Source organism: Streptomyces antioxidans (assembly GCF_000968685.2).
Classification (GTDB): Bacteria; Actinomycetota; Actinomycetes; order Streptomycetales; family Streptomycetaceae; genus Streptomyces; species Streptomyces antioxidans.
The window spans coordinates 113,044-168,921 of sequence record NZ_LAKD02000033.1 but is presented as its reverse complement, the minus strand read 5'-3'; the positions used below and the strand labels follow the sequence as shown (position 1 = coordinate 168,921).

The following is a 55,878-nucleotide window of genomic DNA, read 5'->3' as shown; positions in this document are numbered from 1 at the left end:
CCGCCGTCGAGGGGGAAACAGTGTGACCGACCGACCACGGAGTGACCGGCGGGGGCGGCGCCGAGCGGCAGCGCGCCCTTCGTCTTGGCCGCCCGCGGCTCGCGCAGCGCGGGACGTTCCATGAGCGGCCGGTAGGCGGTCTTGTGCGGAGTGCAATACATCGCACGGTCCTGGTCAGGCTCGCTCGCGGGCGTCTTCCAGTTGGACGCTGTAGTACGCGTGATCATGTGGATAGCCTTCTAGCTCCACCAAGCTCTCCTTAAAGGCGCTGACGGCGGTTGACCAGTCACGTGCCGCGTATGCGGCCTCACCCAACAGAAGCTTTGCCCGAACTGGGCTGAGCCAGTACAACCAGCCTGGCCGTTCTTCGGCAGTCGGAGTTTGCAGTGCGAAGCCATAGGCCCGTTCAGCGAGTCAGCGTGCTCGGTCCCGTTCCCCGACCGCAGCCGCTGCCAAGGCAGTTGCATGTGCGGTGATGGAAGCTGTCGCAGGGGAAAGGCCACCGGGGGTCAGCTGCGCGATTTCGGCCGTCCGTAGGGCTCGTACCGGGTCGCCATGGTTCAGCGTGTAGTACGACCGTACGCGCGTGCCCCACGAGGCCATATCCGCTGATCCCGCGTCGAGTGACCAGCCGTAGGCCAGGTCCAGCCACGCCAGCGAGGGGCCTCGTTGCCCCTCGCCAGCAGCGACCCACGAGAGCCAGTGTGCATGTTCGGCGGCAAGCACAAGCAATTTGTCAGCGACGGCACCCGAGGCGCCCGGCAAGAGTGCGGTAACAGCATCGAGCTGAGACCGAACGACTGGCCAGAGATCCTTCCCGCCAACCTCATCTTCGGCTCGGCGGTGTTCCGCAAGTACGCGAGCAATCCAATCGGCAGATCGGACGTCGATACGTCCGGTCCGATATGCATGCACGATGCGATCGCTCAATTCAGGGATTAAGCCAGGCCTTTGCTGCGCGGATATCGTGCATGAGCGGGAGTCGCGACGCGGGGCCATTGGCTCCACCGCGCGAGCGGTGGAGTGATGAGTGCGCGGCCTCGTTTGCTGCCGTGGTCCGATCCCGTCGGGCAACGGTGCTATCTGGTCTCGGATGTGGACAGTGAGGGCTACCTGTCGAAACTGGCTGACGAGATGGAAGCGGTTCAGCTTCAGATGGGCGCTGAGCTCATCGGTCATGCCCGCCTGATGCTCCGCGACCGCACGACAGACGCCCGAGAGCTCCGCTACCTCTCGAACCGCCTGATCGAAGCGTTGCAAGACGCGCTCAGGATCGCGGAGAGTCGCGGCGGGCGTCTACCGGTGCCCGAGGAGGCCGAGACCGACGGATCGGCCCAGGCCTGGGAGGTGGCGGAATGAATGAGGCGTCAGGAGGCTGGCGGGTCGGTGCGGCACCGGGGCGTGGGCCGCGCCGTGTGGAAGGCGGTCTGCTTGAGCTGCCACTTCACGTTCTCAAGCCCGGTCGAGCGTCTTTGGTGTCGTTGGTGCTGACGATGGTAGAAGCGGAGCAGTTGCACGCCGCCTTGTGTGACGCGCTCGGCGACGAACCCGCGCCTGTGGATGCGCCGGAGTGCCGTCAGCCGGTCCGTTACCCGGGCGGCCGGCAGAAGTACTGAGGTCGGTGACCGCTATCTCGTCGAGTCCGGGGCGCGGCCGGTGCACCGCGACGAGACCGGGATCCTGTGGTGCATCGAGCTGGAGGGGGACGAGCCGGTGGCGATGGTCGAGGTGGTCAACTCCACGCCGGAGCCGGACGGTACCCACCGCACGTACTGGCTGCGGGTGCCGTCCCGGGTCCGGACCGCCCGCGAGGGCGTGGCCTGGACCTTCGGGGAGGACGCCGACACCTACCGCCCCGAGCGCGAGACCTGACACCGGGTCCGGTCCCGTCCCGTGGCCGGGCGGTCAATTGCTCATCCGGGCACAAAGGTTTGGTCTATACCTTGACTGGTATAGACCAAACCGCTTGAGTGTCCCTCAGTATTTCCGACCCCCCACGCGAAGGAGATCGGCCCCATGTGGAGACGACGTGTTCTGGCACCGCTCGCGGCGACCGCGGCGGTGTGTGCGAGTGTGCTTGTCATGCCCATGGCCTCAGCCTCGACGGCGGGGACGACCGACCGGGCGGCGTGTGACTCCCCGAGCCTGACGGCGGACAAGGCGGCCGTCACCGGCGACACCGGCCGGTGCGGTGCCGAGACCAAGCGCGCGGCCGCCTTCGTGGTGTCCGAGGCGCAGTTCAACCAGATGTTCCCGAACCGGAACTCGTTCTACACCTACCAGGGTCTGACCGACGCCCTGAGCGCCTACCCCGGCTTCGCCAACACCGGCAGCGACACCGTCAAGAAGCAGGAGGCGGCCGCCTTCCTGGCGAACGTCAACCACGAGACCGGCGGCCTGGTCCACGTCGTGGAGCAGGACACCTCCAACTACCCGCACTACTGCGACTCGAGCCAGCCCTACGGCTGCCCCGCGGGCCAGGCGGCGTACTACGGCCGCGGACCGATCCAGCTCAGCTGGAACTTCAACTACAAGGCCGCGGGCGACGCCCTCGGCATCGATCTGCTCGGCAACCCCTGGCTGGTGGAGCAGGACGCCGCGGTGTCCTGGAAGACCGCGCTGTGGTTCTGGAACACCCAGTCCGGGGCCGGTTCGATGACCCCGCACGACGCCATGGTCAACGAGCGGGGCTTCGGCGAGACCATCCGCGCGATCAACGGCAGCATCGAGTGCAACGGCGGCAACCCCGGCCAGGTGCAGAGCCGAATAGACGCCTACCAGCGGTTCGTGCAGATCCTCGGCACCACCCCCGGCTCCAACCTGAGCTGCTGACCGGCTGCTGCTGACCGGCCGCCGCCGGCCGGCTGCCGACGGTTGACCGCTGATGACCGGCGCCGAGCGGCCGTCCGGTCGGAAGCGGGGAAAATGAGGTGCGCCGTTCCGTCGCCGCGCGCGAGCCTGGAGCGCATGGCGTGGACGGTGACGTACGACCTCGAAGAGTTCCGGGCCGCGGCGGGTGGCTTCCTGCGCACCCACCCGGCCCGGAACACCACCTTGCTCACGGTGGTCTCCTCCCTGACGGTGGCGGGCAGCGACAGATACGGCGATCAGCCGCCGGTCTACGGCTGGTGGACCGGTGGGGGCGGGGCGGTGGAGGGCGCGTTCCTGTGCACCCCGCCCTACCCACCGCTGCTCTCCGCCCTCTCGGGCGAGGCGGCCCGGGCCCTCGCCCGCACCCTCGCCCGGGACGGCGGGCTGAAGGTCACCGGGGTGAACGCCGGGCGCGGGACCGCCGAGACCTTCGCCGCCGCCTGGAATGGCCTCACCGGTGCGGTGAGCACCGTCGAGCAGACCCACCGGCTCTATCGGCTCGACGCCCTCACCCCGCCCGACCCCGCCCCGCCGGGGCGGCCCCGGGCCGCCACCACCGCCGACCGGGACCTGCTGATCACCTGGTACGAGGCGTTCGCCCGCGAGACCGGCGCGCTGAGGGGCGACGTCGCCCGGCAGGTGGACGACAGGCTCGGCCACGACGGGATCACCATATGGGAGCTCGACGGCCGACCGGTGGCCTGCGCCGGGATCAGCCGTACGATCGCCGACATGGCCCGGGTCGCCCTGGTCTACACCCCGCCCGAGCTGCGCGGACGCGGCTACGCGGGAGCCGCCACGGCCGCCGTGAGCGGGGCCGCGCGGGCCGCCGGGACACGGGAGGTCCTGCTCTTCACCGATCTCGACAACCCCACCAGCAACGCCCTCTACCAGCGTCTCGGCTACCGCCCGCTGGAGGACCACCTGCTGCTGTCCTTCAGCTCGGCCGAGCGCGCCGTTCCGGAACAAGGCCACCCCTCGTAAGAGTTGTGTCATTGCAGCCCAATGGCACCGCGCGTTGGAGTGCTCCCGCCCTCTCACCCTGGAGGCCCCGTGACCGGCTCCCATCCGACACGTTCCCGGCTCACCGCTGCCCTGCGCCCCACCGCCTTCGGAGCGGATCCCAGCGGGGAGCGGATGGAGCGCATCCGACGGTCGCCGAACTTCGCGAACGGTGTGTTCGTCAACCCGGTGGGGGCCCGTACCGTCCCGTCCGGCTCGTTGCTGAAGTTCGCGTCCACCTACTTCCGCAAGGAGGAGCGCGTTCGCCGGGCCCCGGCAGGGACCGTGCCGGTGTACCCCACCACCGTCGCCGATCTGGCCACCCCGCCCGCCTCCGGGCTGCGGCTGACCTGGATGGGGCACTCCAGTGTGCTGGCGGAGATCGACGGGCGGCGGGTGCTGTTCGACCCCGTCTGGGGGCAGCGCTGTTCGCCCTTCTCGATGGTGGGACCCAAGCGGTTGCACCCGGTGCCGGTGCCGCTGCGGGAGCTGGGGCCGGTGGACGCGGTGGTCATCTCCCACGATCACTACGACCATCTGGACATGCCCACGATCCGGGCGCTGGTGCGGAGCCACGCGATGTTCGTCGTCCCTCTCGGGGTGGGAGCCCATCTGGAGCGCTGGGGCGTCCCGGCCGAGCGGCTGACCGAGCTGGACTGGCACGAGTCCACCGAGGTCGCCGGGCTCACGTTCACCGCCACCCCGGCCCGCCACTTCTGCGGTCGCGGCCTGCGCAACACCCAGCACACCCTGTGGGCCTCCTGGGCGGTGGCCGGTTCCGGGCGCCGGATCTACCACAGCGGGGACACCGGCTACTTCCCCGGTTTCGCGGAGATCGGCGCGGCGTACGGGCCGTTCGATGCGACCATGATCCAGATTGGTGCCTACTCCGATTACTGGCCGGACATCCATATGACCCCCGAGGAGGGCATGCGGGCCCATCTCGATCTGCAGGGCGGGGACCCGGCACGGGGGATCATGCTGCCGATCCACTGGGGCACCTTCAACCTCGCCCCGCATCCGTGGGAGGAGCCCGCCGAGGGCACGGTGACGGCGGGGAAGGAGACCGGGGCGACCGTGGCCGTTCCGCGCCCTGGCCAGCCGTTCGAACCGGAGCAGGGGCTGCCGCTCGAGCCGTGGTGGCGGGCGATCGCGGCACGTCCGGTGGCCGAAGTACCGGCCGCGGCCGAGGGGGCGGCCGAGCCGGGCGCTCCCGCCGGGCCGTCCGGCGCCGGGGCGTCCGGGACGACCGGAAAGCGTCCCGGGACGACCGGTGGCGCGGACCCCGCGATGCCCATCCCCCAGTCGTAACACGGGGGTTGGCGCCGCCTCCCGGGGCGGCACGGCACGAGCCGTTTGGCGCTCCATGACGCTCAATGGCGTCGAAACCCTTGTGGTGGACACGACGTGCTCGCTTGAATGGTTAGGAAAGGTTCCTAACGGATCGTCTCGGGGTCCGGGCTGCTCCGGCACGCCCTGGGACGGCCGCGCGCACTTCCCCCACAGTCGACAAGGAACGGAGTCCCCATGTCCCCCCTGCCCAGGAGGATCGGCCTCGCGGCCGCGGCCCTCGCGGTACCGGCCGCGCTCGTCTTCACCGGCGTCGGAGTCGGGCAGGCGTCCGACCACCTGCCGTCCTCGTCGGACGCGCTCCACACCCACTCGGCGCACAAGGCCGCGGCGGCGAGCGATCTGGACGACCCGGCGAAGAAGGAGATCGCCATGAAGCTGGTCTCCAGTGCCGAGAACTCCTCGCTCGACTGGCGCGCCCAGTTCTCGTACATCGAGGACATAGGCGACGGCCGCGGCTACACCGCGGGCATCATCGGATTCTGCTCCGGCACCGGCGACATGCTGGAACTCGTCGAGCACTACACCCAGCAGAAGCCCGACAACGTCCTGGCCAAGTACCTCCCCGCGCTGCGCGAGGTCGACGGCAGCGACTCCCACGACGGCCTCGACCCCGACTTCACCAAGGACTGGAAGAAGGCCGCCGAGGACGAGGCGTTCCAGGACGCCCAGGAGCACGAGCGCGACCGCGTCTACTTCAACCCGGCCGTCCAGCAGGGCAAGGACGACGGCCTGGGCGCGCTCGGCCAGTTCATCTACTACGACGCGATCGTGATGCACGGCCCCGGTGACAGCGAGTACAGCTTCGGCGGCATCCGCAAGGCCGCGCTGTCCCACGCCAAGCCCCCGGCGCAGGGCGGCGATGAGACCACCTACCTCAACGCCTTCCTCGACGCCCGCGTGGAGGCCATGAAGAGCGAGGAGGCGCACAGCGACACCAGCCGGGTCGACACCGAGCAGCGGAAGTTCCTCAACGAGAAGAACTTCGACCTGACGCCCCCGCTGCGCTGGCAGGTCTATGGCGACCCGTACGAGATCAACTAACTCCTGACCGCCGCGCCGGTCGCCGCTTGCTAAGCGGGACACTGTCCCATATCTTTAATCGGGACAGTGTCCCGCTTCGTTGTGCGCGGATGGAGAAGATGACTATGTCGACATATCTGCTGGTGCACGGTGCTTGGCACAGCGGGCGGTGCTGGGAGCGGGTGGTCCCGCTGCTGACGGCGGCCGGGCACCGGGTGCTGGCGCCGACGCTGACCGGTTACGGCGACACGGCGCATCTGGCCGGTCCGGAGGTGGGGCTGGACACCCATGTCGACGACATCGTCGGGCTGATCACCGAAGAAGACCTCACCGATGTGGTGCTCGTCGGGCACAGCTATGCCGGGCTGGTCATCTCCTCCGCGGCCAACCGGGTCCCGGACCGGATCGGGCAGCTGGTCTATCTCGACGCGATGGTTCCGGAGGACGGCGAGAGCGCGGCCGATGTCATGCCCGCCGTCCGAGGGCTGATCGACCGGGTGCTGGCGTCCGAGAGTGGCTGGCGGGTGCCGCCGCCGTCCGGGATGCCGCCGCCGTACGGCCTGTTCGGGGTCACCGACCCGGCGGACGTGGCGTGGCTGCGGTCGATGGTGTCGGATCAGCCGGTGCGCTGCCTCCAGCAGCCGGTCCGGCTGGACAACCCGGCCGTCAACGCGATCCCGCGGACGCATATCCACTGCGTCGCCCATGTGCCTGAGGGCATCACCCGGCGGCCCGTCCCCGACATCCAGCCCAACGGCGCCCCGGCACAGGTGTGGGAGTTGGCGACCGGCCACGACTGCATGATCACCCTGCCGGGTGAACTCACCGAACTGCTGCTCAAGCTCGGCTGAAGCGGCCCGGCTCCGGGCCGCCCCGCCTCAGTCAGACGCCGCCTCCACCAGCGCGCGCATGACGCGTACGTCGTCGCCCGCCTCCGGATGCCACTGGACGCCCAGCACGAACGCCTCGGCGTCCGGCAGTTCCACCGCCTCGACCGTTCCGTCGTCCGTGGCGTGGGCCGAGGGGGTCAGGCCCTTGCCCAGGTGGGCCACGGACTGGTGGTGGAAGGTGGGGACGGACAACGGCTCCGGGAGGATCCCGGCGAGCAGCGTGCCGGGGACCGGCCGCACCTCGTGGTGGTCGAAGACGCCGGGCGGGCCCGCGTGGCCGTCCAGGTGCTGGACGAGGGTGCCGCCCAGGGAGACGTTCAGGAGCTGGTGGCCGCGGCAGATGCCCAGCAGTGGAGTGCCCGCGGCCAGGGCCGCGTCGATCAGGGCCAGCTCCCAGGCGTCCCGCACCCGCGCGGGCGGCCCGGTGCGCGGCTCCACCTCGGCCCCGTACCGCGCCGGTTCCACATCCGGTCCGCCGGAGATCACGAGCCCGTCGAGGCGGGAGACGACGCCCGCGGCGGCGGCCGGGTCCTCGTCCGGCGGCAGCATCGCCGCCAGGCCGCCCGCGCGCTGGACCAGCAGGTGGTAGCCCGAGGGCAGCAGCGCGGCGGGGAGGCTCCAGACGCCCCAGCTCGCCGAGGTTTCGAGATAGGTGCTGACGCCGATCAGGGGCTTGGACACCGAGGACTCCGATCTTCGTTGGTCCGCTCGGCCGCGGGACGGCTCGCTGTCGTGGGGACCCGCTCGCTGCCGTGGTGACCATTGTCGGTCGCCGGACGGCTCTCGGCCGGGGGTTCTCCGCCGCGGGAACGGACTCAGTCGCGGGACAGTTCCGCCTCGGCCTCCGCCAGCGCCGCGAACTCCTCCTCCGGCGCCGCCGCGACCAGGCGGTGGCGGCTGTAGAAGGCGAAGTAGGCCAGCGCCACCGCGTAGACGCCGAGCGCGATGAAGGCCGCGTCCTTGTCCACCAGGAAGGTGGCCACCAGCGCCGAGCAGGCCAGGACGAAGGCGAGGGACGACGTCACCGTGCCGCCGGGGGTGCGGTAAGGGCGCTCCAGGCCCGGTTCGCGGCGGCGCAGGACGATGTGGGAGAGCGACATCAGGGCGTACGAGATGGTGGCGCCGAAGACCGCGGTGTTGAGCATCCGGGCGCCGTCGCCGGTCCACGCCGCGAGGGCGAAGCCGATGGCGCCCGGGACCAGCAGCCCCAGGAACGGGGCCTTGCGGCTGCTGGTCAGCGACAGGAAGCGGGGCAGATAACCGGCCCGGGAGAGCGCGAACAGCTGGCGCGAACCGGCGAAGATCAGGGAGAAGAAGGAGGCCACGAGCCCGGCGAGCCCCGCGTAGTTGACGATGCGGGACAGCACGGTGGCCTTGCCGTCCGGCTGCAGCGCCTCGACCAGCGGGTTGCCCGCGTCCTGTACGGCGCCGGGGCCGCGCGCCCCCGTCGCCGCGAGGAAGGTGAACAGGGCGAGCAGCAGCAGGATGCCCATGGACCAGGCCATGGCCTTCGGCAGCGTACGGGCCGGGTCCCGGGTCTCCTCGGCCGCCAGCGGAACCCCCTCCACCCCCAGGAAGAACCACATGCCGAAGGGGAACGCCGACCAGATGCCGAGCAGCCCGAACGGCAGCCAGGAGCTCGAGCCGAAGGAGGAGTGGTCCGCCGGGATGTCGTTGAGCGAGCCCGCGTCGAAGTCGGTGAGTGCGCCCACGGCGAAGATCACCAGCGCGGCGACGGCGATGGCGGTCACCACCAGGCTGAACCGCAGGGCCTCGCCCACGCCCCACAGGTGGATGCCGATGAAGATGACGAAACACGCCAGATAGACCGGCCAGCCGGACTCCAGGCCGAAGAGCCCGAGCGACTCGACGTAGTCACCGATGAAGATGGAGATGGCGGCGGGCGCCAGGACGTACTCGATGAGGATCGCCGTCCCCGTGAGGAAGCCGCCCCAGGGGCCGAGGGCGCGCCGGGCGAAGCCGTAGCCGCCGCCCGCGGTGGGGAGGATCGCGGCCAGCTCCGCCAGGGCGAACACCATGCAGGCGTACATCAGGCCCATCAGCAGGGCGGCGATGGCGAGACCGCCGAAGCCGCCCTCCGCCAGGCCGAAGTTCCAGCCCGAGAAGTCGCCGGAGACCACATAGGCGACGCCGAGGCCGGTCAGCAGCAGCGGGCCCGCGCTGCCGCGCCGCAGCTTGCGGCGCTCCAGATACGCGTCCTCCGGGGATGGCGCCGGGCCGCCGCCCGGCGGGGCGCCACCGACGGAGACGCGGGCGGGTTCGGTGCGGGCGGATTCGTTACCGTCGGCCATGGGGGACACTCCTGCTCCACACGAGGGGGCGATGGCAAAGGTGTGGGGCCATACCTTTGCCTTCCCGTCGGCGATGCGCAAGACCTCTGCGTAAAACCGTGGTTAAGGACTTCCGGGGCTGGCCGGTCAGTCGCCGGTCAGACACAGCTCAGGAGTCGGTCAGGCGTCCGCTCAGGCGCAGCTCAGACCAGGAAGCCGCGCAGCAGCGCCGCCGTGCCCTCGCAGTGCTCCCGCATCACCTCGCGCGCCCCGTCCGCGTCCCCGTCCAGCACCGCCTCGACCAGCGCCCCGTGCTGGGCCTGGGAGTGCTCGAGGTTCTTGACCAGCAGCGGGATGCAGTCCAGCAGGTCGTTGACGCTCGCGCGGACGGCCGCGTACTGGGCGGCCAGCGACGGTGAGCCCGCCAGCTCCGCGAGCGTGAGGTGGAGCATCGTGTCCAGCCGGCGGTAGTCGGCCAGCGGGGCGTCCCGCGTCGCGTCCAGGGCCGCCCGCAGCCGTCGCGTCTGCCCCGCGTCCAGCCCGTGCGCGGCGCACAGCCCCGCCGCGCCCACCTCCAGGACCTCGCGGAACCGCAGGGTGTCCTCGACGTCGACCGCCTCGACCCGGCGCCGCAGCTCGTCCTCGCCGCCGCCCTCGGCGGGCTCTGGCCTGGCCCGCACGAAGGTGCCGCCGTAGCGGCCGCGGCGGCTCTCCACCAGCCCCTGGTCCTGGAGCACCTTCAGCACCTCGCGCAGGGTCACCCGGCTGATCCGCAGCCGGTCGGCCAGCTCCCGCTCGGCCGGGAGCCGGCCGCCGTCGGGGACCAGCCCCAGCCGCAGCACCTGGAGTATCTGCTCCAGCGCCTCCTCGAAGCCGTTCCCCGACCGCACCGGGCGCAGTACCGGCGCCAGCCGGTCGTCCGCCGCGCTCCCGCTCCCGCTTTCGCTCATCGAACCGTCCGCACCTACTTCCCAACCAAAGGTCTGTGGGATTACCTTAAGGCCACCCCCACGCCCAGCAACCCCCTCTTCGCACCCTCCGCCCCCCGAATTCTCCGACGCAGGAGGCCCCACCGTGGCAGACCGCACGCCCCCGCTCTCGGTCGACGAGCTGACCAGACTGGTCGCCGCCGGGGAGATCGACACCGTCGTCCTGGCCTTCACCGATATGCAGGGGAGGCTCCAGGGCAAGCGGTTCGCCGCCCGCTTCTTCCTCGACGACGTCCTGGCACACGGCACCGAGGGCTGCAACTACCTCCTCGCCGTCGACACCGAGATGAACACCGTCGACGGCTACGCCATGTCCTCCTGGGAGCGCGGCTACGGCGACTTCGCCATGCACGGCGACACCGCCACCCTGCGCCGCACCCCCTGGAACCCCGGCACCGCCCTCCTCACCGCCGACCTCGCCTGGCACGACGGCAGCCCGGTGGTCGCCTCCCCGCGCCAGATCCTCCGCCGCCAGCTGGACCGGCTGGCCGAGCGCGGCTGGACCGCGTACACCGGCACCGAGCTGGAGTTCATGGTCTTCAGGGACAGCTATGAGCAGGCCTGGAACACCGGCTACCGCGGGCTGACCCCGGTCAACCAGTACAACGTCGACTACTCCGTGCTCGGCACCGGCCGGGTCGAACCCCTGCTGCGCCGCATCCGCAATGAGATGGGCGCCGCCGGGATGACCGTCGAGTCGGCCAAGGGGGAGTGCAACCTCGGCCAGCACGAGATCGCCTTCCGCTACGCCGACGCCCTGACCACCTGCGACCAGCACGCCGTCTACAAGACCGGCGCCAAGGAGATCGCCGCCCAGGAGGGCATGGCGCTCACCTTCATGGCCAAGTACGACGAGCGCGAGGGCAACTCCTGCCATATCCACCTCTCGCTGCGCGACGAGGCCGGACACCCCGTGCTCGCCGACGACGACGGCGAGTACGGCATGTCGAAGACCATGCGCCACTTCCTCGCCGGACAGATCGCGGCGATGCGCGACTTCACCCTGCTCTACGCCCCGAACATCAACTCCTACAAGCGGTTCCGCCCCGGCTCGTTCGCGCCCACCGCCGTCGCCTGGGGCCCGGACAACCGCACCTGCGCGCTGCGCATCATCGGCCACGGCCACTCCCACCGGCTGGAGAACCGGCTCCCCGGCGGCGATGTCAACCCGTACCTGGCCGTGGCCGGGATGGTGGCCGCCGGGCTCCACGGCGTGGAGCAGGAGCTGGAGCTCCCCGAGGTCTGTACCGGCAACGCCTACACCGGCGACGCCGAACACGTCCCGACCTCGCTGCGCGACGCGGCCGAGCTGTGGCGGAACAGCCCCATAGCGCGGGCCGCCTTCGGCGACGAGGTGGTCGAGCACTACCTCAACATGGCGCGCGTCGAGCAGGACGCCTATGACACCGCCGTCACGGACTGGGAGCGCTTCCGGTCCTTCGAGCGCATGTGAGGAACCACCAGGTGAGCAACGAGCACCCGCACCCCGACCACCACCCGAACGAGCACCACCACCCCCACGAGCACCGGATCCTCAACCCGGCCACCGAGGAGGTCATCGCCACCGTCCCCGCCACCACCCCGGACGAGGTGGCCGCCGCCGTGGCCCGCGCCACCGGGGCGCAGCGCGGCTGGGCGGCGCTCGCACCCGCCGACCGCGCCCGGCTGCTGCGCCGCTTCGCCGCCGCCGTGGACGGGCACATCGAGGAGTTGGCCGCCCTCGAGGTCCGCGAGGCGGGCCATCCGATCGGCAACGCCCGCTGGGAGGCGGGCAATGTGCGCGATCTGCTGGACTACGCGGCCGGGGGAGCGGAGCGGCTGAGCGGCGCCCAGATCCCGGTGGCCGGGGGACTGAACGTCACCTTCCACGAGCCGCTGGGCGTGGTCGCGGTCATCGCGCCGTGGAACTTCCCCATGCCGATCGCCGCCTGGGGCACCGCGCCCGCCCTGGCCGCCGGGAACGCGGTGATCCTGAAACCGGCCGAAACCACCCCGCTCACCGCGCTCCGGCTGGCCGAACTGGCCCTGGAGGCGGGGCTGCCCGAGGGGCTGTTCCAGGTGCTGCCCGGGGCCGGGCCGGTCGCGGGCGCCGCGCTGGTCGAGCACCCCGGCGTCGCCAAGGTCGTCTTCACCGGCTCCACCGCCGTCGGCAAGGAGATCATGGCGAAGTGCGCCGCCGGTGTGAAGCGGGTGACCCTCGAACTCGGCGGCAAGAGCCCGAACATCGTCTTCGCCGACGCCGACCTCGAGCGGGCCGCCGCCGCCGCGCCCGGCTCCTTCCTGGACAACACCGGGCAGGACTGCTGCGCCCGCAGCCGCATCCTGGTCCAGGCATCCGTCTACGACCGGTTCATGGAGCTGCTGGCGCCCGCCGTGACCTCCTTCGCGGTCGGCGACCCGGCCGACCCCGCCACCGCCATGGGTCCGCTGATCTCGGCCGCCCAGCGGGAGCGCGTACGGTCCTACGTACCCGAGGACGCGCCCGCCGCGATCCGCGGCGAGGCCCCGAAGGGCAAGGGGTTCTGGTACCCGGCCACCGTGCTGGAGGCCACCGGCCCCGGGGACCGCGCCGCCGTGGAGGAGATCTTCGGCCCCGTCGCGGTCGTCCTCCCCTTCGAGGACGAGGCCGACGCCGTACGGCTGGCCAACGCCACCGACTACGGCCTGTCCGGCTCGATCTGGACCCGCGACGTGGGCCGCGCGGTCCGGGTCTCGCGCGCCGTCGCCGCCGGGAACCTGTCCGTCAACTCGCACGGCAGCGTGCGGTACGCCACCCCCTTCGGCGGCTACAAGCAGTCCGGCCTGGGCCGGGAGCTGGGCCCCGACGCCCTTGCCGCCTTCACCGAGACCAAGAACGTCTTCATCAGCACCGAGATCAGCACCGAGGAGCAGTGACGTGACCGAGACCCCCGTGTGCCGCCGTCTGGTGGGCCGTACCGCCGTCGTCACCGGAGCGGGCAGCGGCATCGGCCTGGCCACCGCGCGCCGCCTGGCCTCCGAGGGCGCGCGGATCGTCTGCGCCGATATCGACGAGAGCGCGGGCAAGGCCGCCGCCGACGAGGTCGGCGGGCTCTACGTGCCCGTGGACGTGACCGACCCCGAGCAGGTCGACGCGCTCTTCAAGACCGCCTTCGACACCTACGGTTCGGTGGACATCGCCTTCAACAACGCCGGGATCTCCCCGCCCGACGACGACTCGATCCTCACCACCGGGCTCGACGCCTGGAAGCGGGTCCAGGAGGTCAACCTCACCTCCGTCTATCTGTGCTGCAAGGCCGCGCTGCCGTACATGCGGCGGCAGGGCCGGGGATCCATCATCAACACCGCCTCGTTCGTGGCCGTGATGGGCGCCGCCACCTCCCAGATCAGCTACACCGCCTCCAAGGGCGGGGTGCTGGCCATGTCCCGCGAACTGGGCGTGCAGTTCGCCCGCGAGGGCATCCGGGTCAACGCGCTGTGCCCGGGGCCGGTCAACACCCCGCTGCTGAAGGAGCTGTTCGCCAAGGACCCGGAGCGGGCCCAGCGCCGGTTGGTGCACGTGCCCGTGGGCCGGTTCGCCGAACCGGAGGAGATCGCCTCCGCCGTGGCCTTCCTGGCCAGCGATGACGCGTCCTTCGTCAACGCCGCCGAGTTCCTCGTGGACGGCGGGATCGCCGGGGCATATGTCACGCCTTTGTAGTCCAGGTGCGCAGTCCGGGCATCCGCTGTGTACGGACACCAGCCCTGGCCATAGGCTGACCGTGTGACCATGAACACGCTTCCCGGCTGGTACCCCGATCCCGGCTACGCAGGTAACGGCCCCGCCATGGAACGGTGGTGGGACGGCTCGGCCTGGACCGAGTACACCCGTGATGCCTCGGGCGCCGCGGACCCGGCGTTCGGCCCCCCGCCGCCCCCGTACCTCCCGGGGCGGCAGGACGGGCACGGCCACGCCCGCGGCCGCGGGCCGAGGATCGCGGCGCTCTCCGTCGCCGTCGTCGCCGTCGTCGCCGCGATCGTCGGTGGCATCGTGCTGCTGGGCGACGGCGGCGACGGCGGTGGGAACGCCCAGACCGGCCCCGCCCCCGGCACCTCCGCGCCGGACGGCGGGGACGACCGGGCCCCGGGCCCGGACGATCCCTCGCAGGGGCCCACCGAGAGCCCCAGCGCACCGCCGAGCTACGACTCGGACACCGCCCCGGACCAGGGCAACGGCATCAGCCTGCCGGTGCTCTCAGGCTGGCAGGCGGGGCGCAGCAGCTCCGGCGGCGCGGGCGTCACCACCTCCCGCTACCCCTGCCCGGGCGACCCGTCCACCGAGTGTGTGCGCGGCGGCGCCTTCTCCCGGACCGCCGCGGGCTACAAGGCCACCTCCGCCAAGGGCATAGCCAAGGAGGACATCGCGCGGAACGCCGAGGAGTCCTACGGCACCGACGGGAAGACCGACCGCAAGGCGTACGGCGGGATCACCTCCCACGAGCAGCTGAAGGCGTCGGAGGTCCAGGTCGCGGGCGAGAACGGCTATCTGGTCCGCTGGAAGGTGGTGACGAAGAAGGGCGACGACGGCATCGTGCAGTCGGTGGTGTTCCCCTCGCCCACCGTGCCGGACACGATGGTGCTGGTGCGCTTCGGGTTCGACGAGAGCGACAAGGCGCCGCCGCTCGGCGATATGGACAAGATCGTCAAGGGTATCGAGGCGCTGGCGGGCGACGGCCGGTCGGTCTAGCCGGGGGCCAAAGCTCAGAGGAACGTCCTGCCCTCGCCCCGGTACGTCGGCACCTCGGCCACCACCCGGTCCCCCTCGACCAGCCGCAGCGTGTCGAACCGCTCGCACAGCTCACCGGCCTTGGCGTGCCGGAACCACACCTTGTCGCCGATCAGCAGATCGTCGGCGGCCGTGCCCAGCAGCGGGGTCTGCACCTCGCCCGGCCCCTCCATCGAGTCGTACACCAGCCCCTCCGGCAGATACGGCACCGGCAGCCGGTCCCGGCCCGGCGCGCCCGACGCCGGATAGCCACCGCCGAGCACGGTCACCACGCCCACCCCGGGGCGGCGCACCACCGGCTGCGCGAACAGGGCCGCCGGGCGGCCCCGGAAGGAGGTGTAGTGGTCGAACAGGCGCGGCTGGTAGAGCCCGGACCCGGCGGCGATCTCGGTCACCGCGTCCTCCGCGGCGGTGTGCTGCACACTGCCCGTACCGCCGCCGTTGACGAACTCCAGGTCCGCCACGGCCCGCACCGCCCGGACGGCCGCGGCCCGGCGCGCCGCGAGCTCGCGGCGCGCCACGGACTGCATCAGCCGGACGGCGCGCGAGCGCAGCGGGCTCCCGGGCACCGCGTCGCCCACGCCCGCCACATGCCCCTCGTACGCCATCAGCCCGACCAGCCGGAAGCCGGGGCGGTCGGCGATCGCCCGCGCCAGGGCGGCCAGTTGCTCCGGTTCGCGCAGCGGTGAGCGCAGCGCTCCGACCCGCACCTGCCCGCCGAGCATCCGCAGCGAGGTGTCCAACTCCAGGCAGACGCGGACCTCTTCGGTCCCGGCGCGCACGCTGTCGATCAGATCGAGCTGGGAGGGGTCGTCCACCATGACGGTCACCGCCCCGGCCAGCTTGGGGTCGCCGGTCAGGGTGGCGAAGCCGTCCCGGTCGGCGGAGGGGTAGGCGAGCAGCACGTCGCCGAACCCCTCGCGAGCCAGCCACAGCGACTCCGGAAGCGTGAAGCTCATGACCCCCGCGAAGCCGTCGCACGCGAGCGCCCGCTCCAACAGCGCCCTGCAGCGCACCGATTTGCTGGCCACGCGGATCGGTTTGCCTCCTGCCCGGCGGACCAGATCCCGTGCGTTGTCGTCAAAGGCTCCCAGGTCGACAATCGCCACGGGCGCTTCGAGATGGGCGGTGGCCCGGTCGTACCGGGCCCGGTCAGCGGCGGCAGCGGACATGGACGCAGCTTGCCAGACCGCCATTACCACTGGGTAGAGGGCGGCCGGTGCGCAGGGCCCCCGGCTGGCCGTAGAGTGTCGCGCACGCCACGACCGGCAGGTCAGCGGCGTGTTGTCCGTATACGGGCCCGACTGCCCGAAAGGCGGTGCGGTGGCGCGGCGAACCGGACGGAGCCAGGTGAAGCAGGTCTCGACGGGTGCGAGGGGGTGCGGATGAGCACCAACGCGGAACAGGCGCACTCGTCCCGGGGCACGCCCCCACCACGTCCCGCACACCCCCCGCGCACGGCGCCCGAGCGGCCCTCCGCACCTCCTCCGCGCCCCACCAACGCGCCCGGGTTCACCTCGGATCCACCCGGGTTCACCCCGGACCCGGAGACGCCCGTCCTCGGCGTACGGGCGAAGGTCCCACTCCCCACGGGCACCGCCGGGGCGTCCGGCACCCGAGTGCCCCCGCAGCCCCCGGCACCGCCGCGTCCCTCCGCGCCGCCCCGCACCGGCGCGCCACCGGGCACCGGTGTATCACGCGGCACCGGCGGGCTCTTCGGGGGCGGCGGACCGGGCGGCCGACGCCGACCGCGCAGCCGTACGGTCGCCGCCGCCGCGAGTCTCGTCCTCGGGCTGGGGCTGCTCGGCGGGGCGGCGGCCGGAAGCTGGCTGGGCGACGACCCCGGCGCCCCGCCGTCCACCGCCGACACCTACGCCCACGCCCGCTCCGCCTGGCACAGCATCCCGGTGGACGACCTCTTCCCGCACACCCTGCGCGGCAAGGGCGAGGGCCCCGGCGGCGCCGACCGCCTCTGGACCCGGATAGCCGTCGCCCCCGACAGCAGCTGCGGCGGCGGATTCGATCCGCTGCTCGCCAAGGCGCTGGCCCCGGTGGGCTGCGAACGGCTCGTCCGCGCCACGTACACCGACGCCACCAGCACCAGCGTCACCACCGTCGGGGTGCTGATCACCACCTCGGGACCCACCGGAATGCGGGCGCTGCGGCAGCGCTTCGTCACCGAGAAGCTGGACGAGCGCACCGATCTGATGCCCCGCACCTACGCCGCCAAGGGCACCGCCGCGGCCGGTTTCGGCGATGAGCAGCGCGCCAGTTGGCGGATCCGGATCCTCACCGACGCCCCCGCCGTCATCTACACCGTCACCGGCTTCGCCGACGGCCGTAAGGTCACCGACCCGCAGTCGGCGGGGGAGGCGACCCAGCGCGGCGCCACCTCGGCCCCCGCACAGTCCGGCCTCGGCAACGACGCCCGGGGCATCGCCGATGCGACCGAGTCCGGATTCCGCCGGGCCCTCGCCGCGTTCACGGAGAGCACGTCATGACCTCCGCGCTCGGACGGCGCCTCGCCGTGGCGCTCGCCGCCGCCGGGCTGGCCCTGCTGCCCGCCGCGCCCGGATACGCCGACGGCATACAGGCCCAGGAGTGGGCGCTTGACACCCTCCACGTCCGCGAGGCATGGCAGACCACCAAGGGCTCCGGGATCACCGTCGCCGTCCTCGACACCGGCGTCGACGACGGCCACCCCGACCTCGAAGGCCAGGTGCTGCCGGGGAAGGACCTCGTCGGCTTCGGCGCCCGGCGCGGCGAACGCGCCTGGGCCCGCCACGGCACCGCCATGGCCGGGATCATCGCCGGACACGGCCACGGTGCCTCCGGCGGCGAGGGCGTGCTGGGCGTCGCCCCCAAGGCCCGGATCCTGCCGGTGCGGGTGATCCTCGAGGACTCCGATGCCGACCGTAAGAAGGCCCGCTCGACCCGTGGCGGCGCGCTCGCCGCCGGGATCCGCTGGGCGGCCGACCACGGCGCCGACGTCATCAACCTCTCGCTCGGCGACGACAGCGCCTCCGCCCACCCCGAGGCCGCCGAGGACGCCGCCGTGCAGTACGCGCTGCGCAAGGGCGCGGTCGTGGTCGCCTCCGCGGGCAACGGCGGCGAGAAGGGCGACCGGATCTCCTACCCGGCCGCCTACCCCGGGGTCATCGCCGTGACCGCCGTGGACCGCTACGGCTCCCGCGCGGCCTTCTCCACCCGCCGCTGGTACGCCACCGTCTCCGCACCCGGCGTCGACGTGGTCATCGCCGACCCCGACAAGCGCTACTACGAGGGCTGGGGCACCAGCGCGGCCGCCGCCTTCGTCTCCGGCTCCGTCGCCCTCGTCCGCGCCGCCCACCCCGGCCTGAGCCCGCGCCAGATCCGCGGGCTCCTCACCCGGACCGCCCAGGACGCCCCCGAGGGCGGCCGCAGCGACGCCCTCGGGGCGGGCCTGGTGAACCCGGCGGCGGCGATCACCGCGGGCGACACGATGAAGCCCGAGGCCCAACGGCCCGCCGCGGCCGCCTCCCCCAACCGCTACTTCGGCAACGGCCCCGGCCACCCCAAGGGCGCCCACGACGACTCCGGCCCCAACCAGATGGCCCTCCTCGCCGGGCTCGCCGGCACCGCCCTGGTCATCGCGGCGATATCCCTATGGCGCGGCTCGGGCCCGCTACGGGTGCCACCGCGACTGCGGGCGCTGCTGCTGAGGGGGTTCGGCCGCTGAGCGATGCGGGGGACCGCGGTCGCCCCGCTGCCGATACCCTCGTGGCGTGGCGCTCAAGAACATTCCCGACCCCGGCTTCTCCGGCGACGACGGGTCCGCCGACCCCAGGCTGACCGCGGCGCTCGCCGCCTGGGCCGATGACCGCTCGGCCGAACCGGAGGTGCTGGCCGCACTCGCCGACGCCCGGCTGCTCGTCCCGGTGGTGGCGATCCTGGGTGAGGCGGAAGTGGTGGAATCCGCTTCGCGCGGAGCGTCCGCGGAGGGCGGGCTGCGTCGCGAGAAGAGCAGCGATATGGCGGTGCCCACGCTCCAGGCCCCCGACGGGCGGCGCGCGCTGCCCGCGTTCACCTCGCTCGAGACGCTGGCCCGCTGGCGCCCGGACGCCCGGCCCGTGGCCGTACCGCTGCGCCAGGCGCTGGAGGCCACCGCCCATGAGAAGGCGGACACCCTGGTCCTTGACCTCGCGGGCCCGGTGCCGTACCAGCTGACCGGCCCTGCCCTGCTGGCCCTCGCCGAGGGGCGGACCAGCGCGGATCCGCTCGCTGACCCGGCCGTGGCCGAGGCGGTGCGTACCGTGCTGGCCGCCGAGCCGGAGGTGCGACGGGCCCATCTGGCCCCGGCGGCGGACGCCGACGGGATGCTCGCCCTCGCCCTGGCCCCGGGGGCACCGGCGCGCGAGACGGCGCACCGGGTGGCGGGCGCCCTGGCCGCCGACGAGGTGCTGCGGGCGCGGCTGGTGCGCGGGCTGACCCTGGCGCTGCTGCCGCCGGACGCGCAGGTCCCCGGCGAGCCGCTGTTCAGCCGCTGAGGGCCGGGTCCGGGCCCCTGCCCATGCGGACCAACAGGCGAATCCTCCCGATTCCGCCCACAATGCTTAGGCGACTGGCGGTCGGAATCTGCGTGAGGAGAGCGCCATGGAGACGAGAACGGTCGTAGCGGAGTTCATCGGGACCGCGATGCTGGTCCTCTTCGGAGTCGGCTCGCTGGTCCTGGCGGGCGACTACATCAACGCCCTCGGGATCTCGCTCGCCTTCGGCTTCACGCTGATCGCGATCGCCTTTGCGTTCGGACGCATCTCGGGCTGCCACGTCAACCCGGCGGTGACCCTCGGCATGCTGCTGGCCCGGCGCATCGACATCCGTATGGCCGTCCAGTACTGGGTCGCGCAGTTCGTCGGCGCGATCGTGGGCGCGGCGATACTGTTCCTGCTCGCCAACCAGGTGCCCAGGCTCCAGACGGCCGGTGCCTTCGGCAGCAACGGCTACGGCGGCCGCTCCCCGGTGGGGATGGGCGCGGGCGGGGCCTTCCTCGCCGAGGTGCTGCTGACCTTCCTGCTGGTCTTCATCTACCTCACGGTGACCCGCGCGGTGCCGATGGTCGGCGCGGAGCCGGTCCCGGTGGGCCTCGCCCTCGCCGCGGTCAACCTGATCGGCATCCCGCTGACCTGGGCCTCGGTCAATCCGGCGCGCAGCCTTGGCCCCGCGATCTTCGCGGGCGGCGACGCACTGGGCCAGCTGTGGCTGTTCATCGTGGCGCCGCTGGTCGGCGGGGTGCTCGCCGCCGTGGTGCACCGGTTCACCCACCACCATCCGGCGGGCCGGGCCGAGGAGGACGAGGCGCATCCGACCCCGGCGACCGGGCCGTGGGGACGCATGCGCGGCGGCCACCGACCGGAGGCGGGCGGCCCGGAGACCAAGGGCCCGGAGGCGGCCTGAGCCCGCGCCGATGCCGGGCCCGGCGGCCGTACGGCCGCCGCCGGTCAGCCGGAAAGGGGGCGCCGGTCAGTTGGGGACGGCGGACCCCCGGCCGGGGACGGCGGGCCTCAGCCGGGGACGACGGGCGGTCAGCCGAAGATCGGGCCGGTGAACTTCTCGCCGGGCCCCTGCCCCGGCTCGTCCGGCACCGCCGACGCCTCGCGGAAGGCGAGCTGGAGGGACTTCAGACCGTCCCGCAGCGGAGCGGCGTGGAAGGAGCTGATCTCCGTGGCGCTGGCCGTGACCAGCCCCGCCAGGGCGTTGATCAGCTTCCGCGCCTCGTCCAGGTCCTTGTGCTGGGGGCCCTCCTCGGCCAGGCCCAGGTTGACCGCTGCGGCGCTCATCAGGTGCACGGCGACCGTGGTGATCACCTCGACGGCGGGCACATCCGCGATGTCCCGGGTCATCCGGTCGAAGTCGGGGGCCGGTGACTGCCCGGCGTTGGCGTCGCTCATGGTGGTCGGGGCTCACTTCCTGAGGGATGGGGTGCTCCAGCCTAGGCGTCCGCCCGTGGCCGTAGGCACGGGGCGGGTGAGTTCACGGAAACGCCGGGGACAGAGTGCGGGAGAGAGCGGCGGGGCCGGAACGGATGCCGGGCAAGCGGCAGGTGAGCATCCCGCGCGGGTGCTGGTATCGTAGATAAATGACCGGCCGGTCGCGTGCGTGTCCGGCCCACAAGTGGAGGCTCCCCAGCTCCCACCTCCCGACCCCCGGGGTCGGCAGGTCATCGGTCAGGCTGCGCCCCGCGGTGATGTCGCGGCGGTGCTCCCGGTCAATGAGGAGCCCCGCCTGTGTACCGTCCGGGGCGTTTTGTGCGTCACGGCGCGGTGGTCTCAACCGAAACAGACTTACGCGGCAGTCCGCCAGGCGGTCGCGTGGTGCAACCGAGGAGGATCCATCAGCGCCGAGCCCCGCATCAACGACCGGATTCGCGTCCCCGAGGTGCGACTCGTCGGTCCCAGTGGCGAGCAGGTCGGCATTGTGCCGCTTGCCAAGGCCCTGGAGCTTGCGCAGGAGTACGACCTCGACCTGGTCGAGGTGGCGGCGAACGCCCGTCCGCCGGTCTGCAAGCTCATGGACTACGGAAAGTTCAAATACGAGTCGGCCATGAAGGCCCGTGAGGCGCGCAAGAACCAGGCGCACACGGTCATCAAGGAGATGAAGCTCCGGCCGAAGATTGACCCGCACGACTACGACACCAAGAAGGGTCACGTCGTCCGGTTCCTCAAGCAGGGCGACAAGGTCAAGATCACGATCATGTTCCGCGGCCGTGAGCAGTCCCGGCCCGAGCTGGGCTACCGCCTGCTGCAGCGGCTCGCTGAGGACGTCCAGGAGCTGGGCTTCGTGGAGTCCAACCCCAAGCAGGACGGGCGCAACATGATCATGGTTCTCGGTCCGCACAAGAAGAAGACCGAGGCGATGGCCGAAGCCCGCGAGGCGCAGGCCGCCCGCAAGGCGGAGCGCCAGGGCGTCAGCTCCGTCGAGGAGCCCGCCGAGGAGCCCGCCGAGGCGTGATGGCCGAGGCGTGAGCCTCGACCGCCCGTCCGGAGCCGCACGGCCCCGGAGACCAACCGAAACACATGACGCTTCCGGATGCCCGGATCGCGGTGACCCCCGCGCCCACGGCCGCCAGGACAGCGCCCTGACGAGGAGAGACGGCGACATGCCGAAGAACAAGACGCACAGCGGTGCCAGCAAGCGCTTCAAGCTCACCGGCTCCGGCAAGGTGGTGCGCCAGCGCGCCGGTCGCCGCCACCTTCTCGAGCACAAGCCGTCCACGCTGACGCGCCGCCTGGCCGGAACGGTCGAGATGGCCCCTGCCGACGCCAAGAAGATCAAGAAGCTTCTCGGCAAGTGACGCCCTCGCCCCGCTGCTGTGGCGGGGCGAGGCGAGCGCCAGACCGGGACCGACCGGGACCTATTCGTTTCCGGGCCGCGTGAGTCACCCGCGGCCCCGTACAAGGAGTTAACAAGTGGCACGCGTCAAGCGGGCAGTCAACGCCCACAAGAAGCGCCGGGCGATCCTCGAGCAGGCGAGCGGCTACCGGGGCCAGCGCTCCCGCCTGTACCGCAAGGCCAAGGAGCAGGTCACCCACTCCCTGGTCTACAACTACAACGACCGCAAGAAGCGCAAGGGCGACTTCCGCCAGCTGTGGATCCAGCGCATCAACGCCGCTGCCCGCGCCAATGGCATGACGTACAACCGCTTCATCCAAGGTCTGAAGGCCGCGAACATCGAGGTCGACCGCAAGATTCTGGCGGACCTCGCGGTCAACGACGCGAATGCGTTCGCGGCACTGGTGGAGGCTGCGCAGAAGGCGCTGCCGAGCGATGTCAACGCGCCGAAGGCCGCGTAAGCGCTGCGCTGAGCGTTGCCGAGTGGACCCGCAGGTGAGACATCACCTGCGGGTCCACCCACATCAACGCCCCGGGTGCGCCCCCGGCGGCCGGGTCGTGCCTGCTGGAGGTCTCGCTCCTGAGGGCGCCCCGGCGGCCGGGTCGTGCCTTTCCGTTCCGCTGTGCGGGTGCGCCCGCTGCGCCCTTGGGTTTCGCCCTCGGGTGCGGCCCGGTGGCCGGGTTGTGCCGCTTGGGGTTTCGCCCCCGGGTGCGGGCCGGTGGCCGGGTTGTGCCCACCCGTCCCGCCCCGCGGGACGATTGCCCACAACGGGGGTGGGTTCTGTTCCGCGGGTCGGCCGCCTGTGGCTGGACGCGTCCCGCTGCCCCTGCGGCCGGGGCCTGGGACTTGCCCCGGCATGGCCGGGTGCGCCGCTGCCCCTTCCCGGGGGCCGGGGCTTGACCCTGGTTTCGGGAAGGGGCGGGGCGGGGTGGGGGAACTCGCCCTGCGGGACGAGGCCCGCAGGTGGGTGCGTTTCTGCCCCCGAGACGATGCCCGTGGCCGGGTGTGCCGCTGCTCCTTCCGGGGGCCGGGGCTTGGCCCCGGTTTCGGGAAGGGGCGGGGTGGGGGAAGACCCCTGGCCCCTGCCATCACCACACCACCACACGAGAAAGCGCACGCGACCCCATGGCGATCCCCGAATTGACGTCCCTGCGATCGCCACGCGTCACCGCCGCCCGGCGCCTGGCCAAGCGCAGCTTCCGCGGCAAGGAGCGGCGGTTCATCGTCGAGGGGCCGCAGGCCGTACGCGAGGCCATCGCGCATCTCGTGGAGGTGTACGTCACCCCCGAGGCCGCCGGGCGGCACCAGGAGATCCTTGACGCCGCCCGCGCCGCGGACGTCCCGGTGCTCACCGCGGCCGATGACGTGGTCGCGGAGATGTCCGACACGGTCACCCCCCAGGGCATCGTCGGGCTGTGCCGCTTCCTGGACTCGCCGTTCGAGGAGATCCTGGCCGCCCGGCCGAAGCTCGTCGCCGTGCTCGCGAACGTCCGCGACCCCGGCAACGCCGGAACCGTGCTGCGGTGCGCCGACGCCGCAGGGGCGGATGCGGTGGTGCTGACGGACGCCTCCGTGGATCCGTACAACCCCAAGGCCGTACGCGCCTCCGTGGGCTCCCTCTTCCACCTCCCCGTCGCCGTCGGCGTACCCGTCGGGCGCGCGGTGAGCGGGCTGCGGGAGGCTGGGGCGCGGGTGCTGGCCGCGGACGGGGCGGGCGAGCGGGACCTGGACTCCGAGCTGGACGACGGGCTGCTGGGCGCCCCCACCGCCTGGATCTTCGGCAATGAGGCATGGGGCCTGCCGGAGGCTACCCGCGCACTCGCGGACGAGGTGGTGCGCGTTCCGATTCACGGCAGGGCCGAGAGCCTCAACCTCGCCACGGCCGCCGCCGTGTGCCTCTACGCCTCCGCTCGTGCGCAGCGCGCTCCCGCAGGGTGCCGCTCCGTCACATCGACCTAGTAGGGTTGCCCCCTCTGGGAGGGGACCCGAGAGGGGGTGTGGGGATGGACGTCAGGGCCTCCGGCGCCAGGGCGGCCGAAGCCCGTGCGCCCGGAGCGGAGCCGCCCGGAGTGGATTCGACCGGAGCGGAGCCGCCCGGCGGGGAGCAAGGCGAGGCCCACCACGAGGGGCACCACACGGCGCCCGGCGGCGCGCCGCACTCCCGCGCACCGCACCCCGACGACCTGCCCGACGGCCTGGTGGTGGCCGACGAGACCGGCCTGGTCACATGCTTCAACGCGGCGGCTGCCCGGATCACCGCCACCGACCCCGCGGACGCGATCGGCCGTCGGCTCGAGGTGGCCCTGCCGTTAGAGGACCTGGACGGGCGGCGCTGGTGGACGCTGACCGATCCCTATGGCGGGCTGGCCATCCGGGCCGGTCAGCCCGAGCGGAACCTACTGCTGCCGGGCGGCCGCGAGGTGCTGGTCTCGGCCCGCTATGTGCGCGAGCGGCCCACCGGGCCGGTGCGCCGGGTGGTGGTCTGTCTGCGGGGCACCGAGGCCCGCCGCCGCACCGAGCGCAGCCATGCCGAGCTGATCGCGACCGTCGCCCATGAGCTGCGCTCGCCGCTGACGTCCGTGAAGGGGTTCACGGCCACGCTGCTGGCCAAGTGGGAGCGGTTCACCGACGACCAGAAGCGGCTGATGCTGGAGACCGTCGACGCCGACGCCAACCGGGTCACCCGGCTGATCGCCGAGCTGCTTGACATCTCCCGGATCGACTCCGGCCGGCTGGAGGTGCGCCGCCAGCCCGTGGACCTCGCCGCCGCCGTCCGCCGCCATGTGCAGGCGCTCACCGCGGCCGGGCACACCGCCGAGCGGTTCCTGATCAGGGTCAGGGGGCCGCTGCCCAGACTGTGGGCCGATCCGGACAAGATCGATCAGGTGCTGGGCAACCTGCTGGAAAACGCGGTGCGCCACGGTGAGGGAACGGTCACTATTGATATAGCGCCCGCATCGGCCAGGCCAGACACACCAGCTACGCCAGCCACGTCGGCCACGCCGGTCGCGGAAGGCTCCGCTGAAAGCCCCACCGAAAGCCCCACTGTCGAAAGGACCGCCGTCATCGTGAGCGACGAGGGCCCCGGTATCCCGGAGGAGTCGATGAGCCGCGTCTTCACCCGCTTCTGGCGGGGCAGCAAGCGCGGCGGCACCGGCCTGGGGCTCTACATCGTCAAGGGCATCGTCGAGGCCCACGGCGGCACGATCACCGTCGACCGGGCCCGCGGCGGCGGCGCGGAGTTCCGATTTACCCTGCCCGTGGGCACCCCGGCCTATCTGGCCTGATCCACCCACGGGCTCCTCCAGCACGGGGCGGACCCCGACCGCGGCGGCCGTCGCGCGGCGTCCCCCGGAACAGCACCCCTCGCGCGCCCCTTAGACTCGGGCTTTGGCACCTTTGGCGTCCCCTGCACGGGGCGCAGCGGTCGCAGCCAGTCGAGCCGGGGTCGCGCAGCCGGGGGGCACCTCCCAGCGGTAGCTGGGGGACAAACGGAAGCACGGGAAGAGATGTCGGCACCCAATAAGTCGTACGACCCTGTCGAGGTCGAGGCACTGAAACCGGAAGAGATCGCCCGCAGGCGGGACGAGGCGCTTGCCGCCATCGCCGCCGCCGGGGACCTCGAGGCGCTGCGCGAGGTGAAGGTCGCCCACACCGGCGACCGCTCCCCGCTGGCGCTCGCCAACCGCGAGATCGGCGCCCTGCCGCCGCACGCCAAGGCGGACGCGGGCAAGCGCGTCGGCCAGGCCCGCGGCCAGGTCAACCAGGCGCTGAAGGCCCGCCAGGAGGAGCTGGAGGCGGAGCGGGACGCCCGGGTGCTGGTCGAGGAGGCGGTGGACGTCACCCTGCCGTACGACCGCACCCCGGCCGGTGCCCGCCACCCGATCACCACGTTCTCCGAGCGCATCGAGGACGTCTTCGTGGCCATGGGCTACGAGGTGGCCGAGGGCCCCGAGGTGGAGGCCGAGTGGTTCAACTTCGACGCGCTCAACTTCCCGCCCGACCACCCCGCCCGCGAGATGCAGGACACCTTCTTCGTGCGCGGCGCGAAGGGCGACGGCGACGCTGAGGGGTCCGGTGTGGTGCTGCGCACCCACACCTCGCCGGTGCAGATCCGGTCGATGATCGACCGCGAGCCGCCCATCTATGTGATCTGCCCGGGCCGCACCTACCGCACCGATGAGCTGGACGCCACCCACACCCCCGTCTTCAACCAGGTCGAGCTGCTGGCCATCGACGAGGGCCTGACCATGGCCGACCTCAAGGGCACGCTCGACCACATGGTGCGGGCGCTGTTCGGTGAGGGCATGTCCACCCGGCTGCGGCCGAACTTCTTCCCGTTCACCGAGCCGTCCGCCGAGATGGACATGTTGTGCTACGTGTGCCGCGGCGAGTCCGTGGGCAATCCGGACCGGCCCTGCCGCACCTGCTCCAGCGAGGGCTGGATCGAGCTGGGCGGCTGCGGGATGGTCAACCCGCGGGTGCTCATCGCCTGCGGTGTCGACCCGGACAGGTACAGCGGTTTCGCCTTCGGCTTCGGCATCGAGCGGATGCTGATGTTCCGGCACAACGTGGAAGACATGCGAGACATGGTCGAGGGTGATGTGCGCTTCACCCGGCCCTTCGGGATGGAGATCTGATGCGGGTCCCGCTTTCTTGGCTGCGGGAGTACGTCGACCTGCCCGCCGGTGAGACCGGCCGTGACGTACAGGCCAAACTCGTCGCCGCCGGGCTCGAGGTCGAGACGGTCGAGCAGCTTGGCGCCGGGCTCAAGGGCCCCCTGGTCGTCGGGCAGGTGCGGACCATCGAGGAGCTGGAGGGCTTCAAGAAGCCGATCCGCTTCTGCACCGTGGACGTCGGTGGGGCGAACGGCACCGGTGAGCCGCAGGAGATCGTCTGCGGCGCCCGGAACTTCGCGGTCGGCGACAAGGTCGTGGTCGTACTGCCCGGCGCCGAGCTGCCCGGCGGCTTCGCGATCTCCGCGCGCAAGACCTACGGCAAGGTCTCGCACGGCATGATCTGCTCCAGCGACGAGCTGGGCATGGGCGACGACGGCACCCACGGCATCATCGTGCTCCCGCCGGAGCACGAGGTCGGCACCGACGCCATCGAGCTGCTGGAGCTGGTGGACGAGGTCCTTGACATCGCCGTCACCCCGGACCGGGGCTACTGCCTGTCGCTGCGCGGGGTCGCCCGCGAGACCGCGACCGCCTACGAGCTGCCGCTGCGCGACCCGGCCCTCCTCGACGTGCCCGCGCCCAACGGCCACGGCTATCCGGTCGAGGTCGCCGATCCGCTCGGCTGCGACCGCTTCACCGCCCGCACGGTCACCGGGCTCGACCCCGAGGCGCAGTCCCCGATCTGGCTCAAGCGCCGGCTCCAGAAGGCCGGGATGCGCCCGGTCTCGCTCGCCGTCGACATCACCAACTACGTGATGCTCGAACTGGGCCAGCCGCTGCACGCCTACGACCGCTCCCGGGTCAGCGGGGCGATCGGGGTGCGCCGCGCGGAGCCGGGCGAGAAGCTCACCACGCTCGACGGCACCCAGCGCGTGCTGGACGCCGAAGACCTCGTCATCACCGACGAGGGCGGCCCCATCGGGCTCGCCGGAGTGATGGGCGGCGCCAACACCGAGATCGCGGACACCGCCGCCGACCCCGGGTCCGGCCGGGTGGCGGGCACCACCGAGGTGGTCATCGAGGCCGCCCACTTCGCCCCGGTCCCGGTCGCCCGCACCGCCCGCCGCCACAAGCTGTCCTCCGAGGCGTCCCGCCGGTTCGAGCGCGGCGTCGACCCCGAGGCCACCTCGGCCGCCGCGCAGCGCACCGTCGATCTGCTGGTGCTGCTCGCGGGCGGCACCGCGGAGGTGGGCGTCACCGAGATCACCGCGCCCCGCGCCCCGCACACCATCACGCTGCCCGCCGACCACCCGGACAAGGTCGCGGGGGTGTCGTACGGCCGCGAGACCGTGGTGCGCAGGCTCCAGCAGATCGGCTGTGACGTATACGGCGCCGACGACCTCACCGTCACCGTGCCCAGCTGGCGGCCCGACCTCACCGACCCCAACGACCTGGCCGAGGAGGTCATCCGGCTCGAGGGGTACGAAAACCTCCCCTCGACCCTGCCCCAGCCCCCCGCCGGGCGCGGACTGACCGAGCGTCAGCGGTTGCACCGCCGGGTCGGCCGGGCGCTGGCCGGGGCTGGATATGTCGAGGCGCTGAACTATCCGTTCCTCGGCGAGGAGGTCCTTGACCAGTTCGGGCTGGCCGCCGACGATCCGCGGCGCGATCTGGTCCGGCTGGTCAACCCGCTGTCGGACGCCGAGCCCGCGCTCCGTACGACGCTGCTGCCCGGGCTGCTCGGCGCGCTGCGCCGCAATGTCGGCCGTGGCGAGCACGACCTCGCGCTCTTCGAGACGGGTCTGGTCTTCCGCGCCACCGGTGACGAGCCGCCCGCGGCCGTCCTGCCCGTCGACCGCCGCCCCACCGACGAGCAGATCTGCGAGCTCGACGCGGCGCTGCCGCACCAGCCGCGCCGCGCCGCCGCCGTCCTCGCGGGCGACCGCGAGCAGGCCGGTTGGTGGGGCACGGGCACCCCGGTGAGCTGGGCCGACGCCATCGAGGCGGGCCGGGTCGTGGCCCGCGAGGCGGGTGCCGAGCTGATCGTCCGCCAGGACCAGCAGGACCCGTGGCACCCGGGCCGCTGCGCCGCGCTGCTGACCGTCGTCGACGGCGAGGAGATCCTTGTCGGCAACGCGGGCGAGCTCCACCCCCGGGTCACCAAGGCCCTGGGCCTGCCCGAGCGCACCTGTGCCATGGAGATCGAGCTCGACCGTCTGGAGCGGGCGGGCACCGGCCGTGTGGAGGCGCCCCACGTCTCCACGTTCCCGGTGGCCACCCAGGACGTCGCGCTGGTCGTGGACGCGTCCGTGCCCGCGGCCGAGGTCGAGACGGCGCTGCGCCAGGGCGCGGGGGAACTGCTCGAATCCCTCCGCCTGTTCGACGTCTTCACCGGTGAGCAGCTGGGCGAGGGCAGTAAGTCGCTGGCCTACGCACTGCGCTTCCGCGCGCCGGACCGCACGCTGACCGCCGAGGAGATCGCCGCGTCCCGTGACGCCGCGGTGTCGGTGGCCGCTGAGCGTACGGGTGCCACCTTGCGCGGAGCCTGACGCCACCACCACCCCGGAGGGGCGCGCCCATACCCAATGGGCGCGCCCCTCCGCCGTTCCCCGGCAGGTGCCGCGGCTGGTCCCGCCGAGCTGCGCGCTGCGCTTCCGCGCCGAGGGTCGCAGGCTGACCGCGGAGGAGGTGGCCGCGTCCCGTGACGCCGTGGTGTCGGTGGCGGCTGAGCGTACGGGTGCCACCTTGCGCGGAGCCTGACGCCACCCGTCCCTCCGCCGCTGACCGGGCCCGGTCGGGCGCCCTGGCGAAGAGCCGCCCCCGCCCGTGGTGCGGCGGGTTGGCCGGGCGTGGCCGAGCACATCCGCCCCGTCACGGTGGTGCTGGGAACCAGCGGCGTGGCGCGGGGGCCGTCGTCGGTGGCGTATCCGGAAGCTTTGCCGGGGGCACGTCGCCCACTCCCCGCGCGGGCCGTCGTCGCACCGATGATCGAGCCCGCCCTCCGGCTGGTGCGCGTAGCCCGGCCGCCGGGCGGCTCGTTGTCACGGCGGTGATGGGTGTCCGGGGCGGGGTGTCCCGACTGGGCGTCCGGGGCCGCGAGACCCACCCCCGTTCGGTCAACGGCAAACAGCCGACATCCGTCCGCGGAACGGCGGCATGTTCGGGTGGCCACCCACGCCGTAGTCACCCGATCAGGTGAGATGCGGAGGCGGCTGGTCCAATTGGCAGAAGCTGTCGCAAGAATCGTGCCGGTCGTACGGCCCATGCGGGACCGACCGTCCGGGGGCCCGGCCGACCGCCTCATTGGCCGGCGTTGGGGGCGACACATGATCGGGACATCGGCAGTCGGCGGCGCGTTCGTACGGAAGGCACGGAGCGTGCGGGGGGCCGCCCGCGCCGTCGCCTGTCTGTGGATGCTCGGCGTCATCTGCTGGGAACTGCTGACCCCGCACCACACCGAGGCCGTCCCCGTCCTCGCCGCGGCACCCGCCATCGCCTGCGCGAGCGGTGGCCGCCGCAGATGCGTTCTGCTGCTCGGCGGCGCCGGGCTGCTGTTCGCCCTCGCCCCCGCGACCGCGCTTGAGCCCGATGGCGAGGTGACGGAGCCGCATGCCCCACTGCTCAGCTGCTGCGCCATCGTCGGCGTGGCCCTCGGCGGCTGTCTCACGGCGGGCCGCAAGAAGCGGCTGGTCCGCGAGTTGGAGGAGGTCCGTGCGGTGGCCGCCGCGGCGCAGGACGTGGTGCTGCGGCCACTCCCGGCCCGGCTGAACGGCATCGAGCTGGCGGGCGGCCATCTGTCGGCCAGCCGGGGCGCCGCCGTCGGCGGTGATCTGTATGAGGCGCTGGCCACCCCGTACGGCCTCCGCGTCATCATCGGCGATGTGCGCGGGCACGGCCTCGCCGCGATCGGCACGGTGGCCGCCGTCCTCGGCAGCTTCCGCGAGGCCGCGCACGAGGAACCCCGGCTCAGCGGGGTGCTGCGGCGGCTCGACCGTGCTCTGGAACGCCATCTTCGGGCCCGCGCCGACGGGGAGTGCCCGCAAGGCAGCCACGTGGACGAGGAGTTCGTGACCGTACTGCTGCTGGAGGTGGGCCGGGACGGCGAGGTCACCGCGCTCAACTGCGGCCACCCCTGGCCGTACCGCCTCCGCGAACAGCCCGTGGGCCCGGCCCTGGCCCGGCAGACCGCGCCCGGCGAGGTGCTGCCCCCGCTCGGCCTCTTCCCGCTCCCGGCCGACCTCCCGACCGCGTGCTGGGGCTCCCTGGAGACCGGCGACACCCTGGTGCTGCACACCGACGGTGCCGAGGACGCCCGCGATGCCCACGGCACGTTCTTCCCGCTGCGCCGCGCCCTGTCCGAGGCCGCGGGTGCCGGACCGCTCGTGCCCGCGGCGGTCGTGGCGGGGGTGCGCTCGGCGCTGCTGCGCCACACGGGCGATCGGCTCGCCGACGATGTCGCGCTGCTCGCCCTGCGCTACGACCACTGCCCGCTCTCGGCCCCCACGACCGCCCCCCGCCCCGCCGCCGACGCCCACCAACCGTGACACCTGCGGCGAACGGCTCCCCTCCCCACCACCCTCCCCAAAACCGGGGCACCGCCCCAGACCCCGGCCTGAGGCCCTGCTCCAGGCCGCGGAGTCGGGGCTCCGGCCCGGATTTTGTGCCGGGGCCTTGCCCCAGGCCCCGTACCGGGGGCTTTGCCCCGGACTCCGGGCCGAGGCTCTGCTGCAAGTCGCGGAGTCGGGGCTACGTTCCAAGTGCCGGGCGGGGCTTTGCCCAAGCCGCGAAACCGGGGCTCCGCTCCAGACGCCGGGCCGGGGCTCTACCCCGGGCCCCGAAACCGGGCTCTGCCCCGGCCCCCAAAACCGGGGCTCCGCCCCTTCCCCTGCCGGGGGTGCGCCCTGGCGTCAAGGGGTCCAGGGGCGGGGCCCATGGGATCGGGTAGGTGCGGGGTGGGGGAAACGGCCCCGCCGGGCCCCCGCTCCCGTTCACACCCCGTGCGAACCGCCCTCCACTACGCTGGCGCCACCGAGCGCTTCGGGAGGGCGAGATGGAGCCCAACACACTGCTCGACTCCGTGCTCGACGAGGCCGGGGTCTCCCACGCGGGACTGGCCGCGCACGTCAATGAGGCGGGCCGGGCCCGGGGGATGAAGCTGCGGTACGAACACACCGCGGTGGCCCGGTGGCTGAAGGGCCAGCGGCCGCGCGGCCAGGTGCCCGACCTCATCTGCGAGGTGCTGGGCGAGCGGCTGCACCGCGCCCTCACCCTGGACGACATCGGCCTCGGCACCCCCGGCAGCGTCCGCGGCCCCGCCACCCCGCTCTCCGGATTCGTCGAGCGGGCCACCGCACTGTGGCGCTCCGACGAACAGCAGCGCCCGCATGTCGTCGAGGCCCCGGCGGTCACCGGCACCCCCGCCGTCATCCCGGTGTGGGAGTGGGAGAACCCTCCCGAGGACTCCGATGTCTCCCGGCGCGGGCTGACCCGCGTCAGCATGACCGACATCGAGACGCTGCGCGCCGCCCGAGCCCACTACGAGCAGATGTACCGCAAGGCCGGTGGCGTCGCGACCAGGACCCGGGTGGTGGGGTTCCTCAACTCCGAGGCGGCGCCCCTGCTGCGCGGCGCGTACGCCGACGACACCGGCCGTCAGCTCCACCGCGCCACCGGCGGCCTCGTCGCCATCGCCGGGATCTGCGCCTACGACTCCAATACGCACGGCCTGGCCCAGCGCTACTTCCACCAGGCGCTGCGGCTCGCCAAGGCGAGCGGCGACCGGGGCCTGGGCGCGTATGTGATAGCGCTGCTGGTCAACCAGTCCCTGTTCATGAAGGAATACCGGCAGGCGGTCGCCTTCGCCGAGTCGGCGCTGCGCGCCGCGGGTTCCCAGATCACCCCCGCGCTCGCCGCCGACCTCTACGCCATGCAGGCCAAGGCGTACGCCCGGCTCGGCGACGGCGCCGGGGCGCTGTCCTGCATCCGGCGCGCCGAGACCGCCGCCGACCGGATCAGACCGGGCCAGGAGCCTGACGAGACCGGCTATGTCCAGCCGGGTCTGGTGAACGTCCAGGTGGCCGAGGCGCTGCTGAGCCTCGGCGACCTCGGTGGCGCCCGTGAGCACGCCACCGCCGCGGTCGGCACCCCCGCCCACGACCGGGGCCGGGTGCACCGGCTCGCCATGCTCACCCATATCGAGCTGCGCCAGGGCGATATGGACCGGGCGGGAGCCACCGCGGTGGAGATGACCGAGCGGGCGCGGGGCATGGAGTCCCAGCGGTTACGCGACCGGCTGCGGGCGGTACGGGAACACCTCGCGGCCAGCGGAAGCGCCGCCACGGCCGAGGCCGCCGAACTCATCGACGGGGCACTGCGCGTCCCTCTGTGACCGCGGTTCCGCTCGCGGGTCCGCACTCTCGTCAGCGGGTGGCCCAGGATGGCCTCCCGTGCGACGAAAGGTGGCTGACAGTGCGCTGGAAGAACCTCAGGGAGCGGACCGTGTACGAGAACCGATGGTTCCGGGTCAACCTCGCCGATGTCCGGCTCCCCGACGGACGTCAACTCGATCACTATCTGATCCGGCTGCGCCCGGTGGCCGTGGCCACCGCGGTGAACGCGGCCAACGAGGTGCTGCTGCTGTGGCGGCACCGGTTCATCACCGACGCCTGGGGCTGGGAGCTGGCCGCGGGTGTCGTCGAGGACGGTGAGGACGTCGCGGGCGCCGCGGCCCGGGAGATGGAGGAGGAGACCGGCTGGCGGCCCGGCCCGCTGCGCCATCTGCTCTCCGTCGAGCCGTCCAACGGGCTCACCGACGCACGGCACCACATCTACTGGGCCGAGGAGGCGTCGTACGTCGGGCACCCGGAGGACGACTTCGAATCGGACCGCCGCGAGTGGGTGCCGCTGAAGCTGGTGCCCGACCTGGTGGCGCGGGGTGAGGTGCCCGCGGCCAATATGGCGGCCGCGCTGCTGCTGCTCCATCACATCAGGCTCGGCTAGACCGGACCCACGGCCGTCCTGGCTAGCGTCCCGCCGCCTGCCATACCGCGATGGCCAGGGCGGACACCCCGGTCAGGGCGGCGATGGAGGGCAGCGGCCAGCGTCCGTGCTCCAGCGTCCGCATCCGCCCGCCCAGTTGGTTCACGTCCTCCTCAGCCTGCTCTCCGCGGTGGTCGAGCAGGGCGAGCCGGCCGTCGACGCGGGTGAACCCCACTTCGACGGTCCGGCGCAGTTCCGCGAGCTCCACGGCTAAGGCGGCTTGCTCGGGCTCGGTGGTCACGGGTTGATCCCCTTCCGGATGTAACGTCCATGCAGTGGTGATGCTCCGAGTCAAGCGCATGCCCAGGTGGTGCGGGAGCGTGTGTGGGGATGGTGTGTGAGTCACCGGCGCACACCCCGTGCGAAAGGCGGTACTCAGCGGGTACTCAGGGGGTGCTCAGCGGGTACCCATGGGGGATCGCGGTCGGGGAAGGGACCGTGAGGGTGGGGCAGACCGGACAGAAGGGACGGATGTGCTACTGATCGCCGCTCCGATGTGGGAATTCGGCGCCGACCAGGGAGTGCGGCAGTTCGCCGAGCTCGGCGTCGCGCTGGTGCTGTCCACCCTGATCGGGCTCGAGAGGGCGGTGCAGCAGAAGAGCGCCGGGCTGCGCACCCACACCCTGGTGGGTGTGGGCAGCGCGCTGTTCATGCAGGTCTCCCAGTACGGCTTCGCCGATGTGCTGCTCCGCGACCACGTCAACCTCGACCCCTCGCGGGTGGCGGCGCAGATCGTCTCCGGTATCGGCTTCATCGGCGGCGGCCTGATCTTCGTCCGGAGGGACGCCGTCCGCGGACTGACCACCGCCGCGACCGTCTGGCTCACCTGTGCGGTGGGCATGGCCTGCGGCGGTGGTCTGGCCCTGCTGGCCACCGCGGCCACCGCGGTGCACTTCCTGGTGATCAGGGGCTATCCGGTGCTCACCCGTCGGCTGCCGACCGTCTGGTCGGCGGAACGGGTGGAGCTGCAGCTCTCGTACCGGGTGGGCGCCGGGCTGCTGCCGCGCGTGCTGGAGCTGTGCACGGCCGCCGGGTACAAGGTGCTGCGGGTCCGGGTGGACCGGGCGCCGTGGAAGGGCCGGGACCGCACCACCCGGATCGTCCGGGCCGAGGAGGAGGCCCAGCCCGCCGATACCGGCGTCGCCGAGGTGGCGCTCGCCCTCGAGGGCACCGGGGACGTCCTCCGGCTGGTCGGGGAGATCTCCGAGCTCGACGGCGTCTTCGGCGCGGACGCGGGCCGCGACCTCGACGGCTCGGACTGACGAACCCGACGGTTCCGAGCGACGATGCCGCGGCAACGAGGGCGTCGGCGAGCGCCGGTCCGTGCCGTAACGCGGTCACGGCCGTGACCCAGCGGTCACCTCGCGGAACGCCCGCTCAGTAGGTGTAGAAGCCCGAGCCCGTCTTGCGGCCCATACGGCCCGCGTCCACCATCCGCAGCAGCAGCGGGGGAGCGGCGTACAGCGGCTCCTTGTACTCCTCGTACATCGAGTCGGCGATCGCCGCGATGGTGTCCAGGCCGATCAGATCGGACAGCTTCAGGGGGCCCATCGGATGGGCGCAGCCCAGCTCCATGCCGTTGTCGATGTCCTCGCGGCTGGCGATCCCGGACTCGAACATCCGGATGGCGGAGAGCAGATACGGAATGAGCAGCGCGTTGACCACGAACCCCGCGCGGTCCTGGGCGCGGATGGCGTGCTTGCCCAGGACGTCGCCGACCAGCGCCTCGGCGCGCTTGACGGTCTCGTCACCGGTGGTGAGCGCCGGGATCAGCTCCACCAGCGCCTGCACCGGCGCCGGGTTGAAGAAGTGGATGCCGATCACCTGGTCCGGGCGGGAGGTGGCGACGGCCAGCTTGACCAGCGGGATGGAGGAGGTGTTGGAGGCGAGGATCGCGTCCGGGCGGGTCACCACCTGGTCGAGGACCTGGAAGATCTCCGTCTTGATCTGCTCGTTCTCGACGACCGCCTCGATCACCAGATCGCGGTCGGCGAATTCCCCCAGATCCGTGGTGAAGCTCAGCCGGTCCAGCGTCGCGTCGCGCTGCTCCTCGGTGATCTTGCCGCGCTCCGCGGCCTTCCCGAGGGAGTTGGTCAGCCGGGTGCGCCCTATCTCCAGGGCCTCGCCCGTGGTCTCCGCGACCATGACGTCCAGGCCGGATCGGGCGCACACCTCCGCGATGCCCGCACCCATCTGGCCACAGCCCACCACTCCGACGCGTTCGATGTCGGTCACATCGTGCCTTTCGCTGGTCCAACCGTCCGTTGTGTCGTCCCCCTGTCGCCCCAGACGTTACCCTCCGGTTATCGGTAGGTGGCGGGCCGGTCCCGGGATTCGCGGTAGGCATTGCCGGGCGACCCACAAGGGCTCCATCATCAGCGGGAGTTGCCGTGCAGGTCCCTGGGGCGAGGAGTGGAGTTTCATGGGTCGGATCTCGCGCAGAAGTCTCACGGCGGCGGCCGCCGGAGCCCTCGCCGCCACCGTCACGGCGGGCGACGCGCTGGCGGAGGGGCGGGGTGGTGTACACCGGCCCGAGTTCCGCGGGATGTGGCTGGCCACCGTCGCCAACCGCGACTGGCCGTCCAGGCCCGGTCTCCCCGCGGCGCAGCAGCGGGGAGAGCTGCTGGGCTTCCTCGACACCGCCGTCAGCCGCCGGCTCAACGCGGTGGTCTTCCAGGTGCGGCCGACGGCGGACGCGCTGTGGCCCTCACCGTACGAGCCGTGGGCGGACTGCCTCACCGGTGTCCAGGGCAAGGACCCGGGCTGGGATCCGCTGGGCACCGCCGTGCGCGAGGCGCACCGGCGCGGTCTGGAGCTGCACGCCTGGTTCAACCCGTACCGGATCGCCAACCACACCGACCCGTCACGGCTGATCCCCACCCATCCGGCCCGGGTGCACCCCGAGTGGGTGGTGCCGTACGGCGGGAAGCTCTACTACAACCCCGGGCTGCCCGAGGTCCGCCGGTTCGTCCAGGACGCCATGCTGGACGCGGTGGCGCGCTACGACATCGACGGTGTCCACTGGGACGACTACTTCTACCCGTATCCGGTGGCCGGTGAGGTCTTCGACGACGACGCGGCGTACGCGCGCTACGGTGCGGGCTTCCCGGACCGCGCGGCCTGGCGGCGCGACAACATCGACCGCCTGGTGTACGAGACGGCGGCGCGCGTCAAACGGCGGGGGCGGCGGGTGCGGTTCGGCATCAGCCCCTTCGGCGTCTGGCGCAACCAGGCGACCGACCCGCTCGGTTCCGCCACCACGGCGGGGGTGCAGACCTATGACGACCTCTACGCGGACACCCGTGGCTGGGTGCGGCGGGGATGGCTGGACTACGTCGTCCCGCAGGTGTACTGGAACATCGGCTTCGCCGCCGCCGACTACGCTGCGCTGGTCCCCTGGTGGTCGGAGGCGGTCCGGGGCACCGGGGTGAACCTCTACATCGGCGAGGCGCTCTACAAGGCGGGCGATCCGGCGCAGCCCGCGCCCTGGCAGGATCCGGCGGAGCTGTCCCGGCACCTCACCTTCGGCCGGGGCTTTCCCCGGGTGCGCGGCAATGTGTACTTCTCGGCGAAGGAAGTGGCCGCCGATCCCAGCGGCGCCATGGCGCGCGTGGTCGCCGACCACTATCCGCATCGCGTCCGTCCGCCCCGCTGACCCGGGCCGCCCTTGCCCAGTGGGCGCGGGGGCGGCTATCGCTGTCCGGTGGGTGCGGGGGCTGCTATCGCTGCCCGGGCCCGGCGGCCAGGTGGCGGACGACCGAGTCGGGCCCGGGGGAGAACAGGCACTCGTGTCCGTCGTCCTCGAAACGCACGCGGTAAGGCGGTTCCCCGTTGTTCCCGAGCACTTCGATGATCTCCGCTACACGATCGTGAATTCCGACAACCCTGCCGTGCACCAGCAGCTTGTCGCCTACGGTCGCCTCCATGTGCGTGACCTCCCGTCCGCTGGAGGGCAATACGGTCTGCTGAGGGCAATGCGATCCCTGAGGCAAGTCTATGGCCGGTTGTCCTGGTTTGCTCCCGCCGGGGGGTGATTCCGGTCCACGGCTTGGGGGGTCCGGCCGGGGGCGGAAGCCCGTGCCGCGCCCGCCGGGACCCGGGCCCGCTGTGTCACCCCGATGCACACCAGCACCGCGACGGCGGCGATCGGGGCCGCGGGGGTCAGCGTCTCGCCGAGCAGCAGCACCGACCACACCAGGGTGAGCAGTGGCTGGGCCAGTTGGAGCTGGCTGGCCCTGGCCACCCCGATGGCGGCCATCCCCCGGTACCAGACCACCAGGCCCACGAACTGCGAACCGGCCGCCAGCCACAGCACCCCGGCCACCGCACGGCCGCCGAGGTGGACGTCCTCGCCCAGCAGCGCGAGCGCCGCGCCCGGCGCCGACAGCGGCAGACAGCCCACCAGCGCCCAGCCGATCACCTGCCAGCCCGGCATATGACTGGCCAGTCGGCCGCCCTCGGTGTAGCCCGCCGCGCAGACCACCAGCGCGCCGAACAGATACAGATCGCCGGTGGTGAGCGCTCCGCCGCTCTGCTGCACCGCGAAGGCGATCACGACCGCGGCCCCGGCCAGCGCCGCCGCCCAGAACACCCGCGAGGGCCGCACCCCGGTGCGTACGGCCGAGAAGACGGCGGTGGTGAGCGGCAGCAGGCCGACCACCACGGCCGCGTGCGCGGTGGTGGAGGTCTCCAGGGCGAGCGTGGTCAGCAGCGGGAAACCCACGACGACCCCGGCCGCGACGACCAACAGCCCGGGCCAGTGACGGCGGTCCGGCACCGGAACCCGCAGGGCGGCCAGCGCCCCGCCCGCGATCAGTGCCGCGAGCACCACCCGGCAGGTGGTCACCGACCAGGGCCCGAGGCCGGTGAGCGCCCAGGCGGTGGCGGGAAAGGTGAGCGAGAAGGCGGCCACTCCGAGTACGGCGAGCAGGGTGCCGGTACGGAGCGCGAACGGTGTCGGGAGCGCGTGGGGGTCGCTCCGGCCGGGACCACCTCGGGCGGAGCCGCCGCCGGGGGCGGGGCCACCGCCCGGGGCGGGGCCGTCTCCCGGCGTACGGCCGCTACCCGGCGCGGAGCCGCCACCCGCGACCGGGCTGTCACTCGCGGCGGAGCCGCCCCTAGGGGCGGGGCCATCGCCCCTGGCAGCGGGGGCATCGCCGCTCACCGCTATCGCGCTGCCATCAGTAGCGCTATCCTTTGCTCTCATGCAACAGCGTAGCAGCGTGGCTGAACTCGTGGAATCGCTGCGGCGAGAGCTAAACCGCTACTCACCCGGAGAGAAGCTGCCATCCAGCCGGGCCATGGTCGAGCGGCACCGGGTGAGCCCGGTGACCGTCTCCCGCGCCCTCGCCGCGCTCGTCACCGAAGGGCTGGTGGTCACCCGCCCCGGTGCCGGTGCGTTCCGCGCCGACCGGCCGCGGGCCGGGGTGCCACGGCCGGGCGACACCTCCTGGCAGGAGGTCGCGCTGAGCGTCGAGACGGCCGGTGAGTCGGTGCCGCGCTCGGTGGACGCCTCCGGCGTCCTGGCCACGCTCGCCGCCCCGCCGCCCGGGACCCTGGAGTTCAACGGCGGCTATCTGCACTCCTCCCTCCAGCCCGAACGGGCGCTGGCCGCCGCCCTGGCCCGCGCCGGGCGGCGGCCCGGCGCCTGGGGCCGCCCGCCGGTGGAGGGGCTGCCCGAGCTGCGTGCCTGGTTCGCCCGCGAGATCGGCGGCCCGGCCGGTGCCCTCGGCGCCTCCGACGTCCTGGTCACCGCGGGCGGCCAGTCCGCGCTCACCTGCGCGCTGCGCGCGCTCGCGCCGCCCGGCGCGCCCGTCCTCGTCGAGTCGCCCACCTACCCCGGCATGCTCGCCGCCGCCCGCGCCTCCGGGCTGCGCCCCGTCCCGGTCCCGGTGGACGCCGACGGGGTGCGCCCAGAACTGCTCGCCGAGGCGCTGCGGGCGAGCGGCGCCCGGGTCTTCGTCTGCCAGCCGCTGTTCCAGAACCCCACCGGTGCGCTGCTTACCGCGGAACGGCGCCGCGACGTGCTCGCGATCGCTCGCGAGGCGGGCGCGTTCGTGGTGGAGGACGACTTCGCGCGCCGACTCGTCCACGAGGACTCGGCACCGCTGCCCGCCACCCTCGCCGCGGACGACCCCGACGGGGTGGTGGTCCACGTCTGTTCGCTCACCAAGGCCACCTCGCCCAGCCTGCGGGTGGGCGCGCTCGCCGCGCGCGGCCCCGTGCTGGAGCGGCTGCGCGCGATCCAGGTGGTCGACAGCTTCTTCGTGCCCCGCCCGCTGCAGGAGGCCGCCCTGGAACTCGTCGGCGCGCCCTCCTGGCCCCGTCATCTGCGCACCGTGGCCGCGGAGTTGCGCACCCGCCGCGAGGCGCTTGTCACCGCCGTACGGCGGGAGTTGCCCGCGCTGGAGCTGCGCCATGTCCCGCCGGGCGGCTACCACTTGTGGCTACGGCTGCCCCAGGGCACCGACGATGCCGCCCTGGCCTCCGCCGCGCTGCGCGCCGGGGTCGCCGTCGCCCCCGGCCGCCCGTACTTCTGCGCCGAACCGCCCGCGCCGCATGTGCGGCTGAGCTTCGCGTCGGTGGCGGGCACGGGGGAACTGGCCGAGGGGGTACGGCGGTTGCGCACCGCGTGCGAGGAGGTACTGGCCGGGGGTTAGGGGTGCCCGACGGGGCTTGTCGGACTGCGGCGGGCTGTTCCCCCCGCCCCTTCCCAAAACCGGGGCCCCGTGCCGGGGCTCTGCCCTGCTCTTTCGTTGTTCTTTCGCTGCTCTTCTCCTGGTTACGGGCCCGGGAGCCACGGCCGTGACCTTACGATGCCGGGATGACGTTTCGGCTGACCCTGGTCGCCGCCGGTCGCAGCTCCTCCCGGCTGGGGGAGCGCTTCGGCGACGACCGGCCGCTGGATCTGGAGGGGCGGCTCGCCGTCGAGCGTGCGGCCCCCGGGCTGCTGCCCCTGGCCGCGGCGGAGCTGCGCTACTGCTCGCCGTCGACCCGCAGCCGGGAGACCGGCGACGCGCTCGGCTTCACACCACTGGTCCAACTCGCCCTGCGCGACTGCGACATGGGCCGCTGGGCGGGCCGTTCCCTCGCCGATGTGATGGCGCGCGAACCCACGGAGGTGGACGCCTGGCTCGGCGATCCGCGCTCCGCGCCACACGGCGGGGAGTCGCTGCACGCCTTCATCATGCGGATCGGCGGCTGGCTGGACACCCGCCCGGCCGATGACCACGCCAAGATGGTGGCCGTGGCCGACCCCGGGGTGGTCCGCGCCGCCCTGATGTACGCGATCAAGGCGCCGCCGCACTGCTACTGGAACGTCGACGTCCGTCCGCTCTCCACGGTCACCCTCACCGGCCGGGCGGGCGAGTGGCGGCTGCGCGTGGACGGTGCGTGACCGGGGCCTTCCCTCGGGAGCCCCTGAAGCCCCCTGGAGCAGAGCGTTCCCCGCACCCCCGCTCACGGCATGAGCTCCTCCGCCAGCAAATCCATCAGCAGCCCGTCGTGCCACGTACCGTCCGCGCCGCGCTCATAGGACCGCATGACGCCGACCGGCCGGAAGCCGACCTTGCCGTAACAGCGGATCGCGGCGGTGTTGTCGGCCGCCGGGTCGATCACGATCCGGTGGTGGCCGTGGTCGATGATCAGATGGCGGGCCAGGGTGCGTACGGCGTCCGTGCCCAGCCCCCGCCCGTGCACCGCCGGGTCCAGATAGATGTCAATGCTCGCGTGCCGGTAGTCCGGATCGGCCTCCGCCGACCACTGGATCATGCCGATCACCTCGCCCTCGCCCCCGTCCCCGTCCTCGATGGTCAGCTGCTCCGCGCCGGGCTCGGCCAGGTCCTCGCGCACCGCCGCCACCAGGTCCGCGCCGCCCCGCCAGCGCGCGTACACCTCGGGCGTGGCGCGGATCGCGGCCAGGGAGGGAACATCGGAAGGGACGGTGGGGCGCAGCACCACCCGTGCGCCCCGCAGAGTCATCGGCATGGACCGGACGATGGCATGGACCGGACGATCCCATCGAGGCCCGGGCGGTGACCAGGGAGCGGTCTTCTCCCCAGGACGTCTGCCCAGGGCCCTTTCGGGAATCCGCTCGGCACCAGATATCTTGATGTCGAGCAATGTTGCAGACGTGGAGCGGAGCACCCGGTGACTGACTCGACCATCATCTATACGCACACGGACGAGGCCCCTGCCCTCGCGACGTACTCGTTCCTGCCGGTGATCGAGGCGTACGCCTCCACCGCCGGGGTCGGCGTGGAGAGCCGGGACATCTCCCTGGCGGGCCGGATCATCGCCCAGTTCCCCGAGCACCTGGAGGAGGGCCAGCGCATCCCCGACGCCCTCGCCGAGCTGGGTGACCTTGCCAAGACCCCCGAGGCCAACATCATCAAGCTGCCGAACATCTCGGCCTCGATCCCGCAGCTGAAGGCCGCGGTCGCCGAGCTGCAGCAGCAGGGCTACGCGCTGCCGGACTACCCGGACGACCCGAAGACCGACGAGGAGCGGGAGATCCGCGCCCGTTACGACAAGGTCAAGGGCTCCGCGGTGAACCCGGTGCTGCGCGAGGGCAACTCCGACCGCCGCGCCCCCGCCTCGGTGAAGAACTACGCCAGGGCCAACCCGCACCGCATGGGCGCCTGGACGGCCGATTCCAAGACCAATGTGTCCCACATGGACACCGATGACTTCCGCTCCACCGAGAAGTCCGTGGTGATCCCGGAGGACGGCTCGCTGCGCATCGAGCTCGCGGGCGACGACGGCTCCACCACCGTGCTGCGCGAGTCGGTGCCGGTACTGGCGGGCGAGGTCGTGGACGCCTCCGTGATGCGCGTCGCGGCGCTGCGCGAGTTCCTGTCCGCGCAGGTGGCCCGCGCCAAGGCGGAGGGCGTGCTGTTCTCGCTGCACCTGAAGGCCACGATGATGAAGGTCTCCGACCCGATCATCTTCGGCCACGGCGTACGCGCCTTCTTCCCCAAGACCTTCGCCGAGCACGGCGAGACCCTCGCCGCCGCCGGACTGACCCCGAACGACGGTCTGGGCGGCATCCTCAAGGGCCTGGACGCGCTGCCCGAGGGCGCGGCGATCAAGGCGTCCTTCGACGCCGAGCTGGCCGAGGGTCCGGAGCTGGCGATGGTCGACTCCGACCGCGGCATCACCAATCTGCACGTGCCGTCCGACGTCATCGTCGACGCCTCCATGCCCGCCATGATCCGCACCTCCGGCCATATGTGGGGCCCGGACGGCGAGGAGCACGACACCCTCGCGGTGCTCCCGGACAGCAGCTACGCCGGGATCTACCAGGCCGTCATCGACGACTGCCGCGCCCACGGCGCCTTCGACCCGGCCACGATGGGCTCGGTGCCCAACGTCGGCCTGATGGCGCAGAAGGCCGAGGAGTACGGCAGCCACGACAAGACCTTCGAGATCCCCACCACCGGCACCGTGCGCGTCCTGGACGGGGCGGGCAACGCGGTCATCGAGCAGGTCGTCGGCGCCGGTGACATCTTCCGGATGTGCCAGACCAAGGACGTGCCGATCCAGGACTGGGTCAAGCTGGCCGTCACCCGCGCCCGCGCCACCGGCGACCCGGCCGTCTTCTGGCTGGACGAGGGCCGTGCCCACGACGCCAACCTGATCGAGAAGATCAAGGCGTACCTGCCGGAGCACGACACCGAGGGCCTGGACATCAGGATCCTGTCCCCGGTCGAGGCGATCAAGCTCTCCCTTGAGCGGATCCGCCGCGGTGAGGACACCATCTCGGTCACCGGCAACGTCCTGCGTGACTACCTGACCGACCTGTTCCCGATCCTGGAGCTGGGCACCAGCGCCAAGATGCTCTCGGTCGTCCCGCTGATCAACGGCGGCGGTCTGTTCGAGACCGGCGCGGGCGGCTCGGCGCCCAAGCACGTCCAGCAGCTGGTCAAGGAGAACTACCTGCGCTGGGACAGCCTGGGCGAGTTCCTGGCCCTCGCGGTCAGCTTCGAGCACCTGGCGCAGAAGACGGGCAACGCGCGGGCCCAGGTCCTCGCCGACACCCTCGACCGGGCGACCGGCACCTTCCTGGCCGAGAACAAGTCGCCCAGCCGTCGCGTCGGCGGTATCGACAACCGCGGCAGCCACTTCTACCTGGCCCTGTACTGGGCCCAGGAGCTGGCCAAGCAGACCGACGACGCCGACCTGGCCAAGGCGTTCGCCCAGCTCGCCGACACGCTCTCCGCCCAGGAGCAGACGATCGTCGACGAACTGCTCGCGGTCCAGGGCTCCCCGGCCGACATCGGCGGCTACTACCAGCCCGACACGGCCAAGGCCGCGGCCGTCATGCGCCCGTCCGCGACCTTCAACCAGGCCCTGGCCACCCTCGGCTGACCCGCCGGGCGCGCGACAGGCTCGCCTGACGCACCACCGCACCACACCGCCCCCTGCCGGCACTCGCCCGGCCGGGGGCGGTTTCTGTCCTACCGGGACCCGGAGGGACGGTTCCTCACGTACGCCGGGACGGTGAGGCAACCTCCCAGGCCGCCTCGATCATCAGGAAGATCTCGTCCACCGCGGCCTCCGGATCGGCCGCCTCACGGGCCAGCGCATAGGCGTCGATCACGAACCTCGCGATCGTCCGGCAGGCCGTCGTGGTCAGTGACAGGACGGGATCGGCGGCGATGGCCACGGCCAGCGACTCCGCATGGCGCAGCCTCATCGACTCCTCGTACTCCCGCAGGGTGGGTGACGTGTCGATCATGTGCCAGATCGGGGCGGCGCCGTCCGCCGTGCAATGGCGCACCAGAGCCTGGATCTCGCGGCGCAGCGCGGGGAGGAGCGGTTCCTGCGGCGCCCGGCCGGTGACCGCCTGTGTGAGGCGTTGCTCGAAGTCCTGGTCCTGCTCGAACACCAGGGCCTCTTTCGAGGCGAAGTGGGAGAAGAGCGTGGTGACGGCCACGTCCGCCTCGGCGGCCACGTCACGGATGCCCACCGCCTCGTACCCGCGTTCCAGGAAGAGCCGCAGGGCGGCATCGGCGATCTTCTGACGGGTCGCGGCCTTCTTGCGCTCTCGGCGTCCGGGCGGCACGGTCATGGCTTCACACTATCAGATACAAATATGCAACTGTTTTTAAACCCTAACCGTTAGTGTTACGGTCGGCCGCATGAAGAGAGTGAGCTTCGCCGAGTTCGGCGGTCCCGACGTTCTGCAACTCATGGACGCCGAGGAGCCCCATGCGGGCCCCGGCCGGATACGCATCGCCGTGCGCGCGGCAGGTGTGAACCCCGTCGACTGGCGGATCCGTGAAGGCCAGGTCCTGGGGGCCCATCCGACCGAATTGCCCTCCGGGGTCGGGCTGGACGCCTCCGGGGTGGTGGACGAGGTCGGTGAGGGCGTCGAAGGGGTCGGGATCGGCGACCGTGTGTTCGGCGAGGGTTCGAGCACCTATGCCGAGTTCGCCGTGGTGTCGGCCTGGGCCCGGATGCCCGAGGGGCTGACGTTCGAGGAGGCGGCCGGATACCCCTCCGTGGTGGAGACCGCGCTGCGCGTCATCCACGAGGTCGGTGTGCGGCCCGGGCAGACGCTGCTGGTCAGCGGTGCGTCCGGGGGAGTCGGCTCGGCGGTGCTGCAGATCGCCCGCGACCGCGGCATCACGGTGATCGGCACGGCCGGGGCCGCGAACCAGGACTATCTGCGGAGCCTGGGTGCCGTCGCCACGACGTACGGCGAGGGCTGGGCCGAGCGGGTGCGGCGGCTCGGCCGGGTCGACGCGGCTCTCGACCTGGCCGGTTCCGGGGTGATCCGTGAACTCGTCGAGCTGACCGGGGACCCGCGGAAGGTGATCTCCATCGCCGATCTCGGCGCCCCGGAGCTCGGTGTCCGGTTCTCCGGCGTGGCCGGGAGTGTGCCGAAGGCGCTCGCCGAGGCCGTCGACCTCATCTCGCGGGGAAAGCTCCACATCCCGGTCGAGAAGTCGTACCCGCTCGCCGAGGCCGCGGCGGCGCATATCGACAGCCAGGCCGGTCATGCGCGCGGCCGCCGGGTCATCGTCATCTGAGCCGCGTCCCGCGCGGTCACGCCGCCTCGGCCGTGGGAATCCGGCCACCCTTTGCATAAAGCTGTCGCCAAACGTATAGTCATGCCATCATCTAGGGAGGGCGACGGCGATGGCCATACGTGCTGCGGTGGCGGGCGCGAGCGGATACGCGGGCGGGGAACTGCTGCGGCTGCTGCTCGCCCACCCCGAGGTCGAGATCGGCACCCTGACCGGCAACTCCAACGCCGGACAGCCCCTCGCCGGGCTGCAGCCCCAGCTGCTCCCGCTGGCCGGGCGGACCCTCGAGCCCACCACCGCCGAGGCGCTGGCCGGGCATGACGTGGTCTTCCTTGCGCTGCCGCACGGGCAGTCCGCCGCCGTGGCCGAGCAGCTCGGCGACCAGGTCCTGGTCATCGACTGCGGTGCCGACTTCCGGCTGAAGGACGCGGCGGACTGGGAGCGGTTCTACGGGTCGCCGCACGCGGGCACCTGGCCCTACGGCCTCCCCGAGCTGCCCGGGGCCCGCGCCGCGCTGGAGGGCAGCAGGCGCGTCGCGGTGCCGGGCTGCTACCCCACCGCCGTCTCCCTCGCGCTCTTCCCGGCGTACGCGGCCGGGCTGCTGGAGCCCGAGGCGGTCATCGTCGCCGCCTCCGGGACCTCGGGCGCGGGCAAGGCGCCCAAGCCGCATCTGCTGGGCAGCGAGGTCATGGGCTCGATGAGCCCGTACGGCGTCGGCGGTGGCCACCGGCACACCCCCGAGATGATCCAGAACCTGTCCGCCGCGGCGGGGGAGCGGGTATCGGTCTCCTTCACCCCGACCCTCGCCCCGATGCCCCGCGGCATCCTCGCCACCTGCAGTGCCAAGGCCATGCCCGGAGTGACCGGGGAGAGCCTGCGCGCCGCGTACGACAAGGCGCTGCTGGACGAACCGTTCGTCACCCTCCTCCCCGAGGGCCAGTGGCCCTCCACCGCCGCCGTGTACGGATCCAACGCCGCGCTGCTCCAGGTCGCCCATGACGAGGCGGCCGGCCGCGCCCTCGTGATCAGCGCCATCGACAACCTCACCAAGGGCACTGCGGGCGGCGCGGTGCAGAGCATGAACATCGCCCTCGGCCTCCCCGAGGAGCTGGGACTTTCCACGATCGGAGTCGCTCCATGAGCGTTACGGCAGCCCAGGGCTTCACGGCCTCCGGCGTCGCGGCAGGGATCAAGGAGAACGGAAACCCCGACCTCGCACTCGTGGTGAACACCGGCCCGCGCCTCGCCGCCGCGGCCGTCTTCACCGCCAACCGCGTCAAGGCCGCCCCCGTCCTGTGGTCCGAGCAGGTGCTCACGGGCGGTCAGGTCTCGGCCGTCGTCCTCAACTCCGGTGGTGCCAACGCCTGCACCGGCCCGCTGGGCTTCCAGGACACCCATGCCACCGCCGAGAAGGCCGCGGAGGTCCTGGGCCACAGCGCGGGCGAGATCGCCGTGGCCTCCACCGGGCTGATCGGCGTCCGGCTGCCCTTGGACGCGGTGCTGTCCGGGGTCGGCAAGGCCGCCGAGGCGCTTTCCCCGCACGGCGGTGAGAAGGCCGCGATCGCCATCAGGACCACCGACACCGTCCACAAGACGGCCGTCGTGCAGAGCCCCGCGGGCTGGACCGTGGGCGGAATGGCCAAGGGCGCCGGGATGCTCGCCCCGGGCCTGGCCACCATGCTCGTCGTCCTCACCACCGACGCCGACGTGGACGCCGCCGGGCTGGACACCGCGCTGCGCGCCGCCACCCGCACCACCTTCGACCGGATCGACTCCGACGGCTGCATGTCCACCAACGACATGGTGCTGCTGATGGCCTCCGGCGCCTCCGGTGCCGCCCCCGACGCGGCGGAGTTCGCCGAGGCGGTCCGCGAGGTCTGCGCCGATCTCGCCCGACAGCTCATCGGGGACGCCGAGGGGGCCTCCAAGGACATCCGGATCGAGGTCGTGGGTGCGGCCACCGAGGACGACGCGGTGGAGGTGGGCCGCTCCATCGCCCGTAACAACCTCCTCAAGTGCGCCGTCCACGGCGAGGATCCCAACTGGGGCCGGGTGCTCTCCGCGATCGGCACCACCTCCGCCGCCTTCGAACCGGACCAGCTCAACGTGGCGATCAACGACGTCTGGGTGTGCAAGAACGGCTCGGTGGGCGAGGACCGGGAGCTGGTCGACATGCGCTACCGCGAGGTCCGGATCACCGCCGACCTCGCGGCAGGCGGTGCGTCTGCGGTGATTTGGGCGAACGACCTCACCGCCGACTACGTCCACGAGAACAGCGCCTACTCCTCATGAACCAGCCGACCGCCACCCGTAAGCACACCGCCCTGCCCAAGGCCCGCATCCTCATCGAGGCGCTGCCCTGGCTGACCCGGCACCATGGCAAGACCGTGGTGGTCAAGTTCGGCGGCAACGCCATGGTCGACGACGAGCTGAAGGCCGCCTTCGCCCAGGACATCGTCTTCCTGCGCCACGCGGGTCTGCGCCCCGTCGTCGTCCACGGCGGCGGCCCCCAGATCAGCGCACAGCTGGACCGGCACGGTCTGGTCAGCGAGTTCAAGGCCGGGCTGCGGGTCACCACCGACGACGCCATGGACGTCGTACGGATGGTGCTGGCCGGGCAGGTCCAGCGCGAACTGGTCGGGCTGCTCAACCGGCACGGCCCGCTGGCCGTCGGCATGACCGGCGAGGACGCCCATCTGATGTCCGCCACCAAGCACTTCGCCGAGATCGACGGCGAGCAGGTGGACATCGGCCGGGTCGGCCAGATCACCGAGATCGACACCGGCGCGGTCCGGGCCCTGCTGGACGACGGCCGAATCCCGGTCGTCTCCTCCATCGCCCGCAGCGCCGACGATTTTGATGAGGGGGGCCACGTCTACAACGTCAACGCGGACACCGCCGCGGCCGCCCTCGCCGTCGCGCTGGGCGCCGAGACGCTGATGGTCCTCACCGATGTGGAAGGCCTCTACGCCGACTGGCCCCACAGCGACGAGGTGATCAGCAAGCTCACCGCGAGCCAGCTGGAGAAGCTGTTGCCGGAGCTGGCCAGCGGCATGGTGCCGAAGATGGAGGGCTGTCTGTACGCCGTGCGCCACGGGGTCACCACCGCCCGGGTGCTCGACGGGCGGGTACCGCACTCCATCCTGCTGGAGATCTTCACCGACGAGGGCATCGGCACGATGGTCCTGCCGGACGGGACCGCGATCGAGGACAACGACAAGGGCGCCAGGGGCGACGAGGGGGAGGACCAGTGAGCAACGCGGAGCTGGAGCGGCGCTGGCAGGGGGCGCTCATGGACAACTACGGCACCCCCCGCCTCCCGCTCACCCACGGCGAGGGCACCAGGGTCTGGGACGCGGAGGGCAAGGAGTACCTCGACTTCGTCGGCGGGATCGCGGTCAACTCCCTCGGCCACGCCCACCCCGCCGTGGTGCGGGCGGTGTCCGACCAGATCGCCACCCTCGGCCACGTCTCCAACCTCTTCCTCGCCGAGCCCCCGGTGGCGCTCGCCGAGCGGCTGCTCCAGCTCTTCGGCCGCCCCGGACGCGTCTACTTCTGCAACTCCGGCGCGGAGGCGGTCGAGGCCGCCTTCAAGATCGGGCGGCGCACCGGGCGCACCCATATGGTGGCCACCGACGGCGGCTTCCACGGCCGCACCATGGGCGCGCTGGCCCTGACCGGCCAGCCCGCCAAGCAGGAGCCCTTCCTTCCGCTGCCCGGCGAGGTGACGCACGTACCGTACGGGGACGTGGAGGCGCTGCGCGCGGCCGTCACCACCGACACCGCCCTCGTCATCCTGGAGCCCGTCCAGGGCGAGAACGGCGTCATCGTGCCGCCGGACGGCTATCTGGCCGCGGCGCGGGAGATCACCCGGGCCACCGGCACCCTGCTGGTGCTCGACGAGATCCAGACCGGGATCGGGCGCACCGGGCACTGGTTCGAGCACCAGGCGCAGGGCGTCGAGCCCGATGTCGTCACCCTCGCCAAGGGGCTCGGCGCCGGGCTGCCCATCGGCGCCACCCTCGCCTTCGGGCCCGCGGCCGAGCTGCTGACCCCGGGTCAGCACGGCTCCACCTTCGGCGGCAACCCCGTCGCCTGCGCGGCCGGTCTCGCCGTACTCGACACCATCGCCGCCGACGGCCTCCTGGACCGGGTCAAGCGGGCGGGGGAGCGGCTGCGCAGCGGAATCGAGTCGCTTGACCACGCACTGGTCGCCCGGGTCCGCGGCGCCGGGCTGCTGCTCGGTATCGTGCTCACAGAGTCCCTCGCGCCGCAGGTGCAGAAGGCGGCTCAGGACGCGGGACTCCTGGTGAACGCGGTCGCGCCGGATGTGGTCCGGCTCGCCCCGCCGCTCGTCATCTCCGACGGCGAGGTGGACACCTTCCTCCGGGAGCTGCCCGCCGTCCTGGACGCCGCACATGAGGGAGACGGGGAACGACGAGCCGGAGACTGACGACACGATGACCGAGGCGCAGCACACCGACGCTAGAGACGCCAACCACGGCGGACCGGCCGTGCCGCAGACCCGCACCGCACGCCACCGCCGGATCGTGGACATCCTGAACCGGCAGCCCGTGCGCTCCCAGAGCCAGCTCGCCAAGCTGCTCGCGGACGACGGGCTCTCCGTCACCCAGGCGACGCTCTCCCGGGACCTGGACGAGCTGGGCGCGGTGAAGATCCGCAACACCGGCGGTGAGCTGATCTACGCGGTGCCGAGCGAGGGCGGCGACCGCACGCCGCGCGCCCCGCTCGGCGAGTCGGCGAGCGAGGCGCGGATGGCCCGGCTGGCGGGTGAGCTGCTGATCTCGGCGGAGGCTTCGGCCAACCTCGTGGTGCTGCGCACCCCGCCGGGCGCCGCCCAGTTCCTCGCCTCGGCCATCGACTCGGCGGAGCTGCACGACATCCTCGGCACCATCGCGGGCGATGACACGCTGCTGCTGATCAGCCGCGAACCGCTGGGCGGCCAGGCGCTCGCCGACCATCTGCTGCGGCTGGCCCAGAAGGAGCGCTAGGCGCTCCGCTGGATGTGCCGCGCCGTGCTGTCTGGCGCTTCATCGTGGCTGGTCGCGCCCACGCGGCGGAGCCGCACATCGGCACGGCCCCGCGCCCCTTCAGGGCGCCTGCCGAACCGCAGTGGATTTCGTCCGCGACCGGTACGACATCCAGGCCGCCACCACCGCCCCCGAGACGTTGTGCCAGACGGAGAACACCGCGGCCGGGAGCGCGGCCAGCGGGCTGAAGTGGGCGGTGGCCAGAGTCGCGGCGAGCCCGGAGTTCTGCATCCCGACCTCGAAGGCCATCGCCCGGCTCGCGGGGGCGCCCAGCCGGGCCAGCTTCCCGGCCCCGTAGCCCAGCGCCAGGCCGAGCCCGTTGTGGAGCACCACGGCGAGCAGGACCAGCGCCGCCGCCGACTTGATGGCGTCCGCGCTGGCGGCCACCACGATGGCCACGATCACGCCGATGGTGACGGCCGACAGCCAGGGCAGCAGCCCCAGCAGCCGGTGGACGTACCGCCCGGCGACCAGCCGTACGAGCAGTCCGCCGACCACCGGCAGCAGCACCGTCTTGAGGATGTCGGTGACCATCGACCCCGCGTCCACCGGCAGGAACTCCCCGGCGAGCAGCAGCGTCAGCGGCGGGGTGACCAGCGGCGCGAGCACCGTGGAGACGGTGGCGACCGACACCGAGAGCGCCACATCGCCGCGCGCCAGATACGTCACCACATTGGAGGCCGTTCCGCTCGGCGCGCAGCCGACCAGGATGACACCGGCCGCCAACTGGGGTGAGAGCCCGAGGGCGTTGGCGATCAGCCACCCGAGGCCCGGCATGATCACATAGTGCGCGACCAGTCCGAGCGCCACCGCCCAGGGCCGCTTCACCACACCGGAGAAGTCCCCCGGGGTCATGGTGAGCCCCATACAGAACATGATCACGCCGAGCAGATAGGGCACGTCCGGCGCCCAGCCGCTGAAGGTGCCGGGCGTGGCGAGGCCCGCCGCCCCGGCGGCGAGGACCAGGAGGGGGAAGACGGTGACGGCCCGCCGGGCCGCCCGGTCGGCGGCAGCGGGCTCCTCCGGTGACGGCGGGGGCGCCTGCCCCGCCGTCGTCGAGGAGGTCGAGGAGTCGGCCGCGGAGCTCTTCGATTCGGATCGCACCGCGCGATGGAACGCTTCCGGAGGCCCCTTCCGCAACACCGTCTCGTTATGTGGTCACTGCATCCACTACGTGTTCATACGCCTTCCCCATGTGGCGCACCATCCCCACCGGTGACCGCCGGGTCGGTGTTTCCATGGGGGTATGGCCACCAAGAAAGCCTCCGCGCGAGCGTCCGCGACCGGGCCCGCGATCCGGATCCGCCAGGTGTACGACGCCCCCGACCCGGACGACGGCACCCGCGTCCTGGTGGACCGCATCTGGCCGCGCGGCCTCGCCAAGGCCGATGCCCAGCTGGACGCATGGGTCAAGGACGCCGCCCCCTCCACCGAGCTGCGCCGCTGGTACGGCCATGACCCGGACCTCTTCCCGGAATTCAGCCGCCGCTACCGCGCCGAGCTCACCGACCCGGAGCGCCGCGAGGCCGTCGCCCACCTCCGTGAGCTGGCCGCCTCCGGCCCGCTGACCCTGCTCACGGCGGTGAAGGACCTCGACTACGGCCATGTCCAGGTCCTGGCCGAGGCGATCCGCGGCCGGGAGTGAGCGCCGCCGAGGGACCGTCCTCGTACGGAGGGCTCGTCTCGTACGAGGGCTCGTCCCGTACGGGGGGTTCGCCTCATACACATAGCTCCGCCGAATGGCGGGCGAACCCGCTGGTGTGCCAGGTGGCGCCGTCCGCGGTGATGACCAAGGCCTCGGCGTCGGGGAGCCGGGCCAGCCAGGGGCGGGCGCGCTCGGCGCCCATGGCGCAGGCCGCGGTGGCCACGGCGTCCGCGTCGGCCAGGCTGGTGGCGATCACGGTGACCGAGGCCGGGCCCCGCGCCGGGGGACGTCCGGTGCGGGGGTCCAGGATGTGGCAGCCCCGCTCGGCCGGACCCGAGGTGGCCACGGCCAGTTCGCCGCGGGCCTCCACGACCGCCGCCAGCTCGCCCGGGCGCAGCGGATCGGCGATGCCCACCCGCCAGGGGCCGCCGTGCACCTGGACATCGCCGCCGCCGTTCACACACACCGACCCGGCGCCCGACGAGACCAGCATCCGGGCGGCGCGCTCCACCGCCCAGCCCTTGACCAGGCCCGTCGGGTCGAGGCGGCCACCGGCGTAGCGGGCGGTGAACCAGCCGCCGCTGCGGTGCTCGGCGTCCTCGCACATCCGCAGCACATCCCGGACCTCGGGCTCGCAGCGCGACAGCGTCAGCTCACCGCGCCCCAGCCGGCTGATCTGGCTGTCCGGGCGATAGGTGGAGAACAGCTCGTCCACCCGGTGCAGCCCCACCACGGCCCCGTCCAGCGCGGCCTGCACCCGCGGCCGGTCGGCGGGCGCGACCTCGCGGATGTCGAAGGAGAAGACCGTGCCCATGACGTGCTCGACATGGCGCAGCGGCTCGGGTCCCTGATGTCCGTACGTCATTTGGCACCCGCCTTGTCGAGCGCGCTCTGCAGGGACTTCGCGTAGCCCTCGCTGGTGTAGGTGGCCCCGGAGACGGTGTCCACCTTCGCCGCGGCCACCGCCTGCTGGTTGAGCTTGGGGACGGCGGTCTTGGCGATCTGGTCGCTCTGCGGTCCGGAGTCCGGTGTCTTGACCGCCTGGGCGGCGGTGATCTTCCCGCCGTTGACGGTGAGGCTCACCTGGACCGGGCCGTACTGCGTCTGCACGGTGTCGCCGGTGACCGTACGGGCGCCGCCCGCACCCGCCCCGTCCCCCGCGCCAGCCCCCGCCCCGCCCCCGCCCGGCTGTGCCGTGGCCGCGGCCGGGGGCGCCTGCCCCGGCTGGGTCTCGGCGACGGCCTGGCCGCCTCCCGAACCGGGCTGTTTCAGCGCGAGCAGCAGCACCACACCGGAGACGGTGGCGGCCGTTCCCACGACGATGCGGCGCAGCGGATGCTTCCTCTTCATGGCTTCACCTCGGTCACAGCTCGAAGGACTGGGTCACGGCTCGGATGTCTCGGTCACAGCTCGAAGGACTCGTGGTGGATCCGGCGATCCGGAACCCCCGCCTCGCGCAGCGCCCCGTACGCGTGCTCGGCCAGGCCCGGCGGGCCGCACAGATAGACGTCGTGGTCCTCGATATCCGGGAGCAGCTGGCCCAGCCGCTCCGCGGTGATCTCCGGCCGGGCGCCGTCCGGGCCGTTCACCGCGTACAGCAGCCGGGCCCCGCGCTCGGTCGCGATCTGCTTCAGTTCGTCCCACAGCGCCAGGTCCTCGATGCTGCGGGCCCGGTAGAGCAGGGTGAGGTCGCCGCCCTTGCCCGGCAGCGTCTCGAACAGTGCCCGGATCGGGGTGATCCCGGCACCGCCCGCGATCATCAGCACCTTGCCGCGGCTGCGCCGCGCCGCGGTCATCGCTCCGTACGGCCCCTCCGCCCACACCCGTGTCCCCGGCTTCAGCGAGGCCAGCCCGGTGCTGTGGCCGCCCACCGCCTTCACCGTGATCCGCAGCAGCTCCGGCCGGGGCGGCGCGGAGAGCGAGTACGGATGGGAGCCCCAGCGCATCCCCGGGGCCAGGAACCGCCAGCGGAAGAACTGCCCGGCCTGTGCCCCGATCCGGTGCAGCTTGCGCCCCCTGATCAGTACCGACACCACTCCGGGCGCCTCCGGTACGACGGCCTCCACCCGCATCCGGTGCCGCAGGTTCAGCCGCAGCGGCACCAGCAGCCGGTACCAGACCACCAGCGCGGTGACCGTGCCGTACAACGCGTACCAGGCGGTCTCCGCGGTCTTGTTCCCGACGAACTCCGCACCGGTCGCGAGCTGGTGCCAGAACGTCAGGAAGACCGCCAGATAGGTGAACAGATGCAGGTAGTACCACACCTCGTACGGCATCCGGCGGCGCACCATCCCCGCCGAGATCAGCCCGATCGCCACCAGCATCCCGGTGCCGACCACCGCCTTGATCATGTCCGGGTAGTCCATGACCACGGTGACGGACTGGTCGACGAGGCCGGTGCCCGCCTGCTCCGCGTAGCCCGCGATGATCAGCCCGACATGCGCCACGATCAGACACAGCGCGTACCGCCCGCTCAGCGCGTGCCAGCGCGCGACCCGGTCCGAGCCCACCCGCCGCTCCAGCGCCGGAACGCGGGCCATCTGGAGGACGACGAGGGCGAGGACATAGCCGCCGAGCAGCCCGCTGAGCCGCCCGGCGTGGGTCAGCCACTGTGCGGTGCCGTCGACGTTCGGAGTGTTCTGCCACCACAGCGACAGCACCGCCGCCGCACCTGCCAGGCTGAGCAGGATCAGCGGCACGGCATGCGAACGGCGGGGCTGGATGCGGCGCATGGCCTGTCGCCGCCCGGCCCGGCTGTTCAGTAGCGTCGTCACGGCCTGTCCCCTTCCCTTGGGCTCCGGCGCAAGGGAATACGGCCGTGAGCGCGGGATGACTCAAAGGCCGCCGGGATTCACAGGTTCGGGTTTCACCGGTGGTGGCGCACTCCCTGTGGTGGTTCAGGTGTCCGCGCTCGTAAGGAGGTCACCGACGGTAGGACTTGATCGGGTAGGACACCGTTGAGCG

The 55,878-nt window shown here is 72.4% G+C and carries 54 protein-coding genes and 1 pseudogene (1 of these 55 only partly in view); 39 read left to right on the top strand and 16 right to left on the bottom strand.

The annotated features are described in order from the left end of the window. The first annotated feature begins 708 nt into the window (after positions 1-708). The 8 genes and pseudogenes from VT50_RS15030 to VT50_RS14990 all read left to right on the top strand — a co-directional run bounded on the left by VT50_RS15030 (position 709) and on the right by VT50_RS14990 (position 7,097). A complete protein-coding gene (locus tag VT50_RS15030; RefSeq protein ID WP_046089436.1) occupies positions 709-942 on the top strand; it encodes a hypothetical protein in 234 nt (77 codons plus the stop codon). Positions 943-1,095: 153 nt separating this feature from the next. Then, positions 1,096-1,359, top strand: coding sequence for a hypothetical protein (locus VT50_RS15025; RefSeq protein WP_338058323.1), 264 nt, complete (start codon positions 1,096-1,098; stop codon positions 1,357-1,359). Positions 1,360-1,623: 264 nt separating this feature from the next. Further along, a pseudogene (locus VT50_RS15015) lies at positions 1,624-1,872 on the top strand (DUF6745 domain-containing protein); the annotation flags it as partial. 144 nt (positions 1,873-2,016) lie between these two features. Next, positions 2,017-2,832: a chitinase gene (locus VT50_RS15010; protein ID WP_046089433.1), complete on the top strand. Its 816-nt coding sequence runs from the start codon at positions 2,017-2,019 to the stop codon at positions 2,830-2,832. A 135-nt stretch (positions 2,833-2,967) separates the two neighbouring features. Further along, complete coding sequence (locus VT50_RS15005) at positions 2,968-3,855, top strand: GNAT family N-acetyltransferase (RefSeq protein WP_046089432.1); 888 nt, start codon at positions 2,968-2,970, stop codon at positions 3,853-3,855. 69 nt (positions 3,856-3,924) lie between these two features. Next, positions 3,925-5,184, top strand: a complete 1,260-nt coding sequence (locus VT50_RS15000; RefSeq protein WP_046089431.1) for an MBL fold metallo-hydrolase — start codon at positions 3,925-3,927, stop codon at positions 5,182-5,184. 216 nt (positions 5,185-5,400) lie between these two features. Further along, entirely contained in the window at positions 5,401-6,267 is an 867-nt protein-coding gene (locus VT50_RS14995; protein WP_046089430.1) for a chitosanase, read from the top strand. A 104-nt stretch (positions 6,268-6,371) separates the two neighbouring features. Beyond that, on the top strand, positions 6,372-7,097 hold the full coding sequence (locus VT50_RS14990) for an alpha/beta fold hydrolase (RefSeq protein WP_046089429.1): 726 nt from the start codon (positions 6,372-6,374) through the stop codon (positions 7,095-7,097). A gap of 27 nt (positions 7,098-7,124) precedes the next feature. Here VT50_RS14990 and VT50_RS14985 read toward each other — a convergent pair whose 3' ends face one another. The 3 genes from VT50_RS14985 to VT50_RS14975 all read right to left on the bottom strand — a co-directional run bounded on the left by VT50_RS14985 (position 7,125) and on the right by VT50_RS14975 (position 10,377). Then, a complete protein-coding gene (locus tag VT50_RS14985) occupies positions 7,125-7,817 on the bottom strand; it encodes a gamma-glutamyl-gamma-aminobutyrate hydrolase family protein (protein ID WP_046089428.1) in 693 nt (230 codons plus the stop codon). A 134-nt stretch (positions 7,818-7,951) separates the two neighbouring features. After that, positions 7,952-9,448: an ethanolamine permease gene (gene eat, locus VT50_RS14980; protein WP_046089427.1), complete on the bottom strand. Its 1,497-nt coding sequence runs from the start codon at positions 9,446-9,448 to the stop codon at positions 7,952-7,954. 182 nt (positions 9,449-9,630) lie between these two features. Then, positions 9,631-10,377, bottom strand: coding sequence for a FadR/GntR family transcriptional regulator (locus VT50_RS14975; protein WP_046089426.1), 747 nt, complete (start codon positions 10,375-10,377; stop codon positions 9,631-9,633). Positions 10,378-10,501: 124 nt separating this feature from the next. Here VT50_RS14975 and VT50_RS14970 point away from each other — a divergent pair, with 124 nt between their 5' ends. The 4 genes from VT50_RS14970 (at position 10,502) to VT50_RS14955 (ending at position 15,121) form a co-directional block, all read left to right on the top strand. Beyond that, positions 10,502-11,869 carry a glutamine synthetase family protein gene (locus VT50_RS14970; RefSeq protein WP_046089425.1) on the top strand — a complete coding sequence of 456 codons (1,368 nt, stop codon included), beginning with the start codon at positions 10,502-10,504 and terminating at the stop codon, positions 11,867-11,869. 11 nt (positions 11,870-11,880) lie between these two features. Next, a complete protein-coding gene (locus VT50_RS14965) occupies positions 11,881-13,311 on the top strand; it encodes an aldehyde dehydrogenase family protein (RefSeq protein WP_046089424.1) in 1,431 nt (476 codons plus the stop codon). Position 13,312: 1 nt separating this feature from the next. Next, positions 13,313-14,095 carry a 3-oxoacyl-ACP reductase gene (locus VT50_RS14960; RefSeq protein ID WP_046089423.1) on the top strand — a complete coding sequence of 261 codons (783 nt, stop codon included), beginning with the start codon at positions 13,313-13,315 and terminating at the stop codon, positions 14,093-14,095. 69 nt (positions 14,096-14,164) lie between these two features. After that, a complete protein-coding gene (locus tag VT50_RS14955; RefSeq protein ID WP_046089422.1) occupies positions 14,165-15,121 on the top strand; it encodes a DUF2510 domain-containing protein in 957 nt (318 codons plus the stop codon). 14 nt (positions 15,122-15,135) lie between these two features. Here the strand turns inward: VT50_RS14955 and VT50_RS14950 are convergent, their stop codons facing one another. Then, positions 15,136-16,332 (bottom strand): alanine racemase, encoded by a 1,197-nt coding sequence (locus VT50_RS14950; protein WP_046089421.1) that lies wholly within the window; start codon positions 16,330-16,332, stop codon positions 15,136-15,138. A gap of 213 nt (positions 16,333-16,545) precedes the next feature. Between VT50_RS14950 and VT50_RS14945 the strand changes: the two genes are divergently transcribed. The 4 genes from VT50_RS14945 to VT50_RS14930 all read left to right on the top strand — a co-directional run bounded on the left by VT50_RS14945 (position 16,546) and on the right by VT50_RS14930 (position 20,593). Beyond that, positions 16,546-17,661: a hypothetical protein gene (locus tag VT50_RS14945; RefSeq protein ID WP_240529175.1), complete on the top strand. Its 1,116-nt coding sequence runs from the start codon at positions 16,546-16,548 to the stop codon at positions 17,659-17,661. After that, positions 17,658-18,878, top strand: a complete 1,221-nt coding sequence (gene mycP / locus VT50_RS14940) for a type VII secretion-associated serine protease mycosin (protein ID WP_046089420.1) — start codon at positions 17,658-17,660, stop codon at positions 18,876-18,878. The genes VT50_RS14945 and mycP overlap by 4 nt, the downstream gene beginning before the upstream one ends. Before the next feature lie 46 nt (positions 18,879-18,924). Beyond that, a complete protein-coding gene (locus VT50_RS14935) occupies positions 18,925-19,686 on the top strand; it encodes an SseB family protein (RefSeq protein WP_046089419.1) in 762 nt (253 codons plus the stop codon). A gap of 106 nt (positions 19,687-19,792) precedes the next feature. Beyond that, positions 19,793-20,593, top strand: a complete 801-nt coding sequence (locus VT50_RS14930; protein WP_046089418.1) for an aquaporin — start codon at positions 19,793-19,795, stop codon at positions 20,591-20,593. Positions 20,594-20,721: 128 nt separating this feature from the next. Here the strand turns inward: VT50_RS14930 and VT50_RS14925 are convergent, their stop codons facing one another. Next, the gene (locus tag VT50_RS14925; protein ID WP_046089417.1) at positions 20,722-21,087 is read right to left on the bottom strand and encodes a DUF1844 domain-containing protein; all 366 of its coding nucleotides are present in this window, start codon (positions 21,085-21,087) and stop codon (positions 20,722-20,724) included. Between the two features lie 442 nt (positions 21,088-21,529). Between VT50_RS14925 and infC the strand changes: the two genes are divergently transcribed. The 11 genes from infC (at position 21,530) to VT50_RS14875 (ending at position 34,147) form a co-directional block, all read left to right on the top strand. Beyond that, positions 21,530-22,147: a translation initiation factor IF-3 gene (gene infC / locus VT50_RS14920; protein ID WP_240529178.1), complete on the top strand. Its 618-nt coding sequence runs from the start codon at positions 21,530-21,532 to the stop codon at positions 22,145-22,147. 148 nt (positions 22,148-22,295) lie between these two features. Next, a complete protein-coding gene (rpmI, locus tag VT50_RS14915) occupies positions 22,296-22,490 on the top strand; it encodes a 50S ribosomal protein L35 (protein WP_046089415.1) in 195 nt (64 codons plus the stop codon). A gap of 115 nt (positions 22,491-22,605) precedes the next feature. Next, a complete protein-coding gene (gene rplT / locus VT50_RS14910; protein ID WP_009713826.1) occupies positions 22,606-22,989 on the top strand; it encodes a 50S ribosomal protein L20 in 384 nt (127 codons plus the stop codon). A gap of 665 nt (positions 22,990-23,654) precedes the next feature. After that, a complete protein-coding gene (locus VT50_RS14905) occupies positions 23,655-24,488 on the top strand; it encodes a TrmH family RNA methyltransferase (protein WP_046089414.1) in 834 nt (277 codons plus the stop codon). Between the two features lie 44 nt (positions 24,489-24,532). Further along, positions 24,533-25,816, top strand: coding sequence for a sensor histidine kinase (locus VT50_RS14900; RefSeq protein ID WP_046089413.1), 1,284 nt, complete (start codon positions 24,533-24,535; stop codon positions 25,814-25,816). Between the two features lie 222 nt (positions 25,817-26,038). Beyond that, positions 26,039-27,169 carry a phenylalanine--tRNA ligase subunit alpha gene (pheS, locus tag VT50_RS14895; RefSeq protein WP_046089412.1) on the top strand — a complete coding sequence of 377 codons (1,131 nt, stop codon included), beginning with the start codon at positions 26,039-26,041 and terminating at the stop codon, positions 27,167-27,169. Continuing rightward, positions 27,169-29,697 carry a phenylalanine--tRNA ligase subunit beta gene (gene pheT / locus VT50_RS14890; protein WP_046089411.1) on the top strand — a complete coding sequence of 843 codons (2,529 nt, stop codon included), beginning with the start codon at positions 27,169-27,171 and terminating at the stop codon, positions 29,695-29,697. Before pheS ends, pheT begins: the two co-directional genes overlap by 1 nt. Beyond that, positions 29,675-29,908 (top strand): hypothetical protein, encoded by a 234-nt coding sequence (locus VT50_RS39005; protein WP_143645219.1) that lies wholly within the window; start codon positions 29,675-29,677, stop codon positions 29,906-29,908. Before pheT ends, VT50_RS39005 begins: the two co-directional genes overlap by 23 nt. 566 nt (positions 29,909-30,474) lie before the next feature. Next, positions 30,475-31,692 (top strand): PP2C family protein-serine/threonine phosphatase, encoded by a 1,218-nt coding sequence (locus VT50_RS14885; protein ID WP_046089410.1) that lies wholly within the window; start codon positions 30,475-30,477, stop codon positions 31,690-31,692. 506 nt (positions 31,693-32,198) lie between these two features. Then, entirely contained in the window at positions 32,199-33,536 is a 1,338-nt protein-coding gene (locus VT50_RS14880) for an NsdA family TPR-like regulatory protein (RefSeq protein ID WP_046088016.1), read from the top strand. Positions 33,537-33,616: 80 nt separating this feature from the next. Then, positions 33,617-34,147, top strand: a complete 531-nt coding sequence (locus VT50_RS14875; RefSeq protein ID WP_046088017.1) for an NUDIX hydrolase — start codon at positions 33,617-33,619, stop codon at positions 34,145-34,147. 22 nt (positions 34,148-34,169) lie between these two features. On the opposite strand, the gene VT50_RS14870 is transcribed toward VT50_RS14875, so the two are convergent. Continuing rightward, positions 34,170-34,427 carry a hypothetical protein gene (locus VT50_RS14870; RefSeq protein WP_046088018.1) on the bottom strand — a complete coding sequence of 86 codons (258 nt, stop codon included), beginning with the start codon at positions 34,425-34,427 and terminating at the stop codon, positions 34,170-34,172. A gap of 253 nt (positions 34,428-34,680) precedes the next feature. On the opposite strand from VT50_RS14870, the gene VT50_RS14865 reads away from it, so the two are divergent. Further along, positions 34,681-35,448, top strand: a complete 768-nt coding sequence (locus VT50_RS14865) for an MgtC/SapB family protein (RefSeq protein WP_046088019.1) — start codon at positions 34,681-34,683, stop codon at positions 35,446-35,448. Positions 35,449-35,563: 115 nt separating this feature from the next. Here the strand turns inward: VT50_RS14865 and VT50_RS14860 are convergent, their stop codons facing one another. Next, the gene (locus tag VT50_RS14860) at positions 35,564-36,421 is read right to left on the bottom strand and encodes a 3-hydroxybutyryl-CoA dehydrogenase (protein WP_046088020.1); all 858 of its coding nucleotides are present in this window, start codon (positions 36,419-36,421) and stop codon (positions 35,564-35,566) included. A 187-nt stretch (positions 36,422-36,608) separates the two neighbouring features. On the opposite strand from VT50_RS14860, the gene VT50_RS14855 reads away from it, so the two are divergent. Further along, positions 36,609-37,841: a glycoside hydrolase family 10-like protein gene (locus VT50_RS14855; protein ID WP_046088021.1), complete on the top strand. Its 1,233-nt coding sequence runs from the start codon at positions 36,609-36,611 to the stop codon at positions 37,839-37,841. 64 nt (positions 37,842-37,905) lie between these two features. Here the strand turns inward: VT50_RS14855 and VT50_RS14850 are convergent, their stop codons facing one another. Next, a complete protein-coding gene (locus VT50_RS14850; RefSeq protein WP_046088022.1) occupies positions 37,906-38,112 on the bottom strand; it encodes a DUF1918 domain-containing protein in 207 nt (68 codons plus the stop codon). A 68-nt stretch (positions 38,113-38,180) separates the two neighbouring features. Further along, positions 38,181-39,392 (bottom strand): DMT family transporter, encoded by a 1,212-nt coding sequence (locus VT50_RS14845; protein ID WP_107424804.1) that lies wholly within the window; start codon positions 39,390-39,392, stop codon positions 38,181-38,183. Here VT50_RS14845 and VT50_RS14840 point away from each other — a divergent pair. Both VT50_RS14840 and VT50_RS14835 read left to right on the top strand, forming a co-directional pair. Beyond that, on the top strand, positions 39,391-40,845 hold the full coding sequence (locus tag VT50_RS14840; protein ID WP_046088035.1) for an aminotransferase-like domain-containing protein: 1,455 nt from the start codon (positions 39,391-39,393) through the stop codon (positions 40,843-40,845). The two genes, VT50_RS14845 and VT50_RS14840, sit on opposite strands and share 2 nt — an antisense overlap. Positions 40,846-41,009: 164 nt before the next feature. Next, a complete protein-coding gene (locus VT50_RS14835; protein WP_046088023.1) occupies positions 41,010-41,582 on the top strand; it encodes a histidine phosphatase family protein in 573 nt (190 codons plus the stop codon). 62 nt (positions 41,583-41,644) lie between these two features. Here the strand turns inward: VT50_RS14835 and VT50_RS14830 are convergent, their stop codons facing one another. Next, positions 41,645-42,166 carry a GNAT family N-acetyltransferase gene (locus VT50_RS14830; protein ID WP_046088036.1) on the bottom strand — a complete coding sequence of 174 codons (522 nt, stop codon included), beginning with the start codon at positions 42,164-42,166 and terminating at the stop codon, positions 41,645-41,647. A 168-nt stretch (positions 42,167-42,334) separates the two neighbouring features. Between VT50_RS14830 and VT50_RS14825 the strand changes: the two genes are divergently transcribed. Further along, on the top strand, positions 42,335-44,554 hold the full coding sequence (locus tag VT50_RS14825) for an NADP-dependent isocitrate dehydrogenase (protein ID WP_046088024.1): 2,220 nt from the start codon (positions 42,335-42,337) through the stop codon (positions 44,552-44,554). A gap of 115 nt (positions 44,555-44,669) precedes the next feature. Here VT50_RS14825 and VT50_RS14820 read toward each other — a convergent pair whose 3' ends face one another. Further along, positions 44,670-45,257 (bottom strand): TetR/AcrR family transcriptional regulator, encoded by a 588-nt coding sequence (locus VT50_RS14820; protein ID WP_046088025.1) that lies wholly within the window; start codon positions 45,255-45,257, stop codon positions 44,670-44,672. Positions 45,258-45,327: 70 nt separating this feature from the next. Here VT50_RS14820 and VT50_RS14815 point away from each other — a divergent pair, with 70 nt between their 5' ends. The 6 genes from VT50_RS14815 (at position 45,328) to VT50_RS14790 (ending at position 51,230) form a co-directional block, all read left to right on the top strand. Beyond that, on the top strand, positions 45,328-46,221 hold the full coding sequence (locus VT50_RS14815) for an NADP-dependent oxidoreductase (RefSeq protein ID WP_046088026.1): 894 nt from the start codon (positions 45,328-45,330) through the stop codon (positions 46,219-46,221). Between the two features lie 109 nt (positions 46,222-46,330). Continuing rightward, on the top strand, positions 46,331-47,359 hold the full coding sequence (argC, locus tag VT50_RS14810) for an N-acetyl-gamma-glutamyl-phosphate reductase (protein WP_046088027.1): 1,029 nt from the start codon (positions 46,331-46,333) through the stop codon (positions 47,357-47,359). Beyond that, positions 47,356-48,510, top strand: a complete 1,155-nt coding sequence (gene argJ, locus VT50_RS14805; protein ID WP_046088028.1) for a bifunctional glutamate N-acetyltransferase/amino-acid acetyltransferase ArgJ — start codon at positions 47,356-47,358, stop codon at positions 48,508-48,510. Before argC ends, argJ begins: the two co-directional genes overlap by 4 nt. Further along, the gene (gene argB, locus VT50_RS14800) at positions 48,507-49,472 is read left to right on the top strand and encodes an acetylglutamate kinase (protein ID WP_046088029.1); all 966 of its coding nucleotides are present in this window, start codon (positions 48,507-48,509) and stop codon (positions 49,470-49,472) included. Before argJ ends, argB begins: the two co-directional genes overlap by 4 nt. Next, positions 49,469-50,671: an acetylornithine transaminase gene (locus VT50_RS14795; RefSeq protein WP_046088030.1), complete on the top strand. Its 1,203-nt coding sequence runs from the start codon at positions 49,469-49,471 to the stop codon at positions 50,669-50,671. Before argB ends, VT50_RS14795 begins: the two co-directional genes overlap by 4 nt. Before the next feature lie 7 nt (positions 50,672-50,678). Next, the gene (locus tag VT50_RS14790; protein ID WP_046088037.1) at positions 50,679-51,230 is read left to right on the top strand and encodes an arginine repressor; all 552 of its coding nucleotides are present in this window, start codon (positions 50,679-50,681) and stop codon (positions 51,228-51,230) included. Between the two features lie 99 nt (positions 51,231-51,329). On the opposite strand, the gene VT50_RS14785 is transcribed toward VT50_RS14790, so the two are convergent. After that, the gene (locus VT50_RS14785) at positions 51,330-52,373 is read right to left on the bottom strand and encodes a bile acid:sodium symporter family protein (protein WP_240529174.1); all 1,044 of its coding nucleotides are present in this window, start codon (positions 52,371-52,373) and stop codon (positions 51,330-51,332) included. 142 nt (positions 52,374-52,515) lie between these two features. Between VT50_RS14785 and VT50_RS14780 the strand changes: the two genes are divergently transcribed. Further along, complete coding sequence (locus VT50_RS14780) at positions 52,516-52,914, top strand: DUF488 domain-containing protein (protein WP_046088032.1); 399 nt, start codon at positions 52,516-52,518, stop codon at positions 52,912-52,914. A gap of 73 nt (positions 52,915-52,987) precedes the next feature. On the opposite strand, the gene VT50_RS14775 is transcribed toward VT50_RS14780, so the two are convergent. The 4 genes from VT50_RS14775 to VT50_RS14760 all read right to left on the bottom strand — a co-directional run. Next, the gene (locus VT50_RS14775; protein WP_046088033.1) at positions 52,988-53,779 is read right to left on the bottom strand and encodes an FAD:protein FMN transferase; all 792 of its coding nucleotides are present in this window, start codon (positions 53,777-53,779) and stop codon (positions 52,988-52,990) included. Then, complete coding sequence (locus VT50_RS14770; protein ID WP_079343833.1) at positions 53,776-54,264, bottom strand: FMN-binding protein; 489 nt, start codon at positions 54,262-54,264, stop codon at positions 53,776-53,778. Before VT50_RS14770 ends, VT50_RS14775 begins: the two co-directional genes overlap by 4 nt. A 53-nt stretch (positions 54,265-54,317) precedes the next feature. Further along, a complete protein-coding gene (locus VT50_RS14765) occupies positions 54,318-55,646 on the bottom strand; it encodes a ferredoxin reductase family protein (RefSeq protein WP_075200492.1) in 1,329 nt (442 codons plus the stop codon). A gap of 190 nt (positions 55,647-55,836) precedes the next feature. Further along, positions 55,837-55,878, bottom strand: the end of a protein-coding gene (locus VT50_RS14760) for a hypothetical protein (RefSeq protein WP_046089179.1). The gene runs 255 nt beyond the window's last position; the window shows 42 of its 297 coding nt (coding positions 256-297); its start codon lies off the right edge, out of view; its stop codon occupies positions 55,837-55,839.

Coding starts and splice junctions, on each gene's coding strand:
- argJ (WP_046088028.1), top strand. CDS start 47,356: ATGAGCGTTACGGCAGCCCAGGGCTTCACGGCCTCCGGCGTCGCGGCA.
- VT50_RS14780 (WP_046088032.1), top strand. CDS start 52,516: ATGGCCACCAAGAAAGCCTCCGCGCGAGCGTCCGCGACCGGGCCCGCG.
- VT50_RS14905 (WP_046089414.1), top strand. CDS start 23,655: ATGGCGATCCCCGAATTGACGTCCCTGCGATCGCCACGCGTCACCGCC.
- VT50_RS14855 (WP_046088021.1), top strand. CDS start 36,609: ATGGGTCGGATCTCGCGCAGAAGTCTCACGGCGGCGGCCGCCGGAGCC.
- VT50_RS14975 (WP_046089426.1), bottom strand. CDS start 10,377: ATGAGCGAAAGCGGGAGCGGGAGCGCGGCGGACGACCGGCTGGCGCCG.
- VT50_RS14945 (WP_240529175.1), top strand. CDS start 16,546: ATGAGCACCAACGCGGAACAGGCGCACTCGTCCCGGGGCACGCCCCCA.
- VT50_RS14765 (WP_075200492.1), bottom strand. CDS start 55,646: ATGCGCCGCATCCAGCCCCGCCGTTCGCATGCCGTGCCGCTGATCCTG.
- VT50_RS14930 (WP_046089418.1), top strand. CDS start 19,793: ATGGAGACGAGAACGGTCGTAGCGGAGTTCATCGGGACCGCGATGCTG.
- VT50_RS15010 (WP_046089433.1), top strand. CDS start 2,017: ATGTGGAGACGACGTGTTCTGGCACCGCTCGCGGCGACCGCGGCGGTG.
- VT50_RS14995 (WP_046089430.1), top strand. CDS start 5,401: ATGTCCCCCCTGCCCAGGAGGATCGGCCTCGCGGCCGCGGCCCTCGCG.
- VT50_RS14880 (WP_046088016.1), top strand. CDS start 32,199: ATGGAGCCCAACACACTGCTCGACTCCGTGCTCGACGAGGCCGGGGTC.
- VT50_RS14900 (WP_046089413.1), top strand. CDS start 24,533: ATGGACGTCAGGGCCTCCGGCGCCAGGGCGGCCGAAGCCCGTGCGCCC.
- mycP (WP_046089420.1), top strand. CDS start 17,658: ATGACCTCCGCGCTCGGACGGCGCCTCGCCGTGGCGCTCGCCGCCGCC.
- rpmI (WP_046089415.1), top strand. CDS start 22,296: ATGCCGAAGAACAAGACGCACAGCGGTGCCAGCAAGCGCTTCAAGCTC.
- argC (WP_046088027.1), top strand. CDS start 46,331: ATGGCCATACGTGCTGCGGTGGCGGGCGCGAGCGGATACGCGGGCGGG.
- VT50_RS15005 (WP_046089432.1), top strand. CDS start 2,968: ATGGCGTGGACGGTGACGTACGACCTCGAAGAGTTCCGGGCCGCGGCG.
- VT50_RS14925 (WP_046089417.1), bottom strand. CDS start 21,087: ATGAGCGACGCCAACGCCGGGCAGTCACCGGCCCCCGACTTCGACCGG.
- VT50_RS14840 (WP_046088035.1), top strand. CDS start 39,391: ATGCAACAGCGTAGCAGCGTGGCTGAACTCGTGGAATCGCTGCGGCGA.
- VT50_RS14830 (WP_046088036.1), bottom strand. CDS start 42,166: ATGACTCTGCGGGGCGCACGGGTGGTGCTGCGCCCCACCGTCCCTTCC.
- VT50_RS14885 (WP_046089410.1), top strand. CDS start 30,475: ATGATCGGGACATCGGCAGTCGGCGGCGCGTTCGTACGGAAGGCACGG.
- VT50_RS14790 (WP_046088037.1), top strand. CDS start 50,679: ATGACCGAGGCGCAGCACACCGACGCTAGAGACGCCAACCACGGCGGA.
- VT50_RS14770 (WP_079343833.1), bottom strand. CDS start 54,264: ATGAAGAGGAAGCATCCGCTGCGCCGCATCGTCGTGGGAACGGCCGCC.
- eat (WP_046089427.1), bottom strand. CDS start 9,448: ATGGCCGACGGTAACGAATCCGCCCGCACCGAACCCGCCCGCGTCTCC.
- VT50_RS14845 (WP_107424804.1), bottom strand. CDS start 39,392: ATGAGAGCAAAGGATAGCGCTACTGATGGCAGCGCGATAGCGGTGAGC.
- VT50_RS14850 (WP_046088022.1), bottom strand. CDS start 38,112: ATGGAGGCGACCGTAGGCGACAAGCTGCTGGTGCACGGCAGGGTTGTC.
- argB (WP_046088029.1), top strand. CDS start 48,507: ATGAACCAGCCGACCGCCACCCGTAAGCACACCGCCCTGCCCAAGGCC.
- VT50_RS14815 (WP_046088026.1), top strand. CDS start 45,328: ATGAAGAGAGTGAGCTTCGCCGAGTTCGGCGGTCCCGACGTTCTGCAA.
- VT50_RS14820 (WP_046088025.1), bottom strand. CDS start 45,257: ATGACCGTGCCGCCCGGACGCCGAGAGCGCAAGAAGGCCGCGACCCGT.
- VT50_RS14835 (WP_046088023.1), top strand. CDS start 41,010: ATGACGTTTCGGCTGACCCTGGTCGCCGCCGGTCGCAGCTCCTCCCGG.
- pheT (WP_046089411.1), top strand. CDS start 27,169: ATGCGGGTCCCGCTTTCTTGGCTGCGGGAGTACGTCGACCTGCCCGCC.
- VT50_RS14775 (WP_046088033.1), bottom strand. CDS start 53,779: ATGACGTACGGACATCAGGGACCCGAGCCGCTGCGCCATGTCGAGCAC.
- VT50_RS14955 (WP_046089422.1), top strand. CDS start 14,165: ATGAACACGCTTCCCGGCTGGTACCCCGATCCCGGCTACGCAGGTAAC.
- VT50_RS14990 (WP_046089429.1), top strand. CDS start 6,372: ATGTCGACATATCTGCTGGTGCACGGTGCTTGGCACAGCGGGCGGTGC.
- pheS (WP_046089412.1), top strand. CDS start 26,039: ATGTCGGCACCCAATAAGTCGTACGACCCTGTCGAGGTCGAGGCACTG.
- VT50_RS14950 (WP_046089421.1), bottom strand. CDS start 16,332: ATGTCCGCTGCCGCCGCTGACCGGGCCCGGTACGACCGGGCCACCGCC.
- VT50_RS14865 (WP_046088019.1), top strand. CDS start 34,681: ATGTGGGAATTCGGCGCCGACCAGGGAGTGCGGCAGTTCGCCGAGCTC.
- VT50_RS15030 (WP_046089436.1), top strand. CDS start 709: ATGTTCGGCGGCAAGCACAAGCAATTTGTCAGCGACGGCACCCGAGGC.